General features: G+C 42.8%; 49 protein-coding genes (2 of these 49 only partly in view). 25 read left to right on the top strand and 24 right to left on the bottom strand.

What is annotated here, in order from left to right:
- Positions 1-3, bottom strand: partial view of a TAXI family TRAP transporter solute-binding subunit gene (locus Q8W40_RS12140; RefSeq protein WP_126606373.1) — the 5' portion only. Its footprint begins 966 nt before the window's first position; the window shows 3 of its 969 coding nt (coding positions 1-3); it begins with the start codon at positions 1-3; its stop codon lies off the left edge, out of view.
- A gap of 316 nt (positions 4-319) precedes the next feature.
- Positions 320-790 carry a transcriptional regulator ArgR gene (gene argR, locus Q8W40_RS12135; protein WP_305397369.1) on the bottom strand — a complete coding sequence of 157 codons (471 nt, stop codon included), beginning with the start codon at positions 788-790 and terminating at the stop codon, positions 320-322.
- Positions 791-1187: 397 nt separating this feature from the next.
- Between argR and mdh the strand changes: the two genes are divergently transcribed.
- Positions 1188-2123 (top strand): malate dehydrogenase, encoded by a 936-nt coding sequence (gene mdh, locus Q8W40_RS12130; protein WP_101113347.1) that lies wholly within the window; start codon positions 1188-1190, stop codon positions 2121-2123.
- Between the two features lie 195 nt (positions 2124-2318).
- Here mdh and ispB read toward each other — a convergent pair whose 3' ends face one another.
- Complete coding sequence (ispB, locus tag Q8W40_RS12125) at positions 2319-3290, bottom strand: octaprenyl diphosphate synthase (protein ID WP_305397368.1); 972 nt, start codon at positions 3288-3290, stop codon at positions 2319-2321.
- 267 nt (positions 3291-3557) lie between these two features.
- Here ispB and rplU point away from each other — a divergent pair, with 267 nt between their 5' ends.
- From rplU to folA, 6 genes are all read left to right on the top strand, one after another.
- Complete coding sequence (rplU, locus tag Q8W40_RS12120) at positions 3558-3869, top strand: 50S ribosomal protein L21 (RefSeq protein ID WP_101113345.1); 312 nt, start codon at positions 3558-3560, stop codon at positions 3867-3869.
- A gap of 22 nt (positions 3870-3891) precedes the next feature.
- Positions 3892-4149, top strand: coding sequence for a 50S ribosomal protein L27 (gene rpmA / locus Q8W40_RS12115; protein WP_101113344.1), 258 nt, complete (start codon positions 3892-3894; stop codon positions 4147-4149).
- Positions 4150-4399: 250 nt separating this feature from the next.
- Positions 4400-5566, top strand: coding sequence for an Obg family GTPase CgtA (gene cgtA, locus Q8W40_RS12110; protein WP_305397367.1), 1167 nt, complete (start codon positions 4400-4402; stop codon positions 5564-5566).
- A gap of 104 nt (positions 5567-5670) precedes the next feature.
- On the top strand, positions 5671-6438 hold the full coding sequence (locus tag Q8W40_RS12105; protein ID WP_305397366.1) for a threonine/serine ThrE exporter family protein: 768 nt from the start codon (positions 5671-5673) through the stop codon (positions 6436-6438).
- Positions 6420-6899 (top strand): threonine/serine exporter family protein, encoded by a 480-nt coding sequence (locus Q8W40_RS12100; protein ID WP_126606368.1) that lies wholly within the window; start codon positions 6420-6422, stop codon positions 6897-6899. Before Q8W40_RS12105 ends, Q8W40_RS12100 begins: the two co-directional genes overlap by 19 nt.
- Before the next feature lie 18 nt (positions 6900-6917).
- Positions 6918-7403, top strand: a complete 486-nt coding sequence (folA, locus tag Q8W40_RS12095; RefSeq protein ID WP_305397365.1) for a type 3 dihydrofolate reductase — start codon at positions 6918-6920, stop codon at positions 7401-7403.
- Between the two features lie 101 nt (positions 7404-7504).
- On the opposite strand, the gene Q8W40_RS12090 is transcribed toward folA, so the two are convergent.
- The 6 genes from Q8W40_RS12090 to lptD all read right to left on the bottom strand — a co-directional run bounded on the left by Q8W40_RS12090 (position 7505) and on the right by lptD (position 14227).
- Entirely contained in the window at positions 7505-8308 is an 804-nt protein-coding gene (locus Q8W40_RS12090; RefSeq protein ID WP_305397364.1) for a symmetrical bis(5'-nucleosyl)-tetraphosphatase, read from the bottom strand.
- Positions 8309-8318: 10 nt separating this feature from the next.
- Positions 8319-8699: a Co2+/Mg2+ efflux protein ApaG gene (apaG, locus tag Q8W40_RS12085; protein ID WP_101113339.1), complete on the bottom strand. Its 381-nt coding sequence runs from the start codon at positions 8697-8699 to the stop codon at positions 8319-8321.
- A gap of 94 nt (positions 8700-8793) precedes the next feature.
- A complete protein-coding gene (gene rsmA, locus Q8W40_RS12080) occupies positions 8794-9603 on the bottom strand; it encodes a 16S rRNA (adenine(1518)-N(6)/adenine(1519)-N(6))-dimethyltransferase RsmA (protein ID WP_101113338.1) in 810 nt (269 codons plus the stop codon).
- Positions 9600-10589, bottom strand: coding sequence for a 4-hydroxythreonine-4-phosphate dehydrogenase PdxA (pdxA, locus tag Q8W40_RS12075; RefSeq protein ID WP_370693382.1), 990 nt, complete (start codon positions 10587-10589; stop codon positions 9600-9602). Before pdxA ends, rsmA begins: the two co-directional genes overlap by 4 nt.
- Positions 10579-11889 carry a peptidylprolyl isomerase SurA gene (gene surA, locus Q8W40_RS12070; RefSeq protein WP_305397363.1) on the bottom strand — a complete coding sequence of 437 codons (1311 nt, stop codon included), beginning with the start codon at positions 11887-11889 and terminating at the stop codon, positions 10579-10581. Before surA ends, pdxA begins: the two co-directional genes overlap by 11 nt.
- Positions 11890-11935: 46 nt before the next feature.
- Positions 11936-14227, bottom strand: coding sequence for an LPS assembly protein LptD (gene lptD / locus Q8W40_RS12065; protein WP_305397362.1), 2292 nt, complete (start codon positions 14225-14227; stop codon positions 11936-11938).
- A 150-nt stretch (positions 14228-14377) separates the two neighbouring features.
- Here lptD and djlA point away from each other — a divergent pair, with 150 nt between their 5' ends.
- On the top strand, positions 14378-15244 hold the full coding sequence (djlA, locus tag Q8W40_RS12060) for a co-chaperone DjlA (protein WP_305397361.1): 867 nt from the start codon (positions 14378-14380) through the stop codon (positions 15242-15244).
- Positions 15245-15344: 100 nt separating this feature from the next.
- Positions 15345-15881, top strand: a complete 537-nt coding sequence (locus tag Q8W40_RS12055) for a DUF924 family protein (protein WP_305397360.1) — start codon at positions 15345-15347, stop codon at positions 15879-15881.
- 51 nt (positions 15882-15932) lie between these two features.
- Here the strand turns inward: Q8W40_RS12055 and Q8W40_RS12050 are convergent, their stop codons facing one another.
- The 5 genes from Q8W40_RS12050 to leuA form a co-directional block, all read right to left on the bottom strand.
- Positions 15933-16718, bottom strand: coding sequence for a DUF547 domain-containing protein (locus Q8W40_RS12050; protein ID WP_305397359.1), 786 nt, complete (start codon positions 16716-16718; stop codon positions 15933-15935).
- Positions 16719-16848: 130 nt separating this feature from the next.
- Positions 16849-17451 (bottom strand): 3-isopropylmalate dehydratase small subunit, encoded by a 603-nt coding sequence (leuD, locus tag Q8W40_RS12045; protein WP_101113331.1) that lies wholly within the window; start codon positions 17449-17451, stop codon positions 16849-16851.
- 13 nt (positions 17452-17464) lie between these two features.
- Entirely contained in the window at positions 17465-18865 is a 1401-nt protein-coding gene (leuC, locus tag Q8W40_RS12040; RefSeq protein ID WP_305397358.1) for a 3-isopropylmalate dehydratase large subunit, read from the bottom strand.
- Between the two features lie 175 nt (positions 18866-19040).
- Positions 19041-20132, bottom strand: coding sequence for a 3-isopropylmalate dehydrogenase (gene leuB / locus Q8W40_RS12035; protein ID WP_305397357.1), 1092 nt, complete (start codon positions 20130-20132; stop codon positions 19041-19043).
- A gap of 129 nt (positions 20133-20261) precedes the next feature.
- The gene (gene leuA / locus Q8W40_RS12030) at positions 20262-21815 is read right to left on the bottom strand and encodes a 2-isopropylmalate synthase (protein ID WP_305397356.1); all 1554 of its coding nucleotides are present in this window, start codon (positions 21813-21815) and stop codon (positions 20262-20264) included.
- Positions 21816-22261: 446 nt separating this feature from the next.
- Here leuA and Q8W40_RS12025 point away from each other — a divergent pair, with 446 nt between their 5' ends.
- From Q8W40_RS12025 to Q8W40_RS11975, 11 genes are all read left to right on the top strand, one after another.
- Positions 22262-22975, top strand: coding sequence for a TetR/AcrR family transcriptional regulator (locus Q8W40_RS12025; protein ID WP_305397355.1), 714 nt, complete (start codon positions 22262-22264; stop codon positions 22973-22975).
- 3 nt (positions 22976-22978) lie between these two features.
- The gene (locus Q8W40_RS12020; protein WP_305397354.1) at positions 22979-24289 is read left to right on the top strand and encodes an efflux RND transporter periplasmic adaptor subunit; all 1311 of its coding nucleotides are present in this window, start codon (positions 22979-22981) and stop codon (positions 24287-24289) included.
- On the top strand, positions 24286-27390 hold the full coding sequence (locus Q8W40_RS12015; protein ID WP_305397353.1) for an efflux RND transporter permease subunit: 3105 nt from the start codon (positions 24286-24288) through the stop codon (positions 27388-27390). The genes Q8W40_RS12020 and Q8W40_RS12015 overlap by 4 nt, the downstream gene beginning before the upstream one ends.
- Before the next feature lie 308 nt (positions 27391-27698).
- The gene (locus Q8W40_RS12010) at positions 27699-28499 is read left to right on the top strand and encodes an SH3 domain-containing protein (protein ID WP_305397352.1); all 801 of its coding nucleotides are present in this window, start codon (positions 27699-27701) and stop codon (positions 28497-28499) included.
- A gap of 236 nt (positions 28500-28735) precedes the next feature.
- Positions 28736-29260, top strand: coding sequence for a phosphatase PAP2 family protein (locus Q8W40_RS12005; RefSeq protein ID WP_305397351.1), 525 nt, complete (start codon positions 28736-28738; stop codon positions 29258-29260).
- 15 nt (positions 29261-29275) lie between these two features.
- Positions 29276-30328 carry an MJ1255/VC2487 family glycosyltransferase gene (locus Q8W40_RS12000; protein WP_305397350.1) on the top strand — a complete coding sequence of 351 codons (1053 nt, stop codon included), beginning with the start codon at positions 29276-29278 and terminating at the stop codon, positions 30326-30328.
- Positions 30329-30723: 395 nt separating this feature from the next.
- Positions 30724-31683: a transcriptional regulator LeuO gene (gene leuO, locus Q8W40_RS11995; protein ID WP_305397349.1), complete on the top strand. Its 960-nt coding sequence runs from the start codon at positions 30724-30726 to the stop codon at positions 31681-31683.
- A gap of 335 nt (positions 31684-32018) precedes the next feature.
- Positions 32019-33827 (top strand): AMP-dependent synthetase/ligase, encoded by a 1809-nt coding sequence (locus Q8W40_RS11990; protein WP_305397348.1) that lies wholly within the window; start codon positions 32019-32021, stop codon positions 33825-33827.
- Positions 33828-34240: 413 nt separating this feature from the next.
- Positions 34241-35962 carry an acetolactate synthase 3 large subunit gene (locus Q8W40_RS11985; protein ID WP_305397347.1) on the top strand — a complete coding sequence of 574 codons (1722 nt, stop codon included), beginning with the start codon at positions 34241-34243 and terminating at the stop codon, positions 35960-35962.
- Position 35963: 1 nt separating this feature from the next.
- A complete protein-coding gene (gene ilvN / locus Q8W40_RS11980) occupies positions 35964-36458 on the top strand; it encodes an acetolactate synthase small subunit (RefSeq protein WP_101113318.1) in 495 nt (164 codons plus the stop codon).
- 213 nt (positions 36459-36671) lie between these two features.
- Positions 36672-38546: a sensor domain-containing diguanylate cyclase gene (locus Q8W40_RS11975; RefSeq protein WP_305397346.1), complete on the top strand. Its 1875-nt coding sequence runs from the start codon at positions 36672-36674 to the stop codon at positions 38544-38546.
- Positions 38547-38631: 85 nt separating this feature from the next.
- Here the strand turns inward: Q8W40_RS11975 and Q8W40_RS11970 are convergent, their stop codons facing one another.
- Positions 38632-39297 (bottom strand): GntR family transcriptional regulator, encoded by a 666-nt coding sequence (locus Q8W40_RS11970; RefSeq protein ID WP_305397345.1) that lies wholly within the window; start codon positions 39295-39297, stop codon positions 38632-38634.
- A gap of 198 nt (positions 39298-39495) precedes the next feature.
- A complete protein-coding gene (gene pykF / locus Q8W40_RS11965) occupies positions 39496-40908 on the bottom strand; it encodes a pyruvate kinase PykF (RefSeq protein WP_104399970.1) in 1413 nt (470 codons plus the stop codon).
- A 437-nt stretch (positions 40909-41345) separates the two neighbouring features.
- Between pykF and Q8W40_RS11960 the strand changes: the two genes are divergently transcribed.
- Positions 41346-42110 (top strand): DeoR/GlpR family DNA-binding transcription regulator, encoded by a 765-nt coding sequence (locus Q8W40_RS11960; RefSeq protein ID WP_305397344.1) that lies wholly within the window; start codon positions 41346-41348, stop codon positions 42108-42110.
- Positions 42111-42164: 54 nt separating this feature from the next.
- Entirely contained in the window at positions 42165-44000 is a 1836-nt protein-coding gene (glmS, locus tag Q8W40_RS11955) for a glutamine--fructose-6-phosphate transaminase (isomerizing) (protein WP_305397343.1), read from the top strand.
- Between the two features lie 77 nt (positions 44001-44077).
- On the opposite strand, the gene Q8W40_RS11950 is transcribed toward glmS, so the two are convergent.
- The 6 genes from Q8W40_RS11950 to Q8W40_RS11925 all read right to left on the bottom strand — a co-directional run bounded on the left by Q8W40_RS11950 (position 44078) and on the right by Q8W40_RS11925 (position 50408).
- A complete protein-coding gene (locus tag Q8W40_RS11950) occupies positions 44078-44317 on the bottom strand; it encodes a YdcH family protein (protein ID WP_305397342.1) in 240 nt (79 codons plus the stop codon).
- A gap of 199 nt (positions 44318-44516) precedes the next feature.
- Positions 44517-45590, bottom strand: coding sequence for a TRAP transporter substrate-binding protein (locus tag Q8W40_RS11945; RefSeq protein WP_305397341.1), 1074 nt, complete (start codon positions 45588-45590; stop codon positions 44517-44519).
- Between the two features lie 261 nt (positions 45591-45851).
- Entirely contained in the window at positions 45852-46082 is a 231-nt protein-coding gene (locus tag Q8W40_RS11940) for a microviridin/marinostatin family tricyclic proteinase inhibitor (protein WP_305397340.1), read from the bottom strand.
- A gap of 198 nt (positions 46083-46280) precedes the next feature.
- Entirely contained in the window at positions 46281-47156 is an 876-nt protein-coding gene (locus tag Q8W40_RS11935) for a hypothetical protein (RefSeq protein ID WP_305397339.1), read from the bottom strand.
- A gap of 121 nt (positions 47157-47277) precedes the next feature.
- Entirely contained in the window at positions 47278-48426 is a 1149-nt protein-coding gene (locus Q8W40_RS11930) for a histidine decarboxylase (protein ID WP_305397338.1), read from the bottom strand.
- A gap of 188 nt (positions 48427-48614) precedes the next feature.
- Positions 48615-50408: a lysophospholipid acyltransferase family protein gene (locus tag Q8W40_RS11925; protein WP_305397337.1), complete on the bottom strand. Its 1794-nt coding sequence runs from the start codon at positions 50406-50408 to the stop codon at positions 48615-48617.
- Positions 50409-51222: 814 nt separating this feature from the next.
- On the opposite strand from Q8W40_RS11925, the gene Q8W40_RS11920 reads away from it, so the two are divergent.
- The 3 genes from Q8W40_RS11920 to Q8W40_RS11910 all read left to right on the top strand — a co-directional run bounded on the left by Q8W40_RS11920 (position 51223) and on the right by Q8W40_RS11910 (position 56119).
- Entirely contained in the window at positions 51223-54015 is a 2793-nt protein-coding gene (locus Q8W40_RS11920; protein ID WP_305397336.1) for a methyl-accepting chemotaxis protein, read from the top strand.
- Between the two features lie 134 nt (positions 54016-54149).
- Complete coding sequence (locus tag Q8W40_RS11915) at positions 54150-55754, top strand: S1 family peptidase (RefSeq protein WP_305397482.1); 1605 nt, start codon at positions 54150-54152, stop codon at positions 55752-55754.
- A complete protein-coding gene (locus Q8W40_RS11910; RefSeq protein ID WP_305397335.1) occupies positions 55751-56119 on the top strand; it encodes a hypothetical protein in 369 nt (122 codons plus the stop codon). Before Q8W40_RS11915 ends, Q8W40_RS11910 begins: the two co-directional genes overlap by 4 nt.
- 345 nt (positions 56120-56464) lie before the next feature.
- On the opposite strand, the gene Q8W40_RS11905 is transcribed toward Q8W40_RS11910, so the two are convergent.
- A complete protein-coding gene (locus tag Q8W40_RS11905) occupies positions 56465-57343 on the bottom strand; it encodes a hypothetical protein (protein ID WP_305397334.1) in 879 nt (292 codons plus the stop codon).
- Positions 57340-57671 carry the 3' portion of a hypothetical protein gene (locus Q8W40_RS11900; protein WP_305397333.1) on the bottom strand. It continues 4 nt past the right edge of the window, so 332 of the gene's 336 nt are visible here — the last part of the coding sequence; its start codon lies off the right edge, out of view — the gene reads right to left on this strand; it ends in the stop codon at positions 57340-57342. The genes Q8W40_RS11905 and Q8W40_RS11900 overlap by 4 nt, the downstream gene beginning before the upstream one ends.

Genomic DNA, 57671 nt, shown 5'->3' with positions numbered 1-57671 from the left:
CATGAATTTCCCTTCCTTATTTTCATTATTCGCCACGAATGTGGAATAGCTTCCTATTGGAAACGGCATCTTTTTCAGTCCATTAGATGAAAAAGTGGCTGAATAATAGCAAAAATCTGGTTGGAAATTACAAGAATGTTAATTTCTATAGATGATAAGTCTAGAGTTGAAAAGGAATAAGGGAAATGCCCAACCCCATAAAGTCTTTGTTTTTCATGGGGTTAGATGTTTGTGATTAGTTTAGTCGCAGATTACCTTAAATGTGCGATCGATCACAATAGTAGTGAAATGAGCTATTTATCATTTGCACTGGCGTTAATTAGCCATGGTAATCAAATAAATCACAAACGGAGTCATACAGTTCCTTGGTAGGAACGGGGAGCGTCGGTGTAATAAAGATAGTGTCATCACCAGCGACAACACCTAATATGCCTTCTGATTTTCCTAGGGAATCTAACAACCTAGCGATAAGCTGTGCGGCTCCAGGACCGGTATGGATGACAACCAGTGCGTTGTTGTGGTCTATGTCCAACACTAGCTCTCGTAGAGAACTTGATACGGTAGGGACTCCAAGTTCTGCAGGAAGACAGTACACCATCTCCATTTTAGCGTTTCTTGTACGAACAGCGCCAAACTTGGTTAGCATTCGAGATACTTTGGACTGGTTTATATTGTCAAAACCTTCAGCTCTCAGAGCATCGACGATTTCCCCCTGTGAACCAAAGCGTTCTTCTTTTAATAGTGCTTTAAAAGCACGTACAAGGTTGTCTTGTTTTTCTGTATTTCGCATGATTCTCAATTTCATATAGTTAAAACTATTTTTGTTATTTTTGCATAGATAATGCACCTTCACCAACTTCTGCCCAATTTCTGCTACTAAAGTCACTTGTACTCATTCTTTTACTCTTAGGTGAAAAGTTCTAAATCCCGGTGCTTTTAGGTGAGATTTATGCCACAAATATTTTAATCAAACTTGTTGTATGCTCTGGGTTTTAAGAGCATTCTCTTGCTTCATTTTGTAGCACGAAAAGGTCGATTTGCGCGAAGTCGCAAAGATGTCGTTAATTAATTGTAATAAGAACGTAGTTACTATAGTTTCTTATCTACAATTTAGGTTAGAAAAACCAACTTACAAAGGTTTCATACCTTAACGTGAAGTATTGCTAAATTACCCAAGGAGAATAACCATGAAAGTAGCCGTAATTGGTGCCGCAGGAGGCATTGGCCAAGCACTCGCACTTCTACTAAAGAACCGTCTACCAGCTGGATCTGATCTTGCTCTTTACGACATCGCACCTGTTACTCCGGGTGTAGCGGCAGATTTGAGCCACATCCCAACTCCGGTTTCAATTAAAGGTTATGCAGGCGAAGACCCGACTCCAGCATTAGAAGGTGCAGATGTTGTGCTGATTTCTGCAGGTGTTGCACGTAAGCCGGGTATGGATCGTGCCGATCTGTTTAACGTCAACGCTGGTATTGTTAAATCACTAGCTGAAAAGATTGCCGTAGTTTGCCCTACAGCCTGTGTTGGTATCATTACAAACCCTGTAAATACTACTGTACCAATCGCTGCTGAAGTTCTTAAGAAAGCAGGCGTTTATGACAAGCGCAGACTGTTTGGTGTGACCACATTGGATGTGATCCGTTCTGAAACTTTCGTTGCTGAATTAAAAGACAAAGATCCAGGCGATGTTCGTGTACCTGTTATCGGTGGTCACTCTGGTGTGACTATTCTTCCTCTTCTTTCACAAGTTGAAGGTGTAGAGTTTACCGATGAAGAAATCGATGCTCTCACAAAACGCATTCAAAATGCAGGTACTGAAGTTGTTGAAGCGAAAGCTGGCGGCGGTAGCGCAACCTTGTCTATGGGACAAGCAGCATGTCGATTTGGTCTATCACTTGTGAAAGCGCTTCAAGGTGAAGAAGGCGTAGTTGAGTGCGCATATGTTGACGGTGGCAGTGAGCACGCAGAATACTTCGCACAACCAATTAAATTGGGTAAGAACGGCGTAGAAGAAGTCTTGAGCTACGGCGAAATCAGCGCTTACGAGCAAGCTGCACTTGATGGCATGCTAGATACGCTTAAAGGCGATATCAGCATCGGTGTGGACTTCGCTAAGTAAGTTCTCCCAATATCGAAAAATAAAAAACCGACCGTGTGGTCGGTTTTTTTGATCTTGTTAACCCTTTTTTTGCTTATCAACGACAAGCTAGAGGTGCAGAGCATAGTTAGCCTCATATAGAGAGGCTACATATATAGAAGAAGTAGATAAGTAGAGGAAGAAAATGACTCCCTCTATTTATAGTTAAACCTTCAGCTACTTACTGCGCTTAACCGCCATATGAGCCAAGGTAACGAGCGCTTGCTTATATTCTGACTCTGGTAGTACGTTGAGCTCTGCAATGGCTTTGTCTGCTTCTTTATGAGCAAGAGCCGACGTGTATTCCAAAGAAGCCGTATCACGCATCGCTTGCATGATGTCATCAAAGCGCTCCATGCCATTCGATTCTTCAATAGCTTCACGAATCATAGCTCTCTGCGCGTCAGTACCGTTTTTCATGGCATATAAAAGAGGCAAGGTTGGTTTACCTTCCGCAAGGTCATCCCCGACGTTTTTACCCATATCTTCGCCGTCGGATGTGTAATCCATAACGTCGTCAATGAGCTGGAATGCAGTGCCTAAGTATTTTCCATAGTTCTGCATTGCCTTTTCGACTTCTGGAGAAGCGTCAGTCAAAATCGCTCCAATTTGAGTTGCAGCTTCAAACAAACGTGCTGTTTTTGAATAGATGACCTGCATATAGCTTTCTTCAGTTGTATCTGGGTCATTGCAATTCATTAATTGCTGTACTTCTCCTTCAGCAATAATGTTGACCGCATCACTCATTAATTCGAGGATCTCCATGGATCCAAGCTTGGTCATCATCTGAAAAGAGCGTGTATAAATGAAGTCTCCCACAAGCACACTGGCTGCATTTCCAAACGCTGCATTGGCAGTGGCCTTGCCACGACGCATATCTGACTCATCAACGACGTCGTCGTGCAATAAAGTGGCGGTGTGAATGAATTCAATAAAGGCTGCAGCGGTGGTATGGCTATTACCTTCATAGCCCAACGCGCGAGCAGACAATACAGCAAGTAGCGGACGTATGCGTTTACCGCCACCACTTACAATATAAAATCCTAGTTGGTTAATTAAACTCACATCAGAGTTAAGTTGAGCAAGGATGGTTTCGTTCACTTTTGCCATATCATCGGCTGTGAGCGCTTGGATAGCTTTAAAATCCATTGTTCTTCCGGCTGAGGTTATACCCTGTAAGGCTTAATGATTTTTATTAATTGCTGAATATTACACTAAAAATCGTTGCGAAATACATTATCTAACGGCATGATTGGCACACTTTTCTTTGGCGATTAGCTTTTCGCCAATTTTTTAAAAATATGGCTTGTCATGGGGATAGCCTTTCTGTAGAATCTGCGCCCTATTGATGATTAGTTTAGCGCACACCCAAATTGCTCACATAGCATAGGCTGTGCGGAAAAAGCGGAGTAAAATATGTACGCTGTTTTCCAATCTGGTGGTAAACAACACCGTGTAAGCGAAGGTCAAACTCTTCGTTTAGAAAAATTAGACGTTGAAACTGGCGCAACTGTTGAGTTCGACAAAGTTCTTCTTGTAGCTAACGGCGAAGAAATCGCTGTTGGTGCTCCTCTTGTAGAGGGTGGCAAGGTAACTGCTGAAGTGGTTAAGCACGGTCGTGGCGATAAAGTTAAAATCGTTAAGTTCCGTCGTCGTAAGCACTCTCGTAAGCAACAAGGCCATCGTCAGTGGTTCACTGAAGTGAAAATCACTGGCATCAACGCTTAATAGATATTAGGAGAGTTTAACAATGGCACACAAAAAAGCTGGCGGTTCTACTCGTAACGGCCGCGATTCAGAAAGTAAACGTCTTGGTGTTAAGCGTTTCGGTGGTGAATCTGTTCTTGCAGGTAACATCATTGTTCGTCAACGTGGTACTAAGTTCCACGCTGGCACTAACGTTGGTATCGGTAAAGACCACACTCTTTTCGCTCTTACTGAAGGTAAAGTGAAATTTGAAGTTAAAGGTCCTAAAAACCGTAAATTCGTTAGCATTGAATCTGAATAAATTTAGTTTCTAGCTGAATTCAAAAGCCCTGCCGATTCGGCGGGGTTTTTTATTTATGACAGAGCCAAAAGCAAGATCTCGTCATTATCTAAATGATAAGTATTGAATTCTTTTTTTAGATGGTCTTTCTTTTTGTTCCTGAATGCAGACCGATCCTGGATCTCAGGTGATCGATCTTACATCTGGATCTGCTAGAATTTATACCACTTTACTCAGGTGGTATTGCAACGCACAAAATGCGGAGTAAAAAATGAAATTCGTTGATGAAGCGGTAATTAAAGTAGATGCTGGCGACGGCGGTAATGGCGTTGTTAGCTTTTGGCGTGAGAAATTTGTCGCCAAGGGTGGTCCTGATGGAGGTGACGGTGGTGATGGCGGTGATGTTTATGTCCAAGCGGATGAAAACCTGAACACCCTTATCGACTATCGATTCCAACGCTTTTACAACGCTGATCGTGGCGAAAACGGTCGCGGTGGTAACTGTACTGGTAAACGCGGTAAAGATATCATCTTGAAAGTGCCTGTTGGTACCCGTGCGGTCGATATCCACACGAATGAAGTTGTGGGTGAAGTAGCAGAGCACGGTAAAAAAATCATGGTCGCAAAAGGTGGCTGGCATGGATTAGGTAACACGCGCTTTAAGTCGTCTGTTAACCGAGCTCCACGTCAGAAAACCATGGGTACAAAAGGCGAAGTTCGTGAGTTGCGTCTAGAGCTACTCTTACTTGCTGATGTTGGCATGCTAGGATTACCAAATGCTGGTAAATCTACGTTTATCCGAGCAGTATCAGCCGCTAAACCAAAAGTAGCAGATTATCCTTTTACCACGCTTATTCCGAGCTTGGGCGTTGTTAGTGTGGTTCCTGAAAAAAGCTTCGTGGTTGCGGATATTCCTGGTTTGATTGAAGGGGCTGCAGATGGCGCTGGTTTGGGGATCCGTTTCCTTAAACACCTTGAGCGCTGTCGTGTATTGCTTCACATGATCGACATTATGCCCGTTGATCAAAGTGACCCGATTCAGAATGCATTAACAATTATCGATGAGCTTGAGCAATACAGTGAAAAGGTAGCGCAAAAGCCACGTTGGTTAGTCTTCAATAAAACAGACTTGATGCCTGAAGAAGACGCTGACGAGTTAATCCAAGAGATCTTGGATGCACTTGGTTGGGAAGATCCTTACTTCAAAGTATCAGCTGTTAATAAACAAGGTACAAAAGAGCTTTGTTATAAGCTAGCTGACTTCATGGAAAACCTTCCTCGAGAAGAAGAAGTGGAAGAGATCGAAGATAAAGTCGACTTCATGTGGGACGATTACCACAAAGATGCAATGAGTGGTAAAAACGTTATCACAGAAGATGATGATGACGACTGGGACGACGAAGAAGATGACGGCCACGTTATCTACGTTCGAGACTAACCTATACTTATTCATTTTAAAAATGCCGCAATCTTTGGTTGCGGCATTTTTTATGTGTGTAGCAATTGTATAATTTTCGGCTCGTTCAATTGAGAGGCATAGTTATGGATAACAATCAGCGAGAAGTCACTCGGCTTATCGCTCAAGCGGCACAAATGCTATTGGCTCATGGTGCAGAGAGCACGTTAGTCGGCGATATCTCCCGAAGAATAGGGCTTGCAAGCCATATGGATGAAGTGGAAGTGTCTCTATCTGCGAGTTCATTGGTGGTCACAACGTTAAAATCCGGTAACTGTATCACCACAGCAAGACGCAGCCCCGATCGTGGGATTAACATGAAAGTGGTTACTCAAGTCCAGCGTATCTGCATCTTGATGGAAAAAGGATTACTGGATTACAAGCTGGCTAAAAGTAAGCTTGCAGAAATTAGCCCAGAGCGTTACAACCGCTGGTTAGTCGTATTCATGATTGGTTTATCTTGTGCATCGTTCAGCCGACTTGCGGGAGGGGATTGGAGCGTTTTCGCTATGACTTTCTTGGCATCTTCTGTTGGCATGATCGTTAGACAAGAAATAGGTCATCGACATTTTAATCCATTCCTCAATTTCTCGGTCACGGCTTTTGTTACCACATTAATTTCCGCACAAGCAGTCACGTTTCAAATCGGTAACGAGCCATTTATTGCGATGGCGTCTTCCGTATTGATGTTGGTACCGGGCGTGCCCTTGATCAATGCTGTCGCAGACATGCTCAAAGGGTATGTCAATATGGGGATTGCCCGATTCGTTATGGCAAGCTTGTTGACGTTGGCAACCGCTATGGGAATTATCGGAGCCATGAACACTGTTGGTGTATGGGGGTGGGTAGGATGAGTCTAATTTTAGCGTTAATTAACGATATGTTCTTCGCCGCCATTCCCGCTGTTGGTTTTGCGTTGGTATTTAATGTTCCGGTCAACGCGCTAAAGTTTTGTGCGATAGGTGGTGCTTTGGGGCATGGTAGCCGCTTTTTATTGATGGAATTCGGAATTCCTATTGAGTGGGCTTCATTTCTTGCAGCAACGGTCGTTGGGTTTATAGGTGTGCGATGGTCACATCGATTCTTGGCTCACCCGAAAGTATTCACCGTAGCCGCTTTAATTCCAATGGTACCTGGGGTTTACGCTTTTAAAGCCATGATTGCGTTAGTTGAATTGAACAGCTTGGGGTATAGCGAAGCGCTATTTGGTGACTTAGTAGAAAACTTCTTGAAAGCGATGTTTATCATTGCTGGGTTAGCCATTGGCTTAGCAATGCCGGGTTTGTTATTCTACCGCCGAAAACCCATTGTTTAGTTGCTTCAAAGGACCCAAATGAAGATTAGTATGATTGCCGCAATGGCTCGTAACCGCATAATTGGTAAAGACAATGATATGCCATGGCATTTACCTGCAGATTTTGCTTGGTTTAAGCGTTGCACGATGGGAAAACCTGTCGTGATGGGGCGAAAAACTTACGAATCTATTGGGCGACCTCTGCCTGGACGTCGAAACATTGTTGTGAGTCGCGATCCGAATTTAGCCATTGACGGTGTAGAGACAGTCACCAGTATTGATCAAGCCAAGTCACTTGTGGAAGGGGTTGAAGAGCTGATGATCATCGGTGGCGGCTCAATATACGCAGAGTGTTTACCTATTGCAGACACACTTTATGTCACACATATAGATGCCGATATAGATGGCGACACTCAGTTTCCTGATTGGGGAGAAGGTTGGAAGCAAACGCATCAAGAATACTTCAGTAAAGATGAAAAAAATGCGTACAACCTGGAGTTTGTTGTTCTGGAAAGAAGTAATTAAATTATTGAAACAGAACTCACCGACAGTTGATTTCTACTAGAGCTCTGCTTTTTTGGGAAAAGGAAGAAGCAAAGCTTCTTCCTTGAGAAGGATAGAGTTCTCTATATCGCTTTTTGAGTGAACAACTTTTTATCTTCCCAGCGGATCATCGTCAGCTCACCACCCCAGACACACCCGGTATCTAAGCCGATCACCTTTTCTTGAATTACACCTTCCAAAGCTGCCCAATGCCCAAATAGGATGGCTTTTCCGACATCTTTCTTGTTAGGAAGGTCAAACCAAGGCATTAAACTTTCATCGGAAATGTCAGATGGAGGAAGCTTACATGCCATATCTAATCTTCCATCGGCGTGCACAAAACGCATTCGTGTAAATGCGTTAATCGCGTATCGATACCGATCAATGCCTTTGAGCTTCGGACTCCACTGATCTGGCTGGTTATCATACATATTTTCCAGTAACCAAACCCATTTGTCGCTTTGCAAAATAGATTCGACTTTACGAGCTTCTTTACGCGCCGTTTGTAAGTCCCATTGAGGGGAAATACCTGCATGACACATGACAAATTCATCGTGTTCAGCAATAAGCGGTTGCTCACGAAGCCATGCCATCAGCTCGTCGCAATCATCAGCTTCAATAATTGGCGCTGTCTTGTCTTTCTTTTTAAGAGGGCTAACACCGTGGTACACCGCGAGTAAATGTAAGTCATGATTCCCAAGAACCACTCTTGTCGCTCTACCTAGCTCTTTGGCAAACCTGAGTGTTTCAAGCGAGCTAGGACCTCGAGCCACAAGATCACCTGCAAACCATAATATGTCTTTTTTCCGGTCAAATTGGGCTGATTCTAATAATAGGCTCAGCTCTTCAAAACACCCTTGGATGTCACCAACAATGTAATTTGCCAATGAATTTTCCTTAATTGAGGATATTGGGTACTGCGAGGCGGAATGGGTCGATATCGGCTTTAAACTCATCGCCCGATTGGTCGTGCATTAGGTAGTGGCCTTGCATGACACCTATTGGCGTCTCAATGGCGGTACCACTTGTATAAGTGTATTCGTCGCCAGCGTCAATAACGGGCTGCTCTCCGACGACACCATCACCTTCCACCACCAATTGCTTTTGGTTACCGTCTGTAATAAGCCACTTTCTACTCATTAGCTGCACAGACTGCTGGCTGAGGTTTTTGATTGTGATGATATAAGCAAAAACGTATCGATTTTGATCGGGTTGGGATTGTTCAGGCACGTATTTCGTGTGTACCTGACATTTGACACAAGGATGGGATACTTCCATATAAGCGCTCCTTGGATGCAAAAAAGCCTTAAATCCGGTATATGACTTAACTATAACAGACTTAAGGCATTTATCAGCTTTCGAAGTATAGATTCTAGTTAGAGTGGTTAGAATCTAGCCAGTTTGCCATGTCGACAAACTGCTCTAATGTGATATTTTCGGGGCGCATACTCGGGTTTATGCCCAGATTTTCTAACTGTTCTGCCGTTAATAGGCCTTTATAACAGTTTCGAATGGTTTTACGGCGTTGGTTAAAGCCTTCGCGACACACTCTATCTAGCCACTTTAGACTGGTGGCAGGGTAGGGGATTTCTTCGTAAGGTACTAAACGCACAACGGCAGAGTCCACTTTAGGTGGCGGAACAAATGCAGTTGGTGGAACTTCCAGTACTGGGACCACTTTGCAATAGTATTGAGCCATTACAGTTAGGCGACCATACGCTTTGCTACCTGGAGCAGCGGCTAAGCGATTAACCACTTCTTTTTGCAGCATAAAGTGCATGTCTTGGACGTCTTTATGAAACTCAAATAAGTGGAACATTAACGGTGTAGAGATATTGTAAGGCAGGTTACCAAAAATACGCAGCTTGTTATTCGGCTTAACCAATTGCGTAAAATCGAAACGCATGGCATCGCCTTCATGAATTGTCAGCTTATCGCCCAATTCTGGGTGATTACGCAGGCGTTCTGCCAAATCGCGGTCTAACTCAATAACCGTAAATTTGTCGACTTCTTTGCCCACAGGTTCAGTGATAGCACCAAGCCCAGGACCAATTTCAACTAAGTTTTGACCGGGTCTCGGGTTGATCGACGAAACGATTCCATCAATGATATAGGGATCGTTTAAAAAGTTTTGACCAAAACGTTTACGCGCTTTGTGTCCTAAATGGACATCGTTTCTCATTGTTTTTTCTCTACTAATTCGATGGCGTGCGTGAGCGCTGTTTGGAAACTTCCTGTATCCGCCTGACCAGTCCCTGCCAAATCAAGTGCTGTACCATGATCTACTGATGTTCTAATGAACGGTAAACCGAGTGTGATATTAACAGAACGACCGAATCCTTTATACTTTAATACGGGTAATACTTGGTCGTGATACATCCCAAGAACAGCGTCGGCTTCTTGCAAGTACTTTTGATTGAAGATTGTGTCAGCAGGAAGCGGTCCAACTAAGTCGTACCCTTTTCCTTGGCGGATCTTGGTAAGGGTAGGTGTGATCGTTTCAATTTCTTCCATACCCAAACAGCCATCTTCACCAGCATGTGGATTCAACCCACATACGTAAATTTTAGGTTCCTTGATCGCGAACTTTTCGACCAGATCCTTGTGCAAAATCTCAATGATTTGTTCTAGACGATCTTCAGTGACAGCTTGAGATACATAAGCCAAAGGGATATGCGTTGTTACCAAAGCAACCCGAAGACCTTCCGTTGCCAGCATCATAACAACCAATGGCGTATTCGACTTTTCAGCAAAGAACTCTGTATGCCCGCTAAATGGGACGCCGGAACGATTAATGACGCCCTTGTGTACAGGGCCGGTGACAATAGCATCAAATTCATCATTCATACAGCCTTGAGCGGCTCTTTCTAATGTTTGGAGTACATAGCTACCGTTAGTTTCGTTAAGTTCACCAGCCACAACTTCTGTAGCGGTAGGCAAATGATCAACGATGAGCGTCCCGCTTTTTTGCGGAGTTGCTACGCTATTAGCGTTGTAATCAATGAGATCCACATTAATATTGAGCTGCTCAGCACGCTGGTTTAGCATTTCTTTATCGGCGACGACAATGATTTGGTGGTCCCAATTGTGTGCGGAAAGCGCAAGCACGAGATCTGGACCAATGCCCGCAGGTTCACCAGCGGTGACAGCAATTCGTCTAACCGTCATTTTCATCTCCCAGGATTTCGACATAAGCACCAGCACGGATTTCCTGCATCCATGCGCCCACTTCTTCATTGAACTTCCGGTTGAATAGAATTCGGTACGCTTTATTTGTCATTGCGGAGTCTGTTCTATCCACTTGGCGTCTTTCCAATACCTCAACAATGTGCCAGCCATGCACCGTTTCAAATGGCTGACTCAATTGACCGACAGGAAGTGATTCAATTTGATGCTTGAATTCTGGAACGTAGAGATCGGGCGTTTGAAACCCTAGCTCACCATTGCTTACAGCAGAACCAGGGTCAGCACTGTATTGCTGGGCAAGATCGCCAAAGGTTCTTTCTCCAGCTTCAATCTGTCGTCTGAACTCGTTCAGCTCGCGCTTTGCGCCATCATCACTCAATATGACGGATGTTTTTATTAGAATATGACGAGCATTAACTTCTGTCACGGCAACGGTTTCCAAACCTTTTACATCTTCAAGCTTAATAATGTGAAAACCTACGCCACTTCGGAAAGGACCAATAACTGCCCCTTTACCTTGCGTGGTTATTTGATCTGCAAAGATGGTTGGCATTTCTTCTTTTCTTAGCCATCCCCAATCACCACCTTGAAGAGCTTTAGGACCTTTTGAAAAGGTATACGCCATGGTTTTGAAATCTTCACCGCCGTTGATTTTTGAGACGAGTAAACTTGCTTGATCTTCGACTTCTTGCTTCGTTTGAGAATCATTAAATCTCAGTTGAATATGGTTCACTTTGTATTGAACGGTCGCATTGCTCTCTTTGGCTAAAATTTCAGCCAAACCTTCGACTTCAGCAGGAAGGATATTAATTCGGCGACGTACTTGGGCATTTCGTGCTTCAGATGCCGCAATTTCGTTTCGGACTTGTTCACGAAATTCTGCGTAGCTCAAACCTTCACTCGCCAATACCTTACGTAATTGAGGAATGGTTTTCCCTTGATTCGATGCGATTTCTTTAATTGCACTTTCAAGGCGATTATCATCGATTCGGACCCCCAATTTTTCCGCTTGCTGCGTTTGTATGGTGTCTAAAATCAGCTTTTCTAAAACTTGTTCTTTTAGTATGTCTTCTGCTGGTAATGATTGATTGGCAGAGCGTGCATTAGCGCGGATTGTTTTCATTGCTGAGTCAATGTCACTTTTTAAGATGACACCTTCGTTAACGATCACTTCGACTTTATCAAGTTCTACCGGTTGGGCTAAAGCTTCAAATGAACTAAGCGCTCCTAGTGAACTAAAAGAAACAGTGAGGCTTAGTAGCGTTTTATTCCAGATTTTCATTTATGTTTCCATGTACATCAGGAAGGGTGTTCCTGAAATAATTCGATTAGTTGTTTAGGTAAAATGGGCGTCCATAGCCTAGCGCGTTGCCAGCGGAGGTTAATGATGGAGCGCCTACAGAAGTACCGAAGCCGAATATGCCAAAGTTTACCGCAAAGTTGTCGTCATATACTGGGATAGCATTGGGATCTGTTACAAAGTTACCATTCCATCCTCTCAACTGATTGCTGTAGGAAAAGCTGATGTACCAGCAATCCGAGCGATAGCTGAGATTTGCAAGCCACTCTAGGTTTTGTTTCACTGTTGCGTCGTAGAAATATTGCGCATTTAAGTGCCATTTGGGTGAGATTTGATAGGCGGCCAGCAATCCAGCCTGCGATATACCTGTTTTAGTGATATTGGATACATCTAATCCATCTACGGCACTTTCAATATACTCTTTCGTCACATAGCGATAGTTTGATTGAACATATCCGCCGTTAAAGCGATATTCAAGAGCACTATTTGCCAACTGAATTGCACTGGATTCAATGTCATATTGGATCCCACCGTGGTAGAACAAGTAGTCGTTAAAATTAAAGTCTGTTTCAACCGCCCAAGCAGAATAATTAGATGCATTTTCACTTGATGAAATCGGTTCTAAAAAATAGATCTGACCGAATGATACATTCAATCGTTCTTTATAATCGCTGTCATAAAAGCGTGTTGTTGCTCCATAACTGAACTGATTAGCTTTCTGTATACGGTCTACGCCACTGTGCTTTCTGCTTCGGAACAACCCATAGTAATCAGTTTGAAGGAGAGTGGTATCATAGAGACCTATCCCGTCTTGTTCGACTTCAGGAATGTATAAATACTGAACCTGAGGTTCCAGTGTTTGTATATAACTACCCGCATCCCTTTCAAGATTCAAAACTCCGTGGAGCCTGAGTTCAGGTAACGTTCTTGATATTTGTTCCTTTAATGCCGGATCACTTGAGCTGTCGATTTCTTGTTGATAGTAAGTGGCCAGCATCCGAGCTTCACCCGTAAGAGAACCCCAAGGTTTGGAAAATGGAACTACAACACCTGGTTCAATATGAACTCGAGTTGCCGAAGGTTTTATACTATCTTCAGTTACGAATCGGCTTACATGGCTGGTAAGATCAAAGTTGACTCCGCTATAAAAATCAGGGGAATAATAATTAAATTTCAGTTGAGGAAGCATTTGGTATGGCTGAGTTGCATTCTCATTCAAAATTTGAAAATCTTTGACCGTTAAAGTCAGATCCCAATCTTGAGTGCGGTATGCAGCACTACCAGTTTGAAGCAGCTGACCGTCTTCACGATTACCGATACCTGATTTAAAATCTCTAAAATAATTGACATCACTAACCAGTGAATAATCGATGTCCAGTTTCCAATTGTGTAGAATAATTCCACTGTGAGAGTAATTTAACCCCCAACGAGAACCTAGCTCCTCACTTTTCTTATCACTAGATATGTATTCGGTTCTTAAGTTACCTGAACCATAGTTTGTTAGGTAGCGAAAGTTAGCATCAAGTTGAAGGCCTCGTTTTTCCATGTAGTTAAATCGGGTGAGTAGGTCATAATTGGGCGCAATATTCCAATAAACGGGTATGTTTACACTTAAACCATCGTTGGTATCTAAAGATACTCTTGGAAACAGCAAGCCAGATTTTCTCTTATCCCCAACAGGCATACTCATATAAGGCATGTAGAAGATTGGAACATCTAATACTTCAAAACGCGTGTTGTAGAAGTATGCCTGTTCTTCATCTTGATCTAATTCAATAGAGGAAGCTTTTACCCGCCATGAGTTATCTCCCTCTGGGCATGCAGTCAAAGTACCGTCTTCCATTTCGTATATAGCTTGCCCAGTTTTTAACACTCTAGTCGCTTCACCTCTTCCCGCTTCACACAAGAAATTGTATTGCGTGTTTTCCATTGTGACTAATTCGTCATCAATATTAGATGTGACCAAATCAGATTGGGATTTAATCTGACCATCACTAAAATGGACGTTGCCTTCTGCTTTTAATGTATTTTCTATCGGGTTATGGGTGACAGAATCAGCCTGCATTTGGCGATGAGCCTGTGTAATTACTACATCGCCTTTATAGACGGCACTTTCTCCGGCTTGTGCAGTCACACTATCGGCTTTTACGAAAGCGGGTTGCTCGCTGACGTCGGTTGCGCCCACTTCAGGAACGTAACATTGGTCAATAGTGGGCATTTCCTGCACACTGTTGTCTTTGAGAGTATCGGCTTGAGTCGAAGGCACTGAAAGTGCAGCTGTTATTGATGCTGCCAAAAATGTGCGGGAAGAAAAAGACATCGAGTTGAGCTATCCTGTGAAACCTAATCCATTCGGTAATGTTGTCGGATACCGAATACAAATATCGTCCTTTATCATAAAGGAATTTATATTAACCGACACTATAAGACCGCTTTACTTAGTAAAAATTCATAGATTGAGAGCACAATAATGCAGATTTTCGGCAAAATCCTAGGTTTTTTCTTCGGATTCCTGTTTGGCAATATTCCGGGGGCGCTTCTTGGGCTTTTTTTAGGGCATCAGTTTGATAAGGCTAGAAACCGTCAATCACGTGGTTTCCAATCGTCTGGTGGACCTAAAGGCTTTGGTGGTCCTTCTCAGGCAGAGAAGCAGGCAGAGTTCTTTAAAAGTGCTTTCGCCGTTATGGGGCATGTTGCGAAAGCTAAGGGACAAGTGACCAAAGAAGAAATCCAACTGGCTTCTGCCATGATGGAACGTATGAGTTTACACGGTGAGCAGAGAACGGCGGCACAAGAAGCCTTTCGCTCCGGTAAATCTGCAGATTTTCCATTAGAAGAAACGCTGGCCAGTGTCCGAGTCGCAACAGGTGGACGCTTTGATCTGCTACAGTTCTTTTTGGAACTGCAAATTTCAGCTGCCTTCGCTGATGGAGACTTACATCCTAGCGAACGCAATGTATTACATGTCATTGCTAAGGGGCTTGGCTTCTCATCTCAGCAACTTGAGCAAAGGCTGCAAATGCAAGAAGCGGCTTTTCGTTTTCAGCAAGGCGGCTTTGGTGGTGGGCACTCTGGTCATCAGCACGGTGGCTCATCTGGTCAATGGCAAGCGTCGTCGGCAAGCCAGTTACCTGATGCATACAAAGTACTTGGGATAGCGGAAAGTGCGGATTCTAAAGCAGTAAAACGAGCTTATCGAAAATTAATGAATGAACATCACCCAGATAAATTGGTTGCGAAAGGTTTGCCACCGGAAATGATGCAAGTGGCAAAAGAGAAAGCTCAGGAAATCCAATCGGCTTACGATCTTATAAAGAAAGAAAAAGGGTTTAAGTAGCCAAGGTTTGGAGAATAAACAGTAAGAGAGGCTCTCTTATTTCGCCAACTCTCCAAATGGCGAAGTGAGCGTTTGCTTTAAGTGATATCAAGGAGAAGATATGTATCAGGATGTACTCAATTTTTGGTTTGAAGAACTGAGCCCTAAAGACTGGTTTGCGGGGGGAGAAGAACTTGATTCTTTGATCAGCGAACGTTTTGGCTCGGTGCATGCTATGGCGGCTCAGAGTGAGTTAAGTGAATGGCGAGTTAGTGCGAAAGGAAGACTAGCAGAAGTCATTGTACTTGATCAGTTCTCTCGTAATATTCACAGAGGCACTCCCAATGCTTTTTCTTGTGACCCACTTGCTTTGGCACTCGCTCAAGAAACCATTCAACAAGGGCTAGATAAGTCTCTATCCCAAACGGAGAGAACGTTTTTGTATATGCCTTTCATGCATAGCGAATCGTTAACAATTCATGAGAAAGCTGTCGAGCTATTCAAGGGAAATGGCGTTGAAAATACACTAGATTATGAATACAAACACAAAGTGATTATTGAGCAATTCGGTCGATACCCTCATCGTAATGACATATTGAATCGGGTATCAACGGAAGAAGAGATTGAATTCCTAAGTCAACCGGGGTCGAGTTTCTGAGTGCCCCTTATCTGAGTATGATATTAGGTCCACACTCCTCGTCAACCAAGGTTATTGCTTGTTTAGATCCCAATCGTAGTCGTATTTGATGTTACTGTCAGTCGTTAACTTCAAGTCGGTACGGTATTGTTTTAAGTGAGCAATAACTCCGGCTTCATTTCCGCCAAAATCAGCAACAAACCACTCGTAGATAGAAGATAGCTGGGCATCATTTCCGTTTACTACAACACCCTTATCATTGTTCACAAAGCTTGAAGCAGCTTGCTCTAGAAGTGTTTCCGTATTTTCAGCTGTAAATGCTGATAGCTGAAGGTTAGGGCAGCCAAGGCTTGCGCAATTCACAGCATAGTGTGTGCGAGGATCATTCCATATAGGTCTTAGAATTCGGTGCTCAATATCGTTCAGTGTTAGATCTTTTCCTGCAATATTGACGACGTCATCCCCCCAAGGACCAAAAGTGAATAATCCCCCCAGTTTGGTGATCGATTTAAGCGGATAGTTATCGACGATCAAATCTACTGTAATCGCATTATATAAATTGACCCAGTAAGCGTATTGCTGGGCTTTCGAGTAATCACGTGGGTCAATATCTGCTAGGTTTTTGATATAACCTTTCAACGCATTTTTATCAGAAGAAGAGACATTTGCGTAATCAAATAGATGATGTTGACCAGAAGCCGCTAAATACTTATTAAGAATAGAATCCCAAGCTTGATGTGAAATAGTCGCATTATTGGTTTCATTACTTTGATTCCAGTATGCCCAAAGGTCAGACTTTGGTGCCGCAAACGATAGGCTAGAAAAAAGAAGAATAAATACAGTAAATAGAGTTCTCATGATGGCTTCAGGTTTCTTAAGTTAATTGAGTTAGTATAGAAGACCTAGAGCAGTCAGAAATTCTTTCGTGAAAATGAAAAAAGCCCCAACAGGGGCTTCCATTCATGGTGTGACTTTAGTCGAAGTCTAACTAAGCTAAGAAATTGGGTATTTTGGACTCAAATTCAGAGATTTTTTCTTCGTGTTGAAGCGTTAACCCAATGTTATCTAAGCCATTAAGAAGGCAATGGCGACGAAATTCATCAATCTCAAAGCCGTATTCTTTACCATTGGCTCTAACCTTCATAGCCTCGAGATCCACTTCCACTTGCGCACCTTCGTTACTGTCCACAAACTGGAAGATTTCATCCACTTCTTGTTCTGTGAGACGAACCGGAACCATCTGGTTGTTAATTGAGTTGCCGTAAAAGATATCGGCAAAACTTGGCGCAATCATTGCCCTAATTCCGTAGTCTGCCAATGCCCAAGGCGCGTGCTCACGAGAAGACCCACAACCAAAGTTCTCTCTTGCTATTAAGATAGAAGCACCTTTGTATCGCGGTGCATTCATCACAAAATCTGGGTTTGGCTGTTTACCAGCATCGTCTAGAAAACGCCAATCGTGGAACAAGTGTTTACCAAAACCTAAACGAGAGACTTTTTGTAAAAACTGCTTTGGAATAATGGCATCGGTATCAACGTTGGCTGCATCTAAAGGAACAACCAGACCTGTATGTTGCTTAAAACCTGACATGATTACTTCCCTATTAATTCAATTCACGGATATCGACAAAATGACCAGCAATCGCTGCGGCTGCGGCCATGGCAGGGCTCACTAGATGAGTTCGACCATCGCGACCTTGGCGTCCTTCGAAATTACGGTTACTAGTTGAAGCGCAACGCTCATGAGGACCTAAGCGGTCGTTGTTCATGGCTAGACACATAGAGCAGCCAGGCAAGCGCCATTCAAAGCCCGCATCGATAAAGACTTTGTCCAGTCCTTCCAACTCGGCTTGAGATCTAACTTGCTCCGAACCCGGAACAATGAGTGCTTGTACGTGGTCAGCGACTTTATTGCCCTTGGCAATCGCAGCGGCGGCACGCATATCTTCAATACGAGAGTTGGTGCAAGAACCAACAAAGACTTTGTCAACTTTGTAATCAGACAGTTTTTTACCGGCTTCGAGTCCCATGTATGCTAGCGCTTTTTCAGCTGACGCTTTTTCTACAGGATCGGCAAAGCTTTCAGGCTCTGGAATGGTGGCGTCGACCGCAATCACTTGCCCTGGGTTGGTTCCCCATGTCACTTGAGGCTTGATCTCTGTAGCATCAAGAGTCACAACGGCATCAAACGTAGCGTCGCTGTCTGTTTTCATTGATGACCAGTACTCAACTGCGGCATCCCAGTCTTCACCAGAAGGTGCAAATTTGCGACCTTTAATATAGTCAAAGGTAGTTTGATCAGGTGCTATTAGCCCCGCTTTCGCACCCAGTTCGATGGCCATATTACAGACCGTCATTCGACCTTCCATTGTTAGATCGGTGATGGCTTCACCACAAAACTCAACCACGTATCCTGTGCCGCCCGCAGCGGTTGTTTTACCAATGATGGCTAAAACAATATCTTTAGCCGTTATGCCTTCAGCTACTTTGCCTTTTACCTCGATTTTCATCGTTTTGGCACGGGCTTGTTTTAATGTTTGAGTTGCCAGAACGTGTTCAACTTCCGACGTGCCAATACCAAATGCCAAAGAGCCAAAAGCGCCATGGGTAGCAGTGTGCGAGTCACCACAAACGATGGTCATTGCAGGAAGAGTGATTCCTAGCTCTGGGCCCATGACGTGCACAATGCCTTGGTATTTGTGATTGATGTCGTAAAGCGTCACACCAAATTCTTCACAGTTCTTGGATAGCGTTTCCATTTGGATACGAGCCATCTCGCCAGAGGCATTGATGTCTTTTGTTTGGGTGGAGACGTTGTGATCCATTGTGGCAAACGTCTTGTTTACTTGACGAACTGTTCTGCCTTTTTCACGTAATCCGTCAAACGCTTGAGGAGAGGTGACTTCGTGCACTAGATGACGGTCGATGTATAAGATCGGGTTTTCGCCCTCTGCCGCAACCGCGACATGAGCGTCATAAATTTTTTCGTATAATGTTTTCGACATTGCTTCTTCCTTGAGCGAAGCGCTCTGTATTTCTCTATCTTAAAGCTAAGCAGAAAGTGGTCACTGAACGGTGAGTGATGCACCTTCATGCTAACTTTGAACTGTCTTGTAGATTAATATGTTTTTGCGATTTTTCCGTCGGTTAAATCGATGGAATGATTACGCGTTAACATGACTATGCGTTAACTATGTATTGAGCAATCTTGTCGCCCATTTCCGATGTAGATAGCGCAGGTTTGTTCCCCGCTAAATCACCTGTTAACTCACCAGCTTCAAGCGCTTTTGATACGGCGGTTTCAATATCGAGTGCTGCAGCTTCTTCATTTAAACTATAACGTAGCATGAGCGCGGCAGATAAAATTTGAGCAACAGGGTTTGCAATATTTTTACCTGCAATATCAGGAGCGCTTCCGCCAGCGGGTTCATACAAACCAAATTTGCTTTCATTAAGGCTAGCAGAAGGAAGCATACCCATTGAGCCTGTAATCATGGCGCACTCATCTGAGATAATGTCACCAAATATATTGGAACACAGCATGACATCAAATTGAGACGGGTCTTTGATCAACTGCATGGTGGCGTTATCGATGTACATGTGAGAAAGCTCAACATCAGGGTAGCCTTTTGCGATCTCTTCAACGACTTCGCGCCACAAGATAGAGCTCTGAAGTACGTTTGCCTTATCAATTGAGCAGACTTTTTTATCTCTTAAACATGCAGATTCAAAGGCAATTTTGGCAATACGCTCTATTTCGTAACGGTGGTAAATTTCAGTATCAAACGCTTTTTCGTTTGGTCCTTCGCCTTCACGACCTTTTGGCTGACCAAAGTAAATGCCGCCAGTCAACTCACGTACAACAACAATATCAAAGCCGTTGCTAGAAATGTCTGCACGTAGAGGCGAAAAAGATTCTAAACCCTTGTGAATTTGGGCTGGGCGAAGGTTACAAAACAGTTGGAAGTGTTTACGTAAAGGAAGTAATGCACCACGTTCAGGTTGATCGTTTGGTGGAAGGTGTTCCCACTTAGGACCACCAACCGAACCAAATAAAACGGCATCAGCATTCTCACAGCCTTTTACTGTGCTTTCTGGTAGCGGACAACCATGGTTATCAATTGCAATACCGCCAACATCATGCTCTTCACGCGTAAAGGTGATGCCATGTTTCTTTTCAATCGCATCCAGTACCTTATGAGCCTGTTGCATGACTTCCGGACCAATTCCGTCTCCCGGTAATACGGCAATGTTGTAGCTTGAGCCTGCCATGGTGAAATATTCCTTGTTAGTTAAGTTGTGTTTGAATTTTGAGAGTAAGCAAATTTAGTGTTAGAGAAACTAGGCAGAAAGACGCGTTATGCTCGCGATGATCAATTCTGCCTATGCTTTACCCTGTTTTTATACTGTCTCTATCTTATCTTTTTTTTGCTTAATGTCAGCAATTTGGTCTGCACGATGAATACTGTTAATAACATGCAGTAATGCTTGACCTGAAGCTTCAATAATATCGGTGGATACACCTGTGCCGTGGTATTTTCTGCCTTTATAGTTGGCAATGATGTCTGCTTGACCTAAACCATCTTCGCCTTCACCTTTTGCAGTGAGATCGAATTTATCCAATACAATGTCATACCCTGTTAAACGGTAAATACATTGGTAAAGCGCATCAACAGGGCCGTTACCAACCGCAGCTTCGCATTTCTCCTCATCACCACACTTCAATTTTATGCTGGTGGTTGCCATTAAACTTCCAGATTGGACGCTTAAATAATTCAGTTTGAAGAAATCATCTTCTTCACGAAGGTTGGCAAAATGCATTAGTGCTTCTAGGTCGTAATCGAACACCTGTCCTTTTCTGTCAGCAAGTTTTAGGAAGTCGGCATAAAGCGTATCTAAATTGTACTCGCTTTCGCCATAGCCCATGGTGTCCATATGGCTTTTAACCGCCGCACGACCACTTCGGCTCGTTAGGTTCAATGCTTGATTTTTCAGACCAATCGACTCAGGCGTCATGATTTCGTAGGTATTTTTGTTCTTCAACATACCATCTTGGTGAATGCCTGAAGAGTGACTGAATGCGTTAGTTCCGACAATGGCTTTGTTGCTTTGAATAGGCATGTTGCACAATTGGCTAACCAACTTACTGGTGCGGTGAATCTCTTCGTGTTTAATGGCGGTTTGCACACCCAATAACTCAGAGCGTGTTTTCAAGATCATCGCCACTTCTTCAAGTGCACAGTTACCTGCACGTTCACCGATACCGTTAATGGTTCCTTCGATTTGACGAGCACCGGCTTGAACAGCGGCAATAGAGTTGGCGACAGACATACCCAAATCGTCGTGACAGTGAACGGAAATGATCGCTTTATCGATGTTTGGAACACGATTAAACAGTGTTTCTATAATGCCTGCGAATTCACCTGGAATGGTGTAACCAACGGTATCTGGAATATTAATAGTGCTGGCACCAGCGTCGATTGCGGCTTCTACCATACGACATAGGTTGTCGATTGGGGTACGACCTGCATCTTCACAAGAAAATTCTACATCATCGGTGTATTGACGAGCTCGCTTGACGGCTTGAACACCCATTTCAACAACATCTTCGTAGCTGCGGCGCAGTTTATCTTGGACATGGACCGTTGAAGTGGAAATGAAAGTGTGAATTCGAAAGGCTTCAGCAACTTTCAATGCCTCTGCTGCTACATCAATGTCTTTCGCAACGGCACGAGAAAGACCACAGATGCGGCTATTTTTAACATTTTGGGCAATGGTCTTTACCGACTCAAAGTCGCCCGGAGAAGAAACGGGGAAACCTGCTTCAATAACATCTACCCCTAAACGCTCGAGTGCATAAGCGATCTGCAGTTTTTCCTTAACGGTTAAACTTGCTGACAAAGCTTGTTCGCCATCACGCAAAGTTGTATCGAAAATAATGACTTGATCGCTCATGTTTGCTGTCCTTTTCCTGTTGGTTAATCGTTTTCTGTCCGCAGATGCCGATTTTTTATTTTCTTAAGCTATAAAAAAACCCGCATTTGAATGCGGGTTTTGAGAATCTTATGTGGTTATTTTTCTTCCACTGCCTACCCGCGCGATCGATTCACGATAAGGAGGAGGCTTAGCAGGATAGAAAAACGAGATGTCATGTAAAACATTTCCACAAAATTAAGTTAACAAATTAGTACCGTACTCCTGATGATGCGTCAACCTTTTCGTTGTTTTTTTCTTCATATCGGAGCAGTTCCGCTGTGAAATCCCATAAACGTGTCGAATTTAACAAATTCAAATCGAATTAACTTAATTATTCAATTGATTAAATAATGATTAATTATTCTACTATCGTGATGAAATTTTGGTCTCTATAATTATTCGAATGATTAATTCTGGAGATTGAAATGAGCCGAAAAGTTGGGCGTCCTGCGGAAAAGACTGATGCCAGAGAAAAGCTTATTTTAGAAGCAAGGAGGCTTTTTACCTTGCATCCTTATGAAAAAGTATCGACCCGCTTATTGTCTCAGAATGCTGGCGTCAATATGGCAATGATTCGATATTACTTTGGTAGTAAAGATGGGTTATTTGAAACCATGCTGAGAGAAACATTCGCGCCCATGAAAAATCACATTAGCAATATTGCCGAGCAAGGAAGCGGCAATGGTTGTAGAAGTGACAAAGACCGTGTAAGTGATAATAGCGGTGAATGTAGTAAGAGTAGCAGCAGTGATTTCACAGGCATAATGAAAACCTACTACAGCATGATGGTGAAAAACCCAGATTTCCCACGGTTGGTTGCCAGAATCATGATGATGGATGAAGGAGCCGTCCAGCGTCAGATGATGGAAAAAGTATTCATGGAAATCGCGATGCCTGCTCAGAAGCTCATTTTCCAATCGATGCAGAACGATGGCGTGATAAGAGACGACCTTGACCCTATGCTGTGTAAGGTAAGTTACATCAGTTTAATGGTATTCCCATTTATCGCCCCTCCTCAACTTTTAAAAATACACGATGTCACATTGGATGAAGATTTTCTTGCAAGGTTGTTAGAGCACAACCTACAACTATTGTCCCGTGGCTTTTTATCCTCCTCCCTTGATAATCACAAGGAGTAATTGATGGCGTTTAACCGTAAATTACTGTTCTTTCCGGCGTTAGCTGTCGGTATCGTTATTCTTATCCTCGCTGTAAAACTTAGACCCACTCCTCCGACAAAACCGGCAGGTGATCGTGCTCGATTGGTCGAAACCATGCCGCTTGAATTGAAAGCAATGGCACCCGTGGTGATTGGGTTTGGCAAGGTCACGCCTAAATTGGAATGGAAAGCTATCGCGGAGGTATCTGGCAAAGTGGTGTACAGGCATCCTCAACTGGAAAAGGGACGAATGTTGCCCGCTGGAACGGAAATTCTAAGAATCGATCCTTTGGATTACGAATTAAAACTGGCACAGACCGAAGCCGACCTAAGTTCAAGTAAAACCCAGTTAGCGAAACTCGATCTTGAAAAAATCAATTTAACCAACACGTTAAAGATCGAAGAAAACCGACTGGCAATAAGCAAAACTGAATTAAACCGTAAGAAAAATTTGCGAAAGAAAGGACTTACATCTCAATCGGATGTGGATCAACAAACTCAGTCTTATTTATCTCAGAAAAAACTCGTTCAAGACATGCGAAATCAACTTGCTCTTTTTCCAGATGAACGCAAAGTGGCATTAGCGCAAGTGAAAGTGAATGAAGCAAGACTGGATGAAGCCCAACGTTCTTTAGACAAAACGTCGGTTGTTTTGCCAGAAAACCTACGTATTGCAGAAGTCGACATCGAGCAAGATCAAGTTGTCAATTTGCAACAAACGATGATCGTTGCCCATGGTGTCACGACGATGGAAGTGGAAGCACAACTGCCTCTTCACGACATGAGAACACTAGTTTCTAGCCTCAGCACATTCAATAAGGATGAGTATGGGAACCCGATACCAGCCACAGAAGAAATACGGGCGAGCATTGAGTTAACCAGCGGAAGCCTAGCTGCCAACTGGGATGCTAAAGTGGCTCGGGTCAGTGAAACGGTCGACCCCAATCAGGCAACGGTAGGCGTGATTTTGGAGATAGAGCAAGATTATCGACAGTTAAAGCCCCAGAATTCTCCTCCATTAGTGAATGGCATGTTCGTAAAAGCTGAAATCATTGGGCAAGAAAATCCAAGCTGGGTGATTCCTGAACGAGCTCTACATGGCAATCGAATTTATATTAAAGATGAGCACAATAAGCTGCGGACTAAAAACGTCACAGTGCTCTACCGCCGTGATAACCAAGTGATTGTAGATGGCAACCTCGAACAAGGTGAAGCGCTGATTTTGAATGATTTGCTCCCAGCGATTGAAGGGATGCAACTCAAGACAGCGGAAACGGCGGAGGCATTGGAATGATTCGTTTTTTTGCTAGGCACCCCACTGCCGCTAATTTGTTGATGTTGGGCCTTTTGATTATAGGAATTACGTCATTACCCAAGTTAAAACGCGAGACATTCCCCGAATTTTCTCCACCCTATATTATGGCAGGCGTGGCCTACCCTGGGGCTTCTCCACAAGAAGTGGAGGAAAGCTTGTGTGTGCGAATGGAAGATGCTGTTGATGGGCTCGCCAATATTGAAGAAACTCGATGTGAAGCGGTAGAAGGTTCAGCGCGATTGATTCTTAAGCTGAATGAAAGGGCGGATATCGGGCGCATGCTGGTGGATGTTCAAACTCAGATTAACTCGATCAATGATTTCCCTGATGAGATTGAATCACCTGTTGTAAGGGAAATGGATTGGAATGAACCCGTTGTGGATGTTGCTATTACAGCCAACACCACTTGGCCAGAGCTTAAAGCCTATGCCGAGCAGCTTAAACGTATTTTGAAGCTTGATTATGATGTTTCGTTGGTCGATGTAAGTGGTTTTTCTGATCACCAATACCGAGTGGAACTAGATACCATCGCAATACGACAATTAGGGCTAAGCGTTGGTGATATTGCAGAGCAAATTGGCAGACAGAACGTCAAGCTTCCTAGTGGGAATATAGAAACACCAGATAAAAACTTCCTTATCCGTTTTGACGAGCGGAGCATCACACCTAACGAACTGAGCCAGATCGTCGTTGGTTCAGCACCTAATGGCAGTGTCATCAGGCTAGCTGACATTGCATCAATCACCGACAGATTTGAGCTAGATGAACAAAAAGTGTTGTTTGATGGTCAACCGTCTGCCGTTCTGAAAGTCAGTAAAAATAAAGAAGATGATGCATTAAGAATCAAAGATCAGGTTGCTGAATTTGTTGAAGCGCAGCGAGCGGTTGCCCCCGATGGCGTAACGTTGGAATTAACCAACGATCTCTCTTCTGTTTTGTGGGATCGACTCAGCATGATGCTCACCAACGGTTGGCAAGGGATCGTGTTGGTATTTGCAACAATGTGGCTGTTCTTTAGTTTTCGCTACTCATTTTGGGTGGCTGCGGGGTTACCTGTCGCCTTCTTGGGCGGCATGTTCTTAATGGCAAACCTAGGGCTTTCAATTAACATCATGTCTCTCGTTGGGCTGTTGATGGCGATTGGTATCATGATGGATGACGCTATCGTTATAGCAGAATCTATCGCTTCGCATTTGGATCGTGGGCAAAGTGTTGATGAAGCCGTTTATAACGGTGTACGTAAAGTCTTTCCTGGTGTGTTGTCTTCTTTTCTAACGACGATCTGCATCTTTGGTAGCTTACTGTTTCTTGAGGGAGAGATGGGTGCAGTGCTCCGTGCGGTGCCTCAAGTACTCATTTTGGTTTTGTGCTTAAGCCTTGTCGAAGCATTCTTGATTCTGCCCAATCATTTGTCCCATTCGTTGCACAAGCAAAAAAATGATCGTCCACCCTTAAAATTCAAGCGAGTACTGCTGGAACGTTTTGAAAGTTTCCGTAACAACCAATTGGTGTCTGCTGTGACCAAAGTGGTGGAATGGCGATATGCCTTTTTAGGAGGAGTATTGGCGACGTTGTTGGCATCAATTGCCATGTTGGCTGGTGGTGTAGTGAAGTTTGTGCCGTTTCCTGATTTAGATGGTGACATTGCAGAGGCGCGCATCATTCTTCCCCCCGGAGCGTCATTAAGCCAAACAGAGGCGGTCGTTGATCATATTGTACTCGCGGCAGAGAAGCTGAACCGAGATTGGAGTGAACGGGTTGAAGGTGGAAGAACTTTAGTTCAGCACGTCACCAGCAGTTACAACGTCAATGCCGATGCAGACGAAGCTGGTCCGCATTTGGCTACGGTGCGGCTAGACCTTCTAGGGGCGGAGTCACGCAATACTCTGATTGATGAGTTTGTTGATGCATGGCGCGATGAAGTGGGAGAGCTTGCTCAGCCTGTGTCATTGGTGTTCAAACAACCTACGATGGGACCTGGCGGTCGGGCGATAGAAATTCGAGCCAAACATGATGACCTGTCGGCACTAAAATCGGCATCGATTGAAATGCAGAGCTATCTCAATGAGTTTGATGGCGTGCATGGTGTGTTGGATGATATGAGACTCGGCAAAGAAGAAATATTAGTGAAACTGCGTCAGGGAGCGGAAACCTTTGGGGTTAACGGGCAAATGATAGCAGGTCAATTGCGTTCTGCTTTTTTTGGTCAAACCGCCGACGAAATTCAAATTGGTGTAGAAAACATAAAGATCGACGTTCAGCTTGATAAAAAGCAGGCTGGCGATCTGCAGCAGCTCGCGAATTTTCCCATCATAAAGTCGGATGGCTCCCAAATTCCGCTAGGGGCTATCGCCACATTAGATTTCCAACGTAATTATGTACGAATCCAGCGAGTGGATGGTTTAAGAACGATCAGCGTTTACGGTGACGTAGACAATTCAAAAGCCAGTTCGTCAGAGATCATTACCCAGTTCCAAAAAGAAGAAGCACCCAAGTTAATGGCGAAGTACCCAGGGCTAAGATTTGACTTCGAAGGTGAGGCAGAAGATGCAGCCAAAACTGGTAGCTCAATTGCAAGTGGGTTCTTGCTCGGTCTATTTGGTGTTTTCATTATCCTGAGTTACCAGTTCCGCAGCTACATGGAACCGTTTGTGGTAATGGTGGCGATACCCTTGGCGTTAATTGGGGTCATCTGGGGGCACTTCTTGCTAGGGCATTCTTTAAGTATGCCAAGTATCATGGGTTTTGTTTCATTGGCTGGGATTGTTGTGAATGACTCTATTCTTCTGGTTCAATACATACGTCATCATGTTGATGAAGGGGATTCTGTGTACGAATCGGTGGTAAAAGCAAGTCGGGAGCGTTTTCGAGCAGTATTTTTGACGTCCATTACCACCGCAGCCGGGTTATTACCGTTATTGACAGAAACGAGCCTTCAAGCTCAAGTGATACAACCACTGGTAATATCCATTGTATTTGGCATATTTGCCTCTACACTATTGGTGCTGTTTATGATTCCTGCTGCGTATGCAGTACTAGCGGATTTTGGATTGGTGCGCAAACACCAAGAAATTCACTAACGTAGGAACCATAAAATATTCATGTAAAAGTAATTAGGGGGACGAATCCCCCTTTCGTCGTGATTTGACTCTAAAAATAATAATTTTGATGTTTGTTGCACTTGAATATCAATAGTATGTAAATACACCATATGCATATGTTACGATGGCTTATCTAAATGCATATCAAATCGGTTGCTCATTAGTTTTTCAACAATTCTTCGCTTGGCTGGCAAAGAACAAAAAGGATGAGCGTTGATCCCAAGAGATGCGTATTGAAGCAAGTAACACTTAGCTTGCCGAACAGAAAATATAAGGACCCAATATCAATGTCATGGCAGAAACGCAAAATTCAATTACGCCCACTTTCCATTAAAAGTCTTATCGGGTGTGCAGGATTGATCCTGCTGACAGGATGTCAAAGTACCGGAACAGATTCGAATGCAGCTTCTGCTAACAAAGTGTCTGGTAGTACAAGTTCAGGTTTGGTTAGTACGCAGCTAGACGAGTTTTTTAGTCAGGAAGCGCGAGATCAGTTCTTAAAGCAATCCATTGAAGCTCTGGAATCTCAAGATACCAACGAATGGCAAGGCATTGATTCGTCAAGTAGCGCAAAGTGGCTGATTAAAGTAGCCTCTCCAGAAGTACAATCCGTTGAGGTTCATTACCCAGTTGAAGAAACGGTAGATACCGCACAAACCTTAACTTTTGTTGGTTTGACGCATGAAACGACAACAGCACTTAATTTAAGAACGGGTCCAAGACAATCCAGCCAAAAAATTGGTCAGCTACAAAAAGGTGAAGCCTTCAATGTACTTGCTCAGGCAAGTGGAAAACCTTGGGTTTTGGTTGAGCAAGAGGGTGACGTTCGTGGTTACGTGCATCATGATTACATTAAGCCTGCAGGTCCACAGCAAGATTTAATTGTTTCAAAAGTTGGGATCCAAAAACACTTAGAGACAAAAAAAGAAACGTCTGTGTTGGCAGGTAGCTACGTATGCCGAGATTTACAATACTCGTTCTCTCGTGATGAGAAAGTGCAGTTTGGCGAATTTACTGCGTGCCAGAAGCAGCAAGGCTCTTGGTACATAGAAGAAGGCAGCGCCCGAATTGTAAAAGCATCAAACTAAATTGATGTGATTTGTTAACTTAGGGGAAGTAAGTGCTTCCCCTAAATTTTGAGCGACGTACGGATAAAGGTTGAATTCAATCAGCAACCTCGAAGCTGTGTCAATACGTCCTAATTAAGATTCCCCACCAAAATTATCTCTTTCTAACTGTCATCGAAATACAAACATCTCGTCACTTAGCTGTCACCTTTTTCACCTAATTTCTAATCAGGAAATAGGAAAAGAAGGTATGGGCTATGCGTGCGATCGAACCCATTGCCAGATTCGATCTGGCATTTTCAAGCTTTTGCTTACAACACCGGTTTAACTTACAAGTAGCAAGAATCAGTAAAGCTGTCTCTCGGAGTGGAGATGGGCATTTCTATGCCGTACTTGGCATTGTGCTCTGGTTGTTCGATTCAATCTCAGGAGGGGAGTTTCTTGCTGCAGGATTGATGGCATTTGCAATTGAACTTCCCATTTACTGGGTATTAAAAAATAGCTTTAAGCGACGACGCCCTCAAGAGTTAAGTAATCTACTCATCGCTTTTATCACACCTTCTGATCGCTACAGCTTACCGTCGGGGCATACCACGGCTGCATTTTTAATGGCGACTCTGATAGGGGAGTTCTACCCCAGTTTCTACCTACTAGCCGTTATATGGGCATCATTTATTGGGCTTTCTCGCATTCTTTTAGGCGTTCATTTTATTACAGACGTGGTTATCGGAGCTGGGCTTGGTCTTGTATGCGCTAAAGCCGCGCTGTTGGTTTTGAGTTAGAGGATACGTTGGATCATGAAAATTCTTTACGGTGTTCAAGGTACGGGGAACGGCCATATTGCGAGAGCAAGAGCGATGGCTAATGCATTCGGAGAACAGAATATTGATGTGGACTTTCTGTTTTCTGGGCGAGATAAAGACAAATATTTCTCCATGGAGTCTTTTGGTGATTATCAAACCAGAAATGGGATGAGCTTTATCACCAGCAATGGAAAAATTAACCTTACGCAAACCATACTTCAAAACAGTTTACTCAATATAAAGAAAGAAATTGATGAGTTAGATCTGAGTGGGTACGACGTAGTGATCAATGATTTTGAACCCGTATCTGCTTGGGCGGCCAAAAAGCAAAATGTGCCTTGCATTGGGCTTAGCCACCAAAACGCGTTCCGTTATCAGGTACCTATTAAGGACTCTCGTTGGTTTGATCACTGGATAATCCACTATTTTGCGCCAACAAGTATTCCTATCGGACTGCATTGGTATCATTTTGATCAACAAATTTTACCTCCTATTGTTCATACAACTTCTGGCTTATCTGAAGACGTCGACACATCCATATTGGTATACCTACCATTTGAATCCTTAGGTGATATTCAAGAATTACTTGATAGATTCGGTCATCAGCACTTTGATTGTTATCACCCAGGTGTTGAGCAAATCCATGTGTTGGAAAACATCACTTTTCATCCTCTTTCTCATGAGAGGTTTCAGATTAGCTTGAAATCGTGTTCCGGAGTGATTGCTAATGGTGGCTTTGAGTTGCCTTCAGAGGCGCTAACACTAGGGAAAAAACTGTTACTAAAACCGCTAAAAGGCCAATTTGAACAGCAAAGTAACGTTGCTACCTTAGAGCACTTAGGGCTAGCGTCGGCGATGGACTACCTTGACCCTACTGCTGTACGTAATTGGCTCGATGAACAAAGTGCTGAAAAAGTGATCTACCCAGATGTCGCTGCTTCAATAGTGAATTGGATAATGCAGGGGCGATGGGACTGCGTTCAAGAATTGTGGTCTTTGCTTTGGGAGCAGGTGGATTACCCCAGTTATGCGACGATTCAAGGCTAGGTAGAGCACAAGTATCTTGGTGTTACTTGAGTATGTACGTTAATGGGAGGGGAAGTACAATAATGCCCCTAAGATGTCTCTTCTCGTTAACAATTCCGTTCAAATACCAGAACCTTTTTTGTGTCATTTTTGCGACAGTTTCCTCTCAATTATTATAAAAAGAAGTGTTTTAGCTTTTTTTATACCACTTGTATCTTATTGATTAGTAAGACCAAATCATTAAACAGGCTAAAAAATAATAATTTAATATTAAACCACTTGTCCTACCCATGGTATTTGGGGATATTCTTGAAAAGAGCGAAAGCATTAGTGCAGTAAATACCAATCAAAGGCTTTCGAATAACCAAGGCTAATGCCTATTTTAATAGAACTATTGATAAGTGAGAGGCAACCCAATGTCGAATAGGATTGAAGCAAGTCAAGCTGTAGCAGGTTATCGAATGGAATCGACATTACGTGGAGTGGACCTAAATTTACTCACCGTCTTTGATGCGGTAATGCAAGAGCAGAACATCACCCGTGCAGCGCACAATTTAGGTATGTCACAACCTGCCGTGAGTAATGCCGTTTCACGTTTAAAGAATATGTTTGATGATGAATTGTTTATGCGACATGGGCGAGGAATTCAACCCACTCAACGTGCTCGTCAGCTATTTGGTCCTATGAGACAAGCACTTCAGCTGATCCGCAATGAGTTACCGGGTTCAGTGTTTAACCCAAAAACATCATCTCGCCTTTTCCGTCTCGCAATAAGCAGCCCTTGTGACGTTCGATTTGCACCTGCAATCATGAGTACTATTGCTAAACAAGCGCCAGTAATTCAGTTGCAAATGGAGTCTGATGTCGATAACGAATTAGCAGAAAAAATGCGTTTTCAAGAAGTGGACTTTGTCATCAATTACGAACGTTTCGAGGAAGTGGGCTATTCAAGCACAGAAGTCTTCAGTGATGAATTGGTTGTTGTAGCATCCTCTTCTCATCCGCGTATTGGTAATGACATTTCTATAGAAGAGCTCCAATCTGAAATGCACGCAACATTATCAAAAGTGAATGGCGTACGATGCTTCTCAGAGCAAGCCTACAAGAACTTAGACTGCCGCAGCGCATACCAAGGAACAAGCTTGAGCAATATTCTCTACGTTGTAAGTCAGTCTGAATTGATTTCAATTGCCCCTAAGTGGTTGGTTGAAAACGCTGTGAATTTGCCAAACTTGAAAGTGTTGGATCTTCCCATGCCAAACAAGTCAATTTCGGGTTACTTAAGCTGGCACGAATCCAGTGAGAAAGACAAAGCACACATCTGGATGCGTGATCAGTTAATGATGATTTGCGGTGAAACCGTCGCAATTCGTTAAAGAAAATGACGTAATACGCTGGCATTGTCCGGCGTTTTTTTTATCTAAATTTTGGAGTTAAAAGAGAAGACAAAGTTTGGGGTATGTACAGGATATGAGTTTTTACAATTAATGTGGCAAAGCTTGGTCTACATCAGTTGCCTTTTTTAATCGCGCTTGTAAACTTGGGCGGCTTATTCAGCTTACATGTGTTTACTCAAAACACCATGCGTCAACGAGATAACACATGATTCAGCTAAGCTGCAAAAAATGTAGCTGGCGAAATGGCAAAAGGAGATGCCATTCATCCGAGCCTAAGTTAGGAAACAGAGGCGCTGTTAGAGGTAAATAAAGACATGTTGAATAAAGACTTTCACATCGTAAAGTGCATTCGAGAACGAATTGTACAAGGCGGAGCCAAAACAGCGCTCAAACACAAAGTCTCGGACAAATGGGAAAGCATCAGTTGGAAATCATTTGGCGAGCAAGTAGATTCGCTTTCTCTTGCATTATTGTCGCAGGGTATCGATGTTCAAGACAAAGTGGGCATCTACTCCAACAATATGCCTGAGTGGACAATTGCCGATATAGGCACACTACAACTCCGCTGCGTTACCGTTCCTATTTATCCAACAAATACCGCCGCTCAAGCTGCGTATATCCTAGACAATGCCGATGTAAAGGTTCTGTTTGTTGGTGAACAAGAACAATACGACGCCGCTCTCTCCATATTTGAGCAGTGCGCACAGCTTGAGCTCATTGTTGCCATGTCGAATGACATTGAGATCGTCGAAGGCTCCAACAGCCTGAGTTGGGATGCATTTATGTCGCAGGGGCAAGAGCATCCGAGTGATGAACTTGGTCAGCGACTCGACGATATCGATCTCGATGACCTAACAACCCTTATCTACACTTCTGGTACAACTGGTCAGCCAAAAGGCGTGATGCTGACCTATTCAAATATAGCAGCGCAACTTGAAGGGCATGACCGTCGATTAGGCTTGACGCCAAACGATGTATCACTCTGTTTTCTTCCTTTGTCGCACGTATTTGAGCGAGCTTGGACATTTTATGTGCTTTATAAGGGGGCGGTGAACTGCTACCTAAAAGACACCATGCAAGTGCGAGAAGCACTTGGAGACATTCGCCCAACGGTAATGTGCGCTGTCCCTAGGTTTTACGAGAAAATATTCTCTGCCATTCACGAAAAAGTATCCAAGGCGCCTGTCATCCGAAAGGTGCTCTTTACTTGGGCTGTCAACATGGGCGCAAAAATGGCAGAGTGCAAGCGCACCAATACCCAGCCTTCGTTCATGTTAAAACGTAGCCACAAACTGGCTGATAAATTGGTTTTAAGTAAACTCCGTGCATTGCTTGGTGGAAACATCAATTTTATGCCGTGTGGTGGTGCCAAGTTAGATGAAACCATAGGTCGCTTTTTCCATGCTATTGGTATTAACGTGAAGCTCGGTTATGGCATGACGGAAACAACAGCAACGGTTTCTTGCTGGGCAGATGGTACGTTTGATCCTGATTCCATTGGAACTTCCATGCCAGGCGCTCAAGTGAAAATAGGCGAGAACAACGAAATATTGGTTCGCGGACCTATGGTTATGAAAGGGTATTACAAGTTACCAGAAGAAACGGCGAAAACGTTTGATGAACACGGTTTTCTAAAAACGGGTGATGCGGGAACTTTTGATGATAAAGGCAATTTATTCATTACCGATAGAATTAAAGAGTTAATGAAAACGTCTGGAGGCAAATACATAGCGCCTCAAATGATCGAAGGTGCGATAGGAAAAGATCACTTTATTGAACAGATTGCCGTAATAGCGGATACGCGAAAATTTGTTTCCGCTCTGATCGTACCTTGTTTTGATTCCTTAGAAGAATACGCTAAAGAACTGAATATCAAATACCAAGATAGAATGGAGCTTATCAAGCATTCTCAAGTCGTTGAAATGTTCGAAAGCCGCCTTGCCGAACTTCAAAATGAATTGGCGAAGTTTGAGCAAGTGAAAAAATTCACATTGCTGCCAAAAGCGTTTTCTATGGATTCTGGTGAGCTAACCCCAACACAGAAACTTCGCCGAAAAGTGATAAACGATCGATATCAAAGCGAAATAGAAGAAATGTATACGGACTTTCCGAATAAAAAGTAATTATGCGTTACTTTTCTTTCAAAAATAGCCTGCAGTTTTGCAGGCTTTTTTGATGCCATAAAGTTTGTATCTCACAGCTGAGAAATACGATTTGTTACATGTGTAAAAAATTTTTGATTTAAATTTTTATCATCAATGGTTTTATATTTTGTCTTAATTTTATTTCATGACTCAATAGACTGGTGTTTGGGTATTACGCGACATATTGACAAAAAAGGGCTAAATACACGATTAGACAGCCAGATTCATTTGGATGTAAAGTTCAAATGTGATCTTTTTGTTGGTTATGACTGATAAAGAGTACATAGATGAAAAATTGGAAGTATTTCGAATAGGCTACGAATAAGCCCTAGACTATGTGACATCAAACTCAGCAGTTGACCTTACTGCAAGGTGTTTGATAAGGAGAAAATATGGCAATGTTGTCCGGCGCAGAGATGGTTGTGCAATCTCTAATTGAAGAGCAAGTTGATCAAATCTTCGGCTACCCAGGGGGTTCCGTACTTGATATTTACGATGCTCTGCATGCAAAAACTGAACAAATCAAACACGTATTAGTACGACATGAGCAAGCCGCAACGCATATGGCTGATGGTTATACTCGCTCCACTGGTAAACCCGGTGTGGTACTGGTATGTTCTGGTCCTGGTGCTACCAATACCGTAACGGGTATTGCGACGGCATATATGGACTCTATCCCAATGATCGTTATCTCAGGTAATGTACCAAACAACCTGATAGGAAATGATGCCTTTCAGGAGTGTGACATTGTTGGTGTTTCTCGCCCTATCGTAAAACACAGCTTTCTAGTGAAGAAAGCGGAAGATATCCCAGAAACCATCAAAAAGGCGTTTTATATTGCGACGACTGGGCGACCTGGTCCAGTGGTTATTGACCTGCCGAAAGATGTTCTGAATCCTCAAATCAAGCTTCCGTATAGCTACCCAAAAACAATAGGAATGCGTTCCTACAAACCAACCACTTCTGGTCATAAAGGGCAAATCAAGAAAGCTCTTAAAGCACTATTAGAGGCTGAGAAACCAGTCCTCTACATTGGTGGTGGTGCGGTTATTTCTGAAGCGCATGAGCATATATTTAAGCTGACTGAGGCATTGAATTTACCCGTTGTCAGTACGCTAATGGGGCTGGGCGCGTTTCCGGGTACACACAAGAATGCACTCGGTATGTTAGGAATGCACGGGCATTATGAAGCCAATATGGCGATGCACAATGCTGACTTAATTTTTGGTGTGGGCGTACGTTTTGATGATCGTACGACCAACAACCTTGAGAAATATTGTCCCGACGCCAAAATAATGCACATTGATATTGATCCATCGTCTATCTCTAAAAATGTGAAAGTGGATTTACCCATTGTAGGCTCAGCAGAGAAAGTGCTGGAAACCATGGTTAAATTGCTTGTTGAACAAGATAAGTCCAATGATGAAGCTGCTTTAGAGCAATGGTGGAGTGAGATTAAAGTATGGCAAGACAGAAACTGCCTCGCGTATGAAAAGTCACCAGAATGCATCAAGCCTCAACAGGTCATTGAAACTCTACACAAGCTGACAAATGGTGATGCCTATGTAGCATCGGACGTTGGTCAGCATCAGATGTTTGCTGCGCTCTACTATCCGTTTAATAAGCCACGTCGCTGGATCAATTCAGGCGGTTTGGGCACGATGGGCTTCGGCTTGCCTGCTGGAATGGGGGTGAAATTCGCCAATCCAGACGAAGAAGTCGTTGTGGTGACGGGTGATGGTAGTATCCAGATGAATATTCAAGAGCTTTCTACAGCGCTTCAATATGATATTCCAGTCAAAATTATCAACCTAAATAATCGATTCCTTGGCATGGTTAAGCAGTGGCAAGACATCATTTATCAAGGGCGTCATTCTAACTCCTACATGAGTTCTGTTCCCGACTTTGCTGCAATCGCAGAAGCTTATGGTCACGTTGGTATTCGTATCTCTTCTCCAGACGAACTGGAGTCAGGCTTGCAAAAAGCACTGGATATGAAAGACCGATTGGTATTTGTCGATATCAGCGTCGATGAGACCGAACATGTATACCCAATGCAAATAAAAGGCGAGGGTATGGATAAGATGTGGCTAAGCAAGACAGAGAGAACTTAATATGAGACATATACTTTCACTATTACTGGAAAACCAGCCGGGTGCTTTGTCTCGAGTTGTGGGATTGTTTTCTCAGCGCGGGTACAACATTGAATCGCTGACGGTTTCACCTACAGATGATGAGACGTTATCTCGTTTGAACATCACAACCACTTCAAGTGAAATGCAATTGGAACAAATTCAAAAGCAATTGCACAAATTGATCGATGTTCTGAAGGTTCAAGAAGTTACTGATCTTGAACACGTAGAAAGAGAGCTCATGTTAATTAAGGTGAAAGCCGACGGCTTTGCACGTGCAGAAGTTAAACGGACTGCGGATATCTTCCGGGGTCAAATCGTCGATGTCACGGCCTCTCAGTACACGGTTCAGATGGCAGGAACAAGTGAAAAATTAGACGCATTTATCAACGCGTTGACGGAAGTAACGGAAGTTATTGAAGTCGCTCGAAGCGGCGTCGTTGGAATTGCGCGAGGCAAGCATTCGCTGAAAGCGTAACCATTTGTATCTTTGAGGCAAGCCACTTCTTTAGAGAAGTGGCTTTTTTGTTATATTGCACCTTCTAAAGGTAGTCTGATCTCATAACTTTTTATTGTTTGTATAAAAATCAAGCGGATCTAACCTGTTTATAGAGTTTGGTTATATACTTGCAGACAGCGTATTTTTCGTTTCGTCGTGTAATGATTCGGTTATTGGTTTTTGAGGTCATCTGTGAAAGTAAAAAATCTTGTTATTTACATTGCTCTCACTTGCCTCATTCTGTCTTCTGGTGCTGCGCTTATGTACCACAAGCGATACAATCAATTGGTGGATCAACATATCGATCAATTGATAAGCCAATCCCAGCACCAAATGGCTTTTTCTGAGCGAGAACTCAACGAGATAGAGGTTCAGCTGCGTGCGACGATGGAACTTCTACGGGGTAATCGTTTCTTATACGACTATGTCGAATATCCCATTCAAAGTCGACGAGTGTTGGTTGAAGAGCTATGGATGTCGATAGCGTCTAGCCAGCAATGGTTTAAAAGCATCTATTATATGGATAACAAAGGAAAGGAATCTATCGCCGTTGATTTTTCTTTCCAAACAAGTAGCGCTCAAGCTCGACATCATTTAGATAATCACAAAAATACCCCTCTCCTCCAATTCTCAGAGTCTTTAAACGCCAACGATATTGCCAGCTATGGATTAACGATCCGGGCCATGGAGCATGTCGAAGAATCCAGTTTCAGTCCAATTCTTGAAATAGTCACCCCCATTTATTCTTTAGGAGAACGTGCAGGCTATCTTGTTTTCGTTTTGGATGTTTGGTTTTTGATGTCAGTGATTGAGTACTCACCCAGCTCGCAGCTAATTCCAGAAGTCGTCACCAAAGATGGTGACTATTTAGTGAGTAAAGATCGTCAGAAACTCTTTGGTTTTCTATTACCTGATAGGCAGAAATACAATCTTTCGGTGACTCATCCAGAAACTTGGCAGAAGATAAAGAACAGTAGACATGGTCACGCCATTGAGGATGGCAACCTATTGGTCTTCCACCAAGTCGAATTCTTTAAAGAAGGCGAAGTTAAGCTACTTATAGAAGTGAAAGAAGAGCAACTTGAAGAAGGCATTAGGCTGCAAACGTCCAATTTGATGAAGCAGTTTACTTATGTATTAGTATGGATTTTCTTATTTGCCATTCCGACGGCGTATTTTATTTACCTTTATAAGAAACGTAACCTTGAAAGCAAGTTAGCTATTGCAGCTCTGCATGGAATGTCGGCGGTAATCATTGCGGATAAACGTCATCGTATTATTCAAGTAAATACAGAGTTTGAGAATTTATCGGGCTTTACAAATAATGATCTGGTTGGGCGAAACGCACTAAAATTGTTATGTGGCAAACACAGCAATGATCAGATCATTGAAATAGCGGAAGGGCTGAAAGACTTTGGGTTTTGGGAGGGAGAATTAGAAAATAACAAATCCTGCGGTGATAGCTTTATTAGCCTGACACGAATTCAATCGATTGATTCTGAAAATGCTCGTTCGAAATATTACATTCTTTCGTTGTTTGATATTACAGAGCGCAAACACCTTGAAGAGCAGTTACGCCAGCTGAGTGAGAAAGATGCACTAACGGGATGTTGGAATCGAAGGAAGTTTGATCAAGAGTTGTTTAAACAAACTCGGTTGGTTGAGCGTTACTCTTCCCCATCTTGTTTGGCATTAGTGGATATCGATCATTTCAAACGCGTAAACGATCAGTTTGGTCATGATGAGGGTGATAGGGTTATCCAAAGTGTTGCGAGTTCTATGGAAGGACAACTAAGAGAAACAGACTTTTTAGCTCGAATTGGCGGTGAAGAATTTGCCATTATTTTACCGAATACGCAGGTTGAGCAAGCAGGAGTGCTGATGAACCGACTTAGAGTTTCTATAGAACTAGAACCATCTAACCGAGTAACGGTGAGTGCAGGTGTAACAGATGTGTGCAGCGATACAAAACGTTCTTATAAATGCGCGGATATCGCACTGTACGAATCAAAAACTCAGGGGCGAAATAGGGTTTCAGTGTGTTTGAGTGATGATGAAATCGCTTAACAAAGCGAAATCGATGCACAAGTATTTTGAGTGAGAAACAAATAAAAACGCTGAGTCACAGCTCAGCGTTTTTCTAAAAGAGGGCTTATACTTCTTCAGGCAAAACGGATTCGATTTTGCGCTGAGTATTGTCCAAGTGCTTGTCCATAACTTGAAGCGCTTGCGCTTCGTTTTTGGCTAGAACCAGTTTCATTAAGCTTTCATGCTCGTCAATGTTAATGAAGGTATTTGACTCAAATTTATCTGAGTTTAATGCAACATAACGGTAACGTTTTAATTGATTATCGAGCTCAAGGAAAAAACCATACATGGTATGGGCATCAGAGCCTTCTAATAATGCAGTATGGAAGCGTTGATGGCGCTCTTCCCATTCTGAATTATCGAATGCATTTTCCGTGTGTTGTATACGGGAAAGCTTATGGAATGCAGACAGTACTTCCAGTTCCCAGTTTTCGTCACCTTGCTGAATTGCCTTTTTAAGCAAATGAGCCGACGCAATTTTCATACTTTCAAATAAATCAGACAGTTCACTTTTAGTTACTGAAGAGACCCAGCAACCTTTTTGTGGTTCAAGTCGGACATATTTCTTCCAAGAAAGCTGAACTAATGCTTCACGAATAGGTGAAGCTCCTACTGCATATTTGTCCTTGAGTTCTGCTACAACTAGTTTTTGACCAGGGATTAGAACGCCATTTAAGATATCTTGGCGAATCATTTTTGACACTTTGTCAGTCAGAGTGGGGCTAGACACGATATCCTCATTAGTACTTCAATTGCATATTTATTGTAGTAGGCTTTTCGCACTGAGCTCACATTAAAATGTGTCTCACTTTTAACCACATACAGTTCAGTATGTTGAATAATACGCCATGCGGATTACTGGAGCAAGCTTGTTTCATAAAAAAAGAGGGCTTAAGCCCTCTTTTTATCAGATGTTAACTGTTTGATCTTAAAGAACGTGTACAGATGCTGTGTTTGTTGTACCAGATGCAACTAATGCACCTGATACCATAACAACGATGTCACCTTTTTTACCAAGACCAGATTCAAGCGCTAGCTCTTTACCACGCACATAAAATGCATCGGTGTTGCTGATTTCTTCAACAACGACTGGTGTAACACCTTTAGTCAGAACAAGCTGAGCAGCAGTCTTAGTATTCGTTGTTAGAGCAAGGATGTTTGCCGTAGGGAAGTACTTACGTACTGAACGAGCAGATTTACCGCCTTGCGTTGCAACAACAATTAGTGGTGCCGCTAGTTTTTCAGCCGTGTCTACTGCACCTTTACATACTGCTTCAGTGATACGAAGACGAGGGCTGTCTAAGCGAGAACCTAGCTCAGCTTCTAGCGCTGAATCTGTACGGTTCGCGATTTGAGCCATGATCGTTACTGCTTCAACAGGGTATTTTCCTTTCGCAGTTTCGCCAGAAAGCATTACAGCATCGGTACCGTCCATTACTGCGTTAGCAACGTCGCCCGCTTCCGCACGTGTAGGACGTGGGTTGTTGATCATAGAATCAAGCATTTGAGTGGCAGTGATAACCATCTTACGAGCGCGGTTACACTTCTCGATCATCATTTTCTGAGCGAAGATAACTTCTTCTGCAGGAATTTCTACACCTAGATCGCCACGAGCTACCATGATGCCATCAGAAAGCTCAAGGATTTCATCGAAGTTATCAACACCTTCTTGGTTTTCGATCTTAGAGATGATGTGGATGTATTCGCCGCCGTTTGCGTTTAGAAGCTCACGGATCTCACGAACGTCTTCTGCTTTACGAATAAAAGAAGCCGCAACGAAATCGACACCTTGCTCACAACCAAACTTAAGATCGGCTTTGTCTTTTTCAGATAGCGCAGGAAGTTTCACAGAAACGCCAGGAAGGTTAACACCTTTGTTTTCACCTAGTGCACCGTTGTTAAGCACTTTACACTTAACTTCAGTTTCTGTAGTTGCGATAACTTCCATTTCGATTAGACCATCGTCTACAAGAATAGTGTTACCAGCTGTCAGATCATTAGCGAAACCTGCGTAAGTCACTGCAACTTTATCTTTGTTGCCAACAACTGTTGCGTCTGTAGTGAAAGTGAATTCTTGACCAGCTACTAGATCAACGTCGTCGCCGTTCTCTAGTTTGATAGTACGAATTTCTGGACCTTTAGTATCGAGAAGAATCGCTAGCTGGTTACCAGTGTCTTTCATTACTTGACGGAAGTTAGCAATGCGGTTGCCGTGTTCTTCGAAGTCACCGTGAGAGAAATTCAGGCGCATTACATTCATGCCTGCATCAACTAGCTCGCGTAGCTTCTCTACTGGTTCAGTTTTAGGGCCAATCGTACAAACGATTTTGGTCTTTTTCATGGAAAATACTCTCCGGTACGTATAGTTGCAATTTTAATTTGGGTGAACCAAAGGAAACGCTCATAAGAAAGAAAATGACAACATTTTCGTAAGTTGTGACTTTCGGTTACTTTAGACGTCAACGCCCTCTGGTATCGCAAAATCTTTCAACAAGTTTAGTGTGTATCAGCCTAAACGATATTGATGTAAGTAAATTCTTGCCTATTTAAATCAGCCTAACTGAAATTGATTGCAAAAAAATAACGTGAATTTCTGTAATTTTTTTTCTTTTAGGGTGCGGATTCTACCACCGAATTTCGTAATTATCACGGGTCTGGGTTGTCTTAGAACAAGGTTTTGACGCAAATTTATTTATTTTTTGCTGTAAAAAAAATAGACAATTATGTTTCAGATCGACTATATTTCTTTCAAAGTGAAACCTTAACTGTCGGTTCGAAATGTCAAAGCGAAATACACAACTAAGAAGACACGCAATTTCCAAGCTTGTAGAAGAGTGTGGCGAGGTGAGTGTTGAAGAGCTATCCCATCAATTTGAAACCTCTGAAGTCACTATAAGAAAGGATCTAGCAACATTAGAGCAGAGCGGTCTTTTACTTCGTCGATATGGTGGTGCGATCGCGCTGCCAAAAGAAACAGTTCATGATGACTTTCAAAGTAAAGTTTCAGTTCGTAAGGTTAAATTGGCGCAAGCTGCCGCTAAGTTGATAAGAGACCACAATCGAATTGTTATCGACAGTGGGAGCACGACGGGGGCGTTAATTCAGCAATTAAATGAAAAGAAAGGGCTGGTTGTCATGACCAATTCGCTGAATGTTGCGAATTCTCTTAATGAGCTGGAAAGTGAACCTACTTTATTGATGACTGGAGGGACCTGGGATACACATTCTGAATCGTTTCAGGGGCAGGTCGCTGAATCTGTTTTACGTGCATATGACTTTGATCAGCTATTTATAGGTGCTGATGGTATTGATTTAGAGCGAGGGACAACCAGTTTTAATGAATTGCTGGGGTTGAGTAAAGTCATGGCGGATGTGTCTCGTGAAGTCATTGTGATGATTGAATCTGAGAAGGTTGGACGAAAAATACCAAATCTTGAGCTACCTTGGAAAGAGATAGATGTGCTTGTAACAGACGACCAGGTTAAGGCAGAGTCTGTTGCGATCATTGAATCTCATAACGTTAAAGTTATTCAAGTTAGCTAACTTGCTTGCTAGGTCGAGAGACCCAAAAAAATACAATTAGAAATCGGAGTTACTATGTGTGGAATTGTAGGCGCGGTTGCGCAACGCGATGTTGCTGAAATTTTGTTACAAGGATTACAACGACTAGAGTACCGAGGATATGATTCGGCTGGTGTTGCGGTTATCGATGCCAATTCGAATATTCAGCGTTTACGTAAGGTTGGGAAAGTTCAGAACTTAGCAGATAGCATAGACTTGAATGCGTTTTCAGGTGGCACGGGGCTGGCTCATACTCGTTGGGCGACTCACGGTGAACCCTCTGAAGCCAATGCACATCCACACATGTCCAACGAACGTATCGCAGTTGTGCACAACGGTATTATTGAGAACCACCAAATATTGCGAGAGAAGCTACAAGCACAAGGTTATCCATTCCATTCTCAAACGGATACCGAAGTCATCGCTCATCTTGTTGATCTTGAATTGAAGCAAGCCAGTTCATTGGTTGAAGCAGTTCAATCTACTGTGAAGCAGCTGGAAGGCGCTTATGGAATGGTTGTTGTTGATCGAGATCAACCGGAAAGACTAGTCGTTGCGCGTTCAGGCAGCCCACTGGTCATTGGGCTAGGGGTTGGAGAAAACTTTTTGGCTTCCGATCAATTGGCTTTGTTGAATGTGACACGGCGTTTTATCTTCCTTGAGGAGGGGGATGTCGCTGAAATTACCCGTCGTGATGTAAATATTTTTGATGTGAACGGAGAATCGGTCGAGAGAGAAGCGAAAGAGTCTACGGTTGAGCAAGATGCGGCAGATAAAGGTCAATACCGTCACTACATGCAAAAAGAGATACATGAACAACCTGTTGTTCTTAAAGACACCCTCGAAGGGCGAGTCACTGGTAACTCTATTCTTTTAGAATCGTTTGGCGCAAATAGCGCAGACATGTTTAACCAAGTTGAGCATGTACAGATTGTCGCTTGTGGTACGTCATTTAATGCTGGCATGGTGGCGAAATATTGGTGTGAGTCATTGGCAAAAGTAAGTTGTGACATTGAGATTGCTTCTGAATTTCGATACCGCCCATTTGTCACTCGACCTAACAGCCTTCTCATTACCATCTCTCAATCAGGTGAAACCGCAGATACATTGGCAGCTCTTCGCCTCGCAAAAGAAAAAGGTTACATGGCTGCAATGACGATCTGTAATGTTCCGGGTTCTTCTTTGGTTCGTGAATCTGATTTTGCTTTCATGACGCGCGCAGGAGCAGAAGTTGGGGTCGCTTCAACTAAGGCATTTACCACTCAGCTCGCATCATTACTTATGTTTGTTACCGCACTGGGTAAGCAAAAAGGGACAATAGATCTCGCTAAAGAAGCGGAAATCATTAAATCTCTTAATGAATTACCCGTTCAGCTGGAAAACGCACTAACAAGCAATGCAGTTATTGAATCGCTGGCGGAAGATTTCGCAGATAAACATCATTCTTTATTTTTAGGTCGAGGGGAATTCTTCCCTATTGCTGTTGAAGCGGCACTAAAACTTAAAGAGATTTCATACATTCACGCTGAAGCTTATGCCGCAGGGGAGCTGAAGCATGGTCCCCTGGCTCTGATTGATGCTGAAATGCCAGTTATTGTTGTTGCGCCAAGTAATGATTTACTGGAAAAAGTTAAATCCAACATCGAAGAGGTGCGAGCGCGTGGTGGACAGCTTTATGTCTTTGCTGATGCGGAAGCGGGCTTTGAAGAAAGCGATGGACTGAAAATCGTGACCATGCCGCATGTCGACGAGGTGATTGCCCCCATTTTCTACACGGTGCCAATGCAGCTATTGTCTTACCATGTTGCCTTGATTAAAGGGACAGATGTCGATCAGCCTCGTAACCTAGCGAAATCGGTGACGGTCGAATAACGGGCTATGCTTTAAGAAAACAAAAGAGCCATCTTTAACCTGATGGCTCTTTTCGTATAACGCAGACTCTATAAGTATTAGCTGCTAGTGATCTTTCTATATAAGGCGTCTTTTAGAAAAGCACGTTCACTTTTCATGCGATGCATTTCATCGTCATCAATAGGAGTATTTCTGAGTTCTAACGTTCTAATCTCCTTATCTAGGGCGGTATACTTTTTGTTCTCTTTCGCAAATTCATCATCGGACTGCATGAGCTCCACAATTGTCGTTTCCAACTCAGGAAAATCGACGATTAAACTATGATCTTCTCCTAGCATATTTATCACCTCGTCATTTATGGTTGCACAATACTTTTCAAGGTCATACTTGAGTGTCTATTGATAGATTACCTCATACCTGAATCTCTGTTTTGAGTATGAAGGAAAAAATGATGCCTCGGTTTTTCAGCGTGCTTTAAACAAAAAAAAGAACCGTCAATGCGGCTCTTCTCTTTTTAGTAATTGTTATTTTGCAACCTTACTGGTGTTCGGAGTTGAGGTAAGCTTTCAGCGATATATCGGTCCATGCTCTTGCTTTCTTCAAATATTCCGCTTGAGATTGAATTATTTCTTTTGCAAGCGTGTCTTTGTTGGCTTGCTCTTGCAGCAACTCATCAGTGGCGCTGCGCATGGCTTTAAGAACTGAAGGCGGGAAATCACGCACTTTGATGTCTGGGTATTCGCTTTTCATTGTTGCCCAACTATTGGCGTTTGCATCCAATGCTTGGTTATACATATCGAAAGCGGTCACTCTGAATGCCGTTTCTAAAATAACCCGAAGATCTTTAGGTAGCTTATCCCAAACTCTTTTATTCACTAGAAATTGGGTTTCACTTCCGGGTTCATGCCATGCTGAATAGTAGTAAGGAGCAATTTTCTGAAAACCCATACGTAAATCGAATGCCGGTCCGACCCATTCGAGCGCATCAATTGTTCCTCGTTCCAATGAAGTATAAAGCTCACCAGGTGCAATATTGGTTGGTTTTGCGCCAATTCTAGCCATCACTTCACCAGCAAACCCTGGAATGCGGATTTTCAAGCCTTTTAGATCGTCGATGGAATTGATTTCTTTTCTAAACCACCCTCCCATTTGAATGTCGGAATTGCCGCCGGGGAAAGAAAGCAAGTTATGAGGAGCGTATACTTGCTGCATGAGCTCCATGCCTCCGCCTCGGTAAAACCAAGCGTATTGTTCTGTAGACATCATGCCAAATGGCATAGAAGAGAAATATGATGTGTTTGGCACTTTACCTTTCCAGTAATAAGAGCTGGAATGCCCCAGATCGTATCGACCTGATTTGACCATATCAAAAATGCCGAGAGGCGCTTTATGCTTGTTTGCCGAGTCCACGCGAATATCGAGGCGACCATTGGACATTTCTTTTGCCAATTTCGCCATATTTTTAGTGGCGTCTCCAAGTATTGGAGTATTCGGTCCCCAAGTTTCAGCTAACTTTAATCGGTAGATTTTTTCAGCGGCACTTGCACTTAACGGTAAAGATATTACGGCTAAGGCAATGAGCACTTTGGAGGCATATTGTTTTATTGTCATTGTTATTCATCCTGTTCCATGGTTTTTAGCCAGCATAAAGACAAATAATGAAGAATAAAAATAGTGCGCTAGAGCTTTGATTAATTGATTATTCTTACGAATTCTATTTGGTAAGGCGATAAAAATAATTGTGCTAAAAAGGGTGGGGTATCAATCCAGAATATTTGACTGAGTTAGTACTTTATGTGGAATTCAAAGTGATATGAAAATCACTTTTAAGGTAAGTTGCCCCTCAGGAAAATGAGAGGCAACTGCATCAGTTTAGGCTAAAGTCGGGTTCATCCCCGGACAAGTACCTCTAAGGATGACATCTTCGAACGCGAGCTCATCGGCATCTGAAGGTGCTTTTAGAGTGACAAAGCTACTAGCTGAAGCTGTAAACTCGAAAGTTCCATCAACTTTACCTGCGGCGCACTGTGTCATCTCTTCTTGTGATAATTCCTCAATTTGTGACTCAACAAAATTTGAAAAAAATGGAGTGTTCTTACTCATGGTAAATTCCTTTTAGTTTTATAACTTACTGATTAATAGTCATAATCAGTACGTATTTTTCTGTGAAAGCAAAAAAAAATAAAGGAAAAAATGTGACTTTTTCTCATTGATTGAAAAACTTCGCCCGAGTTCAAACTAGAATGAATGCCATTAAGTAATAGGTAAAGACGAAAGTTATCGCCGCCTTAAATTTCAAATTTAATACTCCACCTTATTGACTTGTAATACAAAGTCTTGACCTTGCTCTCGAGTCACGCTGCCAGAAACATAAGCTGGAAAGTAGTTACCTTTGTTGTCGGGAACACCAACCTTGGCATTGTTGAAAGTACAGTTGACTGGTGTTTTTTCTGTGCTTGGAGAGGCTGATATACAGTTTCTGACCAACTCTCTTTTGGCATCATTGTAGGGCTCGCCGCAGTATCGAGTGTCTATATTCGCAACCTGTATATCCGCGATGGATTTAGGCGAGCTCTCCGTAATTTTTACTGAGGTAGGTAAAGCTACTGTGCATTGAAGGGGAAGTTCCGTTAAGTGCATGGCGTCTGAACTTGAAGGTTTGAATTCTTGAGCGTTGCTGCCAAAACCAATCGCAACGACAGAGTAGAGCTCTACCTTGTTTATGGTGGTATTCACGAATTCTGGTTTGCTATCCTCGACCCATTTTTGATATGACTCGACTGGCGGGAGATCGTATTGGACACGAAGGGTGGGTTTAAAATAAAACTGCTCGCCCGTAGCTAAGTTACCTTGCGACTCTCCTTCCCAAGTATGGTACGTATAACCGCTTAATGCATTGAGTGATTGCTGACATTGGGCTGAGCTGGACGTTAACGTTGTTTCCACCGACCCGCTGAAGATGCTAGGGTGAACTCTAGAAAGGATTCTTGATTGTTGATCTTGTGTTCCCCAATAAGAACTGACCAATTCGGTGTTGCTATAACCTCGGTTTAAATGAATTTCGCCGCAATTACTCTTAGTAGTGGGGGAGGTGACATTGCCTGTATCACCGCTTCCACCACCGCAACCCACCAACACAATACTTGAGAAAGATGCTGCTATAACTGCTTTATTCACTCTGTACCCTTAACTTGTTGAATATAAAAATTAAGAGGACAATATCAACCCTAAGAGCTTAATGGCATATAAATGAGAATGATTACATTTCGTTGCTTTTAAAAATCACACCAGTTTCAAGTTAGCTGCATGTAGGCTGAAGACTGAGAGTATCTTCTGCAACATCTTCAACCAGTTGCTCTAACAGTTCGGTGTTATCGATCATGTGCCCTGTAATGATGAGATGTGCATGCTTAGCTGAATTCGCGAGTCCATACTTGCGCCACACGGCTTCTGTAGGTGTTGGGAAAACCACAATAACAGAGTTTGGGTTACACCAAGCCGCAACACCTTTATTCTGAAGTTTTTCTACAGCGTATTCGGCCAACCTAAGGCAGCGTTTAACGCGCAACTCTTTTTCCTGTTCGGTGCTACTTTTAATGGCATGCCACATCATTAATGGTGTTAAACCGTTACGAGATCCTGTAATGGTTTTGTCGATAGCAACAATGTAATCCACGGCAACGCTGATGTTGTCCACGTAGGATTTCTTGGTGAGCACAATGCCACAAGGAATAGGAGCCCCAATCATTTTATGACCAGAAACAGAAATGGAGTCGATGCCATCAGAGAAGCAGTATTGTTGTGGGGTGTCGACAAAAGGTAGGATCATGCCATGAAAAGCGGCATCAGCATGAAGGTAGTATTCTTCCCTTTGGAAACCAGCGCTCGATAAGATGCGCTTAATTTTGCAGAGGTCATCCGTAGCGCCGTACAGGGTAGTGCCAATGTTTGCGAATATTATCGGGTTGGCTTTTCCGTTCGATGCAATGTGTTTTTCAAGGTCGTTATAGTCCATTTCACCATTTGGAAGGCTTTTTACGACTCGGTGTTCAATTCTTAAAAGTCGAACGATTTTGGCGACGGAGTAGTGTGTATCTTCCGAGAAATACAAGATGCCATTAGGGAACATTTCGCGTGCTAGGTAGCACCCATACATATTGCCTTCCGTGCCACCATTGGTCACGTACCCCCAAGACTCATCAAAGGGCAATTGAAACTTATCTGCAAAATACGCCATTACTTCTTTTTCGAAGTAAAAAGAATTCAATCGGTAGTTTGATGTTTCAGCCCAATCTCCACAGTTATTAAATGAAAACTGCCAGAATTCATCGAGATCTTTGTAGTTAAAGTCTGCTGCAACAGGGTAGCCAATATTGTTGTATTGGTGTGTTTTGCAGTATTCAAAGAATTCTTGAAGCGTTTGCTGGTCCTGTGGAGATAATGCCATTTATATACATCCATTTACATATTTTCGTGCGTCTAGTAAAGATGCTAGCAATTGATGTAAGAGTGAACAATAAATGTAACTTGATTGACATATCTCTACTTGAGTTGGCTGTGTAAAGTTATTTTTACGGCCTCTAAGACGAACGCCTAGCGTCCGGCTTAGTATTGATTCTTCAATGTTATTTGCACTTAATTATGCTCATTGAAAGCGTGCCTTGTTAGATAGCGCTGCGCGTTCTCTAGCCCCATATACCTTGCCAATGTTTTTATTGGTACATTTCGAAGATCAACAAGGATTAGCCCATCAAGCGCATTGTTGAATGCAGGATCGACGTTGAAGCTGACTAATTTTCCGTTGAGAGCAAGATATTGGCGCAGCAATACAGGTAATGTCTTCCCATCATCTATTCTAGCGATCACTCTAGAGAGAAGTTGAAGATCTCCTAGGGCTGCAAGCATACTGGGGTTCCACACACTGCTTTCATCTTTAAGAGGGTTAGTGGGTTTAACATAATGCGCGCTGTCCGTATCGTAATGGTGCATTGTCATCGTTTCAGCAAGTAGCTTTCTCGCTTTGTCACTGTAATCATTGCTGATACTCACTGGACCAAAGAGGTGAGTGTATTCAGGGTGTCGCTGAATGTATGTTCCGATTCCTTTCCATAACAATAATAAAGCGCTCATACTGCGTTGGTAATCCTTGGCGATAACCGAGCGCCCCATTTCGATACACTTACCGTTTTTGCTCATTTTTTGAATGAATCGATGTTTATATTGGAACAGGGTTCGGGTATAGAGCGCATTGAGCCCTCCGTTTTGCATTAGATGATCAACAACACCTAAGCGATAGGCGCCCACTAAGCACTTTTTATCGTTATCCCAAACAAACAAGTGCAGGTATTCCTTATCAAAGGCATCTAAATCTAGCTCTCGCCCCGTGCCTTCCCCTACGAGCCGGAAGTTCTCTTCTCTCATTCGGCCGATTTCATGTAAAAGGGCTGGGATACGTTTTGAATGGCAACAATATACGGAGAATTGATTGCTATCCAAAAGGTGCGCTTCATCTGGAAGGCTTTTCAGGTCGTCTAATAGCTCGTGTAGTGGAAGCTGAGGCGCAATTGGAGTGGCATTACTATATCTCTCTCCGGTTGTTGAAGGAGAGGAGTAGTGCTTAATTGAATTTGCTGGTTTCAAAAGATAAGTATTTAGGCGCAGATAATTGATCAGCTGAGAGTCACAAAGAGAGTGAACTTCTTTGTACTGAATGGCGTCGCCAATGCTGATTCCGATATTACATTGACGTTTGTTCAGTAGCTCTCGTCCTAGCATTAGCGTACGGAGCAAGGGATGAATCTTTCCAGCCATGTAGAAACGACGAGAGTTTTGACCGTCAATAAAGCATGGCACTGTGGCAGCTTTGTTCTTTTTGATGAGAGAGCTGACAGAACGACTCCACTCTTTGTCTTGTATTTGCGCTTTTGCCCGTTTTCTTTCTATCTGAGACACTTCTCCCGCTGGGAAAACGAGTAGTATCCCTTCATTGGCTAAGTGCCTGTGTGCTTGACGCAATGCTTTGAGATTCGCTTTGTGAGCTTCTCGACCTTCAAATACATCCACACCAATGAATAGCTTATCCAATTCTGGCACCGTTTTAAGATACTGGTTTGCCAATATTTGAACATCAGACCGAATTGTCAGAAGAAGCTCTGCCAGTATTACCCCTTCGACACACCCAAGTGGATGGTTAGCAACCACAACGGTTGCCCCGGATTTCGGAACTTTTTCTAATGTGCCTTGCAATAGCTGATATTCAATCCCCAACTTCTCCAATGTGAAACGAAGGAATTGCGTGGTATCACATCCTACTGGACGTTGAGCATAGAATTTGTCGAGTTGATTGAGCCCTGTTGCCCATTCTGCAACGGCTTCACCAATTCCAAATGGGGTTTTCCTTGGGATTTTGAATGGACTGCTTACTGTCATGCGAACCTCTAATCAATTTTTAAGAGCGTAAGTTTGGGAGTTCAACCATTTACATCTAATGCGCTTTAACTACCTAATCCATTGATGAACTGACTAATTAAGGCTCTTGATTGAACGAACCTTACGCCTGCACATTTATGGAGGAGACAAGGTTATGCTATGACGGAGAAGTGACAATTTGGCTTCGATTACAAGTCGAAAAAATGACAGTGTGGATTTTATTAAGGCAGCAAGAACATTTTGGATCTTCTTGCTTGGACACGATAATCAGTAAAAGTGTGTAAAAATGTAACAATGATAAATTTTGAAACGCTAAAAAATAACTCAGTCGCAAAATGCTGAATAATTCATCGTACTTATATTTGAATATGCTAATTTAGATATGTGGCTCATGAGATAAGCCCATTTCCACACTAGTACAACATAATGATATCTCGCTTACTGCTGCTTGGATGGCGGGCATGTTAAGATTTCTTGCTCGCCAATTTACCTCTTCTTATATTTCTTCCTAGCTTTTCCATCTAGTTGCCTTTTATCTTTAATCTTTCTTAAATATTTAATTCCCATACCTCATTACATTTGGCATTTGTGCTTTTCATTTCTCGAAATAATGGTGTAAATAAATCTTAAATAAATTGTTGATAATAAAAGTGTTTCAACGTGTGTCTGCTTATTGAAACTTGATTATTAATTAGGTCTCATACCTACTGATATAAATATTTTTACCGCACGATGATGTTTTTGATTTCCCATCAGTTAAGCGTCATTAGAAGTGTAAAAGCTGGCTTGGATAAGCGGATTCAGCGGAGTAATCATGGGACGATTCATCAACAAATTTAAACTTTCAAACGTCATTATTGGCGCGCTTCTTTTTATTGGGCTGATTCCAGCTTTAATTTTAGGTTTATGGTCATCTGGATTGGCAGAAGAGGCGCTAAGAGAGCGTTCATATGATCAATTGGATACGGTTCGAAGTATTAAGCAATCGCAAATAGAAAACTTCTTTAAAGAACGCGAAGGGGATATGGATGTTCTCACTGAAGTCGCCAACACTTTGCAATTGGAAGCGTTTCGAAAGCTCAGCGCCGTTAATCAATCTCAAAGGCAGCAGCTTGTTGATTACTTAGAACAACTCAAATCGGGGTTATCTCTTCTTGCAGAATCAAAGATGGCTGAAGAAGCTTTACAGATGTTTTCACATGCTTCCTACGGAGATGGGATGTGGGAATTTCATGCCATTATGTTTGAAGATGAAATAGATGCGTATGTAAAGCATTTTGGTTGGTATGACGTATTCATGATTACGCCAAATGGGCAAATCATGTACACCAGCGCTCGTGAATCGGATCTAGGACAAAACTTAGACTCGGAGATGTTAACTCATTCGGGTTTAGCAAAGGCATATCGCCAAGCGGTAGATAAGAACATCGATGAAGGGCAAATTGTGGTGGGGGATTTTACCCTCTACCAACCCTCTAATAATGAACCGGCTGGCTTCTTTCTTTCCGCAGTCAGAGACATATCAGGCAATGTGGCTGGGTATGTAGCGCTTCAATTCCCCATTAATAAAATTAACCACATTGTTAGCCAATCACAGGGAATGGGGACTACAGGGGAAACCTATTTAGTGGGTCCTGATAATCTCATGCGTTCTGACTCCAAGCTCGATCCTGCAGGGTATTCTGTTACTGCGTCTTTCAAAAACAACACCCAAGTAAACACTGATGCCGTAGAGATGGGGCTAGAAGGTCAAGACGGGCAAGGCATTTTCAAAGATTATAACGGCAACTTGGTATTGTCTGTGTGGGACATCATCAATGTTTCAGATGAACTGAGTTGGGTTATGGTGACTGAAAAAGATGTTGCCGAATCATTTGTGCCCAAAAACAATAGCGGCATAGATTTTTATAGTCAGTACATAGAAAAGTATGGCTACTATGATCTTTTCTTAATCGAACCAAACGGTGAAGTTTTTTATACCGTAGCAAAAGAGTCGGACTACCAATCCAACATTTTGACAGGTGAGTATTCAGGTTCAAATTTAGGTGAACTCACTCGAAAAGTGTTGGATAACCAGCAATATCACATCGCGGACTTTGAACCTTACGCGCCATCTAATGGCGACCCTGCTGCGTTTATTGGTCAGCCAGTTTTGGATAACCAAGGCAACACCGTAATGGTGGTTGCACTTCAGTTATCGATAGATGCGATCAATAACGTTATGCAGCTAAGAACAGGAATGGGAGAGACAGGAGAGTCTTACTTAGTTGGACAAGACTTCCGTATGCGATCCGACTCGTTTTTAGATCCAGAAGGGAGGACAGTAAGCGCCTCATTTGCAGGGAACGTGAAAAACAATGGTGTTAAAACAGAAGCCACCATGGAAGCGTTCCAAGGCAAGTCCGGAGATAAAATCATTGAAGACTACAAGGGTCATCGTGTCCTTTCTTCCTATTCGTCTTTAGATATTGGTGATTTTACTTGGGCATTAGTGGCAGAAGTCGATGAGTCAGAAGCTTTTTCGGCGGTGAATACCATTCGTACAAGCATCTGGACTCTACTGGCTATCACTGTTGTATTTATCGTCGGTTTTGCTATCTATCTCGCGAATACCATTAAGCGACCTCTTGGCGGTGAACCTAAAGAAATGATTCAACTGGCTCGGCAAATTGCTAATGGCGATTTAACGCATCATTTTGACCAGAAAGCCTCTTCCGAAACGCTGTATGGCGCATTGCGTGACATGTCTGAAAAATTGACCGCGCTCATTGCGCATATCCAGCAGGCTGCGAATACGTTGGCATCGACAGCGGAAGAAACCTCCGTTGCATCAGAACAAACCACGTCGGCAGTGCGTCATCAGCATCAAGACACAGAAATGGTTGCAACCGCTATCAATCAAATGTCGAGCACGATTGCTGATGTGTCCAGAAGCACAGCCGGTGCTGCAGATGCCGCTCAAGATGCCCACACCAAGAGTAATTCAGGTCAGAAGGTTTTAACTGATAGCGAAGCAGCCTTGAGCCAACTGGTTGAAGATGTGAAATCCACGAATGAAAACATGCTCGTGCTCAAGAGTAAAAGTGGAGAAATTGGTCATGTGTTAACAGTGATTCAAGAAATTGCAGAGCAAACCAATCTCCTTGCACTGAATGCAGCCATTGAGGCAGCTCGTGCTGGTGAAGCTGGAAGGGGGTTTGCCGTCGTTGCAGATGAAGTTAGAACCCTTGCTCAGCGCACGCAAACGTCCGCTTCTGATATTCAAACTATGATCACCGCCGTTCAAAAAGCCGCTGACTCAGCGACAAGTAATATGGCGAAAAGTGAAGAACAAGCCAATATCACTGCTGAGTTTTCCGTACGCACCAGGCAAGCATTTGTTGAGATAACAGAGTCTATAGAGCAAATAGACGACATGATGACGCAAGTTTCAGCCGCGTCGGAGCAACAATCTCAAGTAACGGAAGAAGTGAATCAGAGTGTTTTACGCATCAGTGAGGCGTCTATGCAAACTGCCGCCAGTGCCGAACAGCTATCTGGTGCCAGCCAAGAAGTTGCCCAATCCGCTGAAAACCTGAGTGAATACACGCATCAGTTTAAGGTTTAGGTGCGATCAGTGGCTCAAAATTTTATTAATAAACAGTGATAAGCGTGGTTTTTTACAAAAGAATAAATTCCTCTTTTATCAATTATTGGTAAGTTCTAACTTGAACAAAAAGACACATGGATAACAACGTGAAAATGAAAAATACAGTTTTGGTTTTAGGGATAGTAAGCGCATTTAATACTGCCGCCTTTTCTGAACAGTCAGTAAGAACCCCTGCTTCACCGGAAAGAATTATCGGTGGTAGCAAATCCACCGAAGGTGAATGGCCGTTTATGGCGGCTTTAGTAACTAAAGGAAAAGATGCTTTTTTAGGGCAATCCTGTGGAGGAAGTTTCCTCGGTGATCGGTATGTTTTAACGGCTGCGCACTGTGTTGATGGGGTAAACCCTGAAGAGCTGGATGTCATTGTTGGAATTCATGATCTTAAAAAAGCGAGTTCTCAAGGAACTAGGGTTGGCATTCAAAGTATCTATTCACACGAGCTTTACAGCAACCAAACACTGAATTATGACGTTGCGGTTATTGAGCTCGACCAAGCGATTAACTCAGATAAAGTCTTACTCGCTGCTAATAACCAAGAGCCTTCTAATGGAGAAACCGTCACGGTTATTGGTTGGGGTAATCAGCAACCTAACAGTGATCTGAAAGGCATTTTCCCTTACGAACTGTATGATGTGGAATTGCCGATTGTTTCCCGTTCTACATGCAAAGCATCGGGTGGGTTATACAACAACATTAATCAAGCTGCTATATGTGCGGGCTTCTCCTATGGCGGAAAAGATGCTTGCCAAGGCGACAGTGGTGGTCCATTAGTTCAAGACCTCAATGGAACACCTACTCAAGTGGGTGTAGTCAGTTGGGGTGAAGGTTGTGCTCAAGCAGGAAAGTATGGGGTCTACGCAAACGTTGCTTACTTAAATAGTTGGATCAACGATCAAATGAATGGTGTCAGCTACCGCCAAAACGTGTACTTTGGCTTTAATCAAGCTGGAAACAAACTGTCTAAAACGGTGACGATTAAAAATAATGAATTGACCCCTTTTCGCGTATCCAGTATCTCCTCTTCTGATACGAGTCAGATGAGAATCATCGAGAACCAATGTGAGACAGCAGGCGATCTCCAACAAGGTGAAAGCTGTGATGTTAGCGTTGAAGTGACGGTTCCTTTAGGTAAAGGGGAATCTGAAATTATTGCAAGTACCACCCATGCTGATAAAAGCGAGTTGAAAACTAAATTACACACATATGGTTTAGTTGCCGCAAGCAGTGACGTGAAAAATGTTGCTGGGTTAGGAAGCGCTGTTTATGCGAACGCCTCACCGTGGGAAGTATATTCCACTGGTACGTTAAAAGCAGGTAGCACACCACGAGGGCAGAGCTCTTTGCTGCGAATCGAAAATATAGAGAAAGGTGAGCTTACGTTTGACGCTAGAATATGGGCTCAACAAAACTCAGGCTATTTTAAAATGTACGTGAATGGCCAATTTGAGTTTGAGTACACTGGGCATGAAACGGATTATTACTCCTATCGTGCGACCCTGAGTCAAGACAATAATGATGTTATGTTTGTATATGAAAGAGGAGCCATCGGTTACTCTTCAGACTACGATACTGTGTACATCCAAAATATTAAATTGAGTACGCCTAATTCAGGATCTTCAGGTGGTAGCCTTTCGCTTGGCTGGCTCTTATTGCTATTGCCTTTCGCTATATTCAGAAATAGGAGAACACACCAGTGAAAATAGTAAAGATGCTCGTTGCCGCAATGGCTTTTACTGGGCTTGCAGGCTGCGCGATTGAGACCGCTCCAAATGTGTCCGTAAATACTGTTGAAGGGACGGTTGAGCCGTTGGTTTCATCAAAGCGTTGGGAGCACTTATTGATGTTCGTCGCTCAATCAACAGGGTGTACGGATGACAAAAGCTTTGAACTTCAAATTGACAAAGTGGAAGCGGGTAAAGTCAGTATCAGTGTTATTCGAACAAAGCCGGACTATTGTAGAAGAGCACCGATGTACGAGGAATTTCAGCTCTCATTACCTCCTCAATTGAAGGACGTAGAAGTCAAGGTATTGAACCCAGAGGCGGTTACTTCCGTGAAATAATAGTCTGTATTATGTATGACTAATTTATTGCCTATAAAGCCATGCAGACGCATGGCTTTTGTCTTATCTAGGCAGAAAAAAGTATTTTGGCACAGTCTTTTGCTAGAACGTACAGAGAGCTAGGTGAAGAGGTGTTTGAGCATTGCTCTAGATTGTTCTCAAGACTCAATACCTCTGAAAGTTTCAGTGAAGCAAGCTTCTAAAGGATGTCTTTCTGAGAACAGAAGCCAGAAAAGCAAAAAGCCTGAGAAGTGAAATTACTCTCAGGCTTTTCTTTATATGGTAGCTCATCGCAGACTTGAACTGTGGACCAATCGATACGACATCTTTACAAGTACAATGTTTCTAATTTTTCATCGCTAGGTTTTGAGTCTCAATTCCAGAAAAATCACGGTGTTGTGATAACAGGATGCTAGTGAGTTTTGGTTCCAACTCATTGATTGAATCTATGATTTCGTTTATTTTTACTAACCTTTCATGAAAATTATTCTGTCTCATTGAATAGGATGCATCAACAACTCTATCTTCCAAATTTTCAAATAGTCCTTGAACTTCTTCACCTCTACTAAATTCAGAATCGATCATTTTGATATTTTCTACTGACATCAATACCTTGTGATAATGCACGTTGAACCTTTCTTTAATAAATTTTTCGGATTTGATTGGCGCATACACTGTCTTTGATTTCATTTCAGACCAAAAATCTATATTGTCTTTAACAAACTCTTTAGCATGGTATCTCAGCTCAGGCATTAAGATTGTTCTATACCAAAACTCATCAATTACACCTTTACTATGATCTCTATTTTTATCCTTTCTGGTGTAAAGGAATACAATTCCATTGAGCAGGATTCCTATTGCGGCAATTAAAGATGAAAAATATAGAGGGAGATTGTTTTTGCTTTCGACATAAACAGATGTTGATCCCATAGATTGATCCTGATTTGTTGTAACAACGCGAAAAGGACCTGTGTTTGAAGGTGAGTCGCTATGAGAAGTTGTGGCTTCTTTTTCACTCCTAAAGTTCTTTTTAGGAACTAAGATATTAGGGGTATAACTTACTCTTTGAGTTAAAGAGTCATCTGTGAGGAGTGATAAACGATGGAATGATACGCTTTTTATGAGATGTATATCTGTACCAACTTCCCGCTGATTTCTATCATAGAGTTTTTCGTTAGTTGTGCAGGAGGCTAAAAGTAAACAAAGAATAGTAGCTCGTCTCATTGTTTAATATTTAGCCCTTTCTTAGCTACTAGAGCTCTCTCAATACTTCTCTTGATTACCTGATAGGTTTTTCCATGAGTTTGAAAGTCAAACACTGCGAGGAAGTTTTCTTCTGATCCGGCTTTTCGAATGCTTTTTCCAAACAAGCCCAAAAAAAAGGAACTATTAATGTTGTATGTTTCTGGTGGAATATTTACTCGAACTTTTTCTAAGCAGTCAGCCATCTCTAGCTCATCTAGCTTAAAGTTTTTGCGAACAGCTTCGCCTTTATCTCGTCCAATGTATGTTGGACCACCTAGCTTTTTAAAATCTATATCCACAATCTTAC

Origin of the sequence: Vibrio penaeicida, from assembly GCF_030689305.1 — a bacterium.
GTDB classification, from domain to species: Bacteria; Pseudomonadota; Gammaproteobacteria; order Enterobacterales; family Vibrionaceae; genus Vibrio; species Vibrio penaeicida_B.
Note: the sequence above shows the minus strand (reverse complement) of the source record. Positions and strands in the feature narration are given on the sequence as shown.

Excerpts from the sequence above, each read along its gene's own strand:
- leuC (WP_305397358.1), bottom strand. The coding sequence starts at position 18,865 with ATGTCGAAAACATTATACGAAAAAATTTATGACGCTCATGTCGCGGTT.
- mdh (WP_101113347.1), top strand. The coding sequence starts at position 1,188 with ATGAAAGTAGCCGTAATTGGTGCCGCAGGAGGCATTGGCCAAGCACTC.
- Q8W40_RS11990 (WP_305397348.1), top strand. The coding sequence starts at position 32,019 with ATGTTGAATAAAGACTTTCACATCGTAAAGTGCATTCGAGAACGAATT.
- cgtA (WP_305397367.1), top strand. The coding sequence starts at position 4,400 with ATGAAATTCGTTGATGAAGCGGTAATTAAAGTAGATGCTGGCGACGGC.
- Q8W40_RS11945 (WP_305397341.1), bottom strand. The coding sequence starts at position 45,590 with ATGACAATAAAACAATATGCCTCCAAAGTGCTCATTGCCTTAGCCGTA.
- surA (WP_305397363.1), bottom strand. The coding sequence starts at position 11,889 with ATGAAAATCTGGAATAAAACGCTACTAAGCCTCACTGTTTCTTTTAGT.
- Q8W40_RS11905 (WP_305397334.1), bottom strand. The coding sequence starts at position 57,343 with ATGAGACGAGCTACTATTCTTTGTTTACTTTTAGCCTCCTGCACAACT.
- Q8W40_RS11920 (WP_305397336.1), top strand. The coding sequence starts at position 51,223 with ATGGGACGATTCATCAACAAATTTAAACTTTCAAACGTCATTATTGGC.
- Q8W40_RS12100 (WP_126606368.1), top strand. The coding sequence starts at position 6,420 with ATGGGGGTGGGTAGGATGAGTCTAATTTTAGCGTTAATTAACGATATG.
- Q8W40_RS11915 (WP_305397482.1), top strand. The coding sequence starts at position 54,150 with ATGAAAAATACAGTTTTGGTTTTAGGGATAGTAAGCGCATTTAATACT.
- djlA (WP_305397361.1), top strand. The coding sequence starts at position 14,378 with ATGCAGATTTTCGGCAAAATCCTAGGTTTTTTCTTCGGATTCCTGTTT.
- Q8W40_RS11985 (WP_305397347.1), top strand. The coding sequence starts at position 34,241 with ATGGCAATGTTGTCCGGCGCAGAGATGGTTGTGCAATCTCTAATTGAA.
- argR (WP_305397369.1), bottom strand. The coding sequence starts at position 790 with ATGCGAAATACAGAAAAACAAGACAACCTTGTACGTGCTTTTAAAGCA.
- Q8W40_RS12050 (WP_305397359.1), bottom strand. The coding sequence starts at position 16,718 with ATGAGAACTCTATTTACTGTATTTATTCTTCTTTTTTCTAGCCTATCG.
- leuA (WP_305397356.1), bottom strand. The coding sequence starts at position 21,815 with ATGAGCGATCAAGTCATTATTTTCGATACAACTTTGCGTGATGGCGAA.
- ispB (WP_305397368.1), bottom strand. The coding sequence starts at position 3,290 with ATGGATTTTAAAGCTATCCAAGCGCTCACAGCCGATGATATGGCAAAA.
- rpmA (WP_101113344.1), top strand. The coding sequence starts at position 3,892 with ATGGCACACAAAAAAGCTGGCGGTTCTACTCGTAACGGCCGCGATTCA.
- leuB (WP_305397357.1), bottom strand. The coding sequence starts at position 20,132 with ATGGCAGGCTCAAGCTACAACATTGCCGTATTACCGGGAGACGGAATT.
- rplU (WP_101113345.1), top strand. The coding sequence starts at position 3,558 with ATGTACGCTGTTTTCCAATCTGGTGGTAAACAACACCGTGTAAGCGAA.
- Q8W40_RS12015 (WP_305397353.1), top strand. The coding sequence starts at position 24,286 with ATGATTCGTTTTTTTGCTAGGCACCCCACTGCCGCTAATTTGTTGATG.
- Q8W40_RS12105 (WP_305397366.1), top strand. The coding sequence starts at position 5,671 with ATGGATAACAATCAGCGAGAAGTCACTCGGCTTATCGCTCAAGCGGCA.
- Q8W40_RS11950 (WP_305397342.1), bottom strand. The coding sequence starts at position 44,317 with ATGCTAGGAGAAGATCATAGTTTAATCGTCGATTTTCCTGAGTTGGAA.
- pdxA (WP_370693382.1), bottom strand. The coding sequence starts at position 10,589 with ATGACGGTTAGACGAATTGCTGTCACCGCTGGTGAACCTGCGGGCATT.
- Q8W40_RS12005 (WP_305397351.1), top strand. The coding sequence starts at position 28,736 with ATGCGTGCGATCGAACCCATTGCCAGATTCGATCTGGCATTTTCAAGC.
- Q8W40_RS12010 (WP_305397352.1), top strand. The coding sequence starts at position 27,699 with ATGTCATGGCAGAAACGCAAAATTCAATTACGCCCACTTTCCATTAAA.
- Q8W40_RS11930 (WP_305397338.1), bottom strand. The coding sequence starts at position 48,426 with ATGGCATTATCTCCACAGGACCAGCAAACGCTTCAAGAATTCTTTGAA.
- glmS (WP_305397343.1), top strand. The coding sequence starts at position 42,165 with ATGTGTGGAATTGTAGGCGCGGTTGCGCAACGCGATGTTGCTGAAATT.
- Q8W40_RS12055 (WP_305397360.1), top strand. The coding sequence starts at position 15,345 with ATGTATCAGGATGTACTCAATTTTTGGTTTGAAGAACTGAGCCCTAAA.
- folA (WP_305397365.1), top strand. The coding sequence starts at position 6,918 with ATGAAGATTAGTATGATTGCCGCAATGGCTCGTAACCGCATAATTGGT.
- leuO (WP_305397349.1), top strand. The coding sequence starts at position 30,724 with ATGTCGAATAGGATTGAAGCAAGTCAAGCTGTAGCAGGTTATCGAATG.
- Q8W40_RS12020 (WP_305397354.1), top strand. The coding sequence starts at position 22,979 with ATGGCGTTTAACCGTAAATTACTGTTCTTTCCGGCGTTAGCTGTCGGT.
- Q8W40_RS12025 (WP_305397355.1), top strand. The coding sequence starts at position 22,262 with ATGAGCCGAAAAGTTGGGCGTCCTGCGGAAAAGACTGATGCCAGAGAA.
- Q8W40_RS11925 (WP_305397337.1), bottom strand. The coding sequence starts at position 50,408 with ATGACAGTAAGCAGTCCATTCAAAATCCCAAGGAAAACCCCATTTGGA.
- leuD (WP_101113331.1), bottom strand. The coding sequence starts at position 17,451 with ATGTCAGGTTTTAAGCAACATACAGGTCTGGTTGTTCCTTTAGATGCA.
- apaG (WP_101113339.1), bottom strand. The coding sequence starts at position 8,699 with ATGGAAGTATCCCATCCTTGTGTCAAATGTCAGGTACACACGAAATAC.
- ilvN (WP_101113318.1), top strand. The coding sequence starts at position 35,964 with ATGAGACATATACTTTCACTATTACTGGAAAACCAGCCGGGTGCTTTG.
- Q8W40_RS11960 (WP_305397344.1), top strand. The coding sequence starts at position 41,346 with ATGTCAAAGCGAAATACACAACTAAGAAGACACGCAATTTCCAAGCTT.
- rsmA (WP_101113338.1), bottom strand. The coding sequence starts at position 9,603 with ATGAGAAACGATGTCCATTTAGGACACAAAGCGCGTAAACGTTTTGGT.
- pykF (WP_104399970.1), bottom strand. The coding sequence starts at position 40,908 with ATGAAAAAGACCAAAATCGTTTGTACGATTGGCCCTAAAACTGAACCA.
- Q8W40_RS11940 (WP_305397340.1), bottom strand. The coding sequence starts at position 46,082 with ATGAGTAAGAACACTCCATTTTTTTCAAATTTTGTTGAGTCACAAATT.
- Q8W40_RS12000 (WP_305397350.1), top strand. The coding sequence starts at position 29,276 with ATGAAAATTCTTTACGGTGTTCAAGGTACGGGGAACGGCCATATTGCG.
- lptD (WP_305397362.1), bottom strand. The coding sequence starts at position 14,227 with ATGTCTTTTTCTTCCCGCACATTTTTGGCAGCATCAATAACAGCTGCA.